This window comes from Nocardioides sp. Z22_16 (assembly GCF_058134365.1).
Genome location: NZ_JBYTTI010000006.1, coordinates 1 through 56,720, shown reverse-complemented (window position 1 = coordinate 56,720; position 56,720 = coordinate 1). Strand labels below are relative to the sequence as shown.

General features: G+C 72.3%; 52 protein-coding genes and 1 tRNA gene (1 of these 53 running past the window's edge). 15 read left to right on the top strand and 38 right to left on the bottom strand.

Annotated elements, in window-relative coordinates; genetic code table 11:
• A protein-coding gene (locus tag AC3X7R_RS18445; protein WP_489967151.1) for a PAS domain S-box protein crosses the window boundary here: on the top strand, positions 1-2,632 show its 3' portion. Its footprint begins 146 nt before the window's first position; only the last 2,632 of its 2,778 coding nucleotides appear in the window; its start codon lies off the left edge, out of view; its stop codon occupies positions 2,630-2,632.
• 33 nt (positions 2,633-2,665) lie between these two features.
• On the opposite strand, the gene leuA is transcribed toward AC3X7R_RS18445, so the two are convergent.
• Positions 2,666-4,435, bottom strand: a complete 1,770-nt coding sequence (leuA, locus tag AC3X7R_RS18440; protein WP_489967150.1) for a 2-isopropylmalate synthase — start codon at positions 4,433-4,435, stop codon at positions 2,666-2,668.
• Positions 4,436-4,632: 197 nt separating this feature from the next.
• On the opposite strand from leuA, the gene AC3X7R_RS18435 reads away from it, so the two are divergent.
• Entirely contained in the window at positions 4,633-5,118 is a 486-nt protein-coding gene (locus tag AC3X7R_RS18435; protein ID WP_489967149.1) for a flavodoxin family protein, read from the top strand.
• Entirely contained in the window at positions 5,115-5,945 is an 831-nt protein-coding gene (locus tag AC3X7R_RS18430; protein ID WP_489967148.1) for a septum formation family protein, read from the top strand. Before AC3X7R_RS18435 ends, AC3X7R_RS18430 begins: the two co-directional genes overlap by 4 nt.
• A gap of 11 nt (positions 5,946-5,956) precedes the next feature.
• Here the strand turns inward: AC3X7R_RS18430 and era are convergent, their stop codons facing one another.
• The 10 genes from era to AC3X7R_RS18380 all read right to left on the bottom strand — a co-directional run bounded on the left by era (position 5,957) and on the right by AC3X7R_RS18380 (position 15,252).
• On the bottom strand, positions 5,957-6,886 hold the full coding sequence (era, locus tag AC3X7R_RS18425; RefSeq protein ID WP_489967147.1) for a GTPase Era: 930 nt from the start codon (positions 6,884-6,886) through the stop codon (positions 5,957-5,959).
• A complete protein-coding gene (locus AC3X7R_RS18420; protein WP_489967146.1) occupies positions 6,883-7,659 on the bottom strand; it encodes a siderophore-interacting protein in 777 nt (258 codons plus the stop codon). The genes era and AC3X7R_RS18420 overlap by 4 nt, the downstream gene beginning before the upstream one ends.
• Before the next feature lie 13 nt (positions 7,660-7,672).
• Entirely contained in the window at positions 7,673-8,956 is a 1,284-nt protein-coding gene (locus AC3X7R_RS18415) for a class I SAM-dependent methyltransferase (RefSeq protein ID WP_489967145.1), read from the bottom strand.
• Positions 8,953-10,323 (bottom strand): FAD-binding oxidoreductase, encoded by a 1,371-nt coding sequence (locus tag AC3X7R_RS18410; RefSeq protein WP_489967144.1) that lies wholly within the window; start codon positions 10,321-10,323, stop codon positions 8,953-8,955. Before AC3X7R_RS18410 ends, AC3X7R_RS18415 begins: the two co-directional genes overlap by 4 nt.
• Positions 10,324-10,383: 60 nt before the next feature.
• Positions 10,384-10,770 (bottom strand): cytidine deaminase, encoded by a 387-nt coding sequence (locus tag AC3X7R_RS18405; protein ID WP_489967143.1) that lies wholly within the window; start codon positions 10,768-10,770, stop codon positions 10,384-10,386.
• Entirely contained in the window at positions 10,751-12,088 is a 1,338-nt protein-coding gene (locus tag AC3X7R_RS18400; RefSeq protein WP_489967142.1) for a hemolysin family protein, read from the bottom strand. The genes AC3X7R_RS18405 and AC3X7R_RS18400 overlap by 20 nt, the downstream gene beginning before the upstream one ends.
• A 28-nt stretch (positions 12,089-12,116) precedes the next feature.
• A complete protein-coding gene (gene ybeY, locus AC3X7R_RS18395; RefSeq protein ID WP_489967141.1) occupies positions 12,117-12,578 on the bottom strand; it encodes an rRNA maturation RNase YbeY in 462 nt (153 codons plus the stop codon).
• The gene (locus tag AC3X7R_RS18390; protein ID WP_489967140.1) at positions 12,575-13,585 is read right to left on the bottom strand and encodes a PhoH family protein; all 1,011 of its coding nucleotides are present in this window, start codon (positions 13,583-13,585) and stop codon (positions 12,575-12,577) included. Before AC3X7R_RS18390 ends, ybeY begins: the two co-directional genes overlap by 4 nt.
• A 105-nt stretch (positions 13,586-13,690) precedes the next feature.
• Positions 13,691-14,887, bottom strand: coding sequence for a hypothetical protein (locus AC3X7R_RS18385; RefSeq protein WP_489967139.1), 1,197 nt, complete (start codon positions 14,885-14,887; stop codon positions 13,691-13,693).
• Positions 14,884-15,252 (bottom strand): HIT domain-containing protein, encoded by a 369-nt coding sequence (locus AC3X7R_RS18380; RefSeq protein WP_489967138.1) that lies wholly within the window; start codon positions 15,250-15,252, stop codon positions 14,884-14,886. The genes AC3X7R_RS18385 and AC3X7R_RS18380 overlap by 4 nt, the downstream gene beginning before the upstream one ends.
• 156 nt (positions 15,253-15,408) lie before the next feature.
• Between AC3X7R_RS18380 and AC3X7R_RS18375 the strand changes: the two genes are divergently transcribed.
• The 3 genes from AC3X7R_RS18375 to AC3X7R_RS18365 are packed head-to-tail and all read left to right on the top strand — an operon-like array spanning position 15,409 to position 17,983.
• The gene (locus AC3X7R_RS18375) at positions 15,409-15,933 is read left to right on the top strand and encodes a SigE family RNA polymerase sigma factor (RefSeq protein WP_489967137.1); all 525 of its coding nucleotides are present in this window, start codon (positions 15,409-15,411) and stop codon (positions 15,931-15,933) included.
• Positions 15,930-17,036, top strand: coding sequence for a Gmad2 immunoglobulin-like domain-containing protein (locus tag AC3X7R_RS18370; RefSeq protein ID WP_489967136.1), 1,107 nt, complete (start codon positions 15,930-15,932; stop codon positions 17,034-17,036). The genes AC3X7R_RS18375 and AC3X7R_RS18370 overlap by 4 nt, the downstream gene beginning before the upstream one ends.
• A complete protein-coding gene (locus AC3X7R_RS18365) occupies positions 17,033-17,983 on the top strand; it encodes a Gmad2 immunoglobulin-like domain-containing protein (RefSeq protein WP_489967135.1) in 951 nt (316 codons plus the stop codon). Before AC3X7R_RS18370 ends, AC3X7R_RS18365 begins: the two co-directional genes overlap by 4 nt.
• 28 nt (positions 17,984-18,011) lie before the next feature.
• Here the strand turns inward: AC3X7R_RS18365 and AC3X7R_RS18360 are convergent, their stop codons facing one another.
• Genes AC3X7R_RS18360 through hrcA form a run of 3 tightly spaced genes read right to left on the bottom strand, consistent with a single transcriptional unit; the run spans position 18,012 to position 21,009 of the window.
• Positions 18,012-18,749: a 16S rRNA (uracil(1498)-N(3))-methyltransferase gene (locus tag AC3X7R_RS18360; RefSeq protein ID WP_489967134.1), complete on the bottom strand. Its 738-nt coding sequence runs from the start codon at positions 18,747-18,749 to the stop codon at positions 18,012-18,014.
• A gap of 9 nt (positions 18,750-18,758) precedes the next feature.
• On the bottom strand, positions 18,759-19,931 hold the full coding sequence (dnaJ, locus tag AC3X7R_RS18355) for a molecular chaperone DnaJ (protein WP_489967133.1): 1,173 nt from the start codon (positions 19,929-19,931) through the stop codon (positions 18,759-18,761).
• A gap of 46 nt (positions 19,932-19,977) precedes the next feature.
• On the bottom strand, positions 19,978-21,009 hold the full coding sequence (gene hrcA / locus AC3X7R_RS18350; protein WP_489967132.1) for a heat-inducible transcriptional repressor HrcA: 1,032 nt from the start codon (positions 21,007-21,009) through the stop codon (positions 19,978-19,980).
• Positions 21,010-21,105: 96 nt separating this feature from the next.
• Between hrcA and AC3X7R_RS18345 the strand changes: the two genes are divergently transcribed.
• The 3 genes from AC3X7R_RS18345 to AC3X7R_RS18335 all read left to right on the top strand — a co-directional run bounded on the left by AC3X7R_RS18345 (position 21,106) and on the right by AC3X7R_RS18335 (position 23,125).
• Positions 21,106-21,867 carry an MBL fold metallo-hydrolase gene (locus AC3X7R_RS18345; RefSeq protein ID WP_489967131.1) on the top strand — a complete coding sequence of 254 codons (762 nt, stop codon included), beginning with the start codon at positions 21,106-21,108 and terminating at the stop codon, positions 21,865-21,867.
• 68 nt (positions 21,868-21,935) lie between these two features.
• Complete coding sequence (locus AC3X7R_RS18340) at positions 21,936-22,211, top strand: hypothetical protein (RefSeq protein ID WP_489967130.1); 276 nt, start codon at positions 21,936-21,938, stop codon at positions 22,209-22,211.
• Between the two features lie 59 nt (positions 22,212-22,270).
• Positions 22,271-23,125, top strand: coding sequence for a DUF3097 domain-containing protein (locus tag AC3X7R_RS18335; RefSeq protein WP_489967129.1), 855 nt, complete (start codon positions 22,271-22,273; stop codon positions 23,123-23,125).
• Positions 23,126-23,137: 12 nt separating this feature from the next.
• On the opposite strand, the gene hemW is transcribed toward AC3X7R_RS18335, so the two are convergent.
• From hemW to lepA, 6 genes are all read right to left on the bottom strand, one after another.
• Complete coding sequence (gene hemW, locus AC3X7R_RS18330; protein ID WP_489967128.1) at positions 23,138-24,358, bottom strand: radical SAM family heme chaperone HemW; 1,221 nt, start codon at positions 24,356-24,358, stop codon at positions 23,138-23,140.
• Positions 24,359-24,471: 113 nt separating this feature from the next.
• The gene (locus AC3X7R_RS18325; protein WP_489967127.1) at positions 24,472-26,292 is read right to left on the bottom strand and encodes an AMP-dependent synthetase/ligase; all 1,821 of its coding nucleotides are present in this window, start codon (positions 26,290-26,292) and stop codon (positions 24,472-24,474) included.
• Between the two features lie 161 nt (positions 26,293-26,453).
• Positions 26,454-27,920 carry a peptide MFS transporter gene (locus tag AC3X7R_RS18320; protein WP_489967126.1) on the bottom strand — a complete coding sequence of 489 codons (1,467 nt, stop codon included), beginning with the start codon at positions 27,918-27,920 and terminating at the stop codon, positions 26,454-26,456.
• A gap of 33 nt (positions 27,921-27,953) precedes the next feature.
• Positions 27,954-28,601 carry an MOSC domain-containing protein gene (locus AC3X7R_RS18315; RefSeq protein WP_489967125.1) on the bottom strand — a complete coding sequence of 216 codons (648 nt, stop codon included), beginning with the start codon at positions 28,599-28,601 and terminating at the stop codon, positions 27,954-27,956.
• 11 nt (positions 28,602-28,612) lie between these two features.
• Positions 28,613-29,533: an aminoglycoside phosphotransferase family protein gene (locus tag AC3X7R_RS18310; protein WP_489967124.1), complete on the bottom strand. Its 921-nt coding sequence runs from the start codon at positions 29,531-29,533 to the stop codon at positions 28,613-28,615.
• A 3-nt stretch (positions 29,534-29,536) separates the two neighbouring features.
• Positions 29,537-31,408 (bottom strand): translation elongation factor 4, encoded by a 1,872-nt coding sequence (lepA, locus tag AC3X7R_RS18305; RefSeq protein WP_489967123.1) that lies wholly within the window; start codon positions 31,406-31,408, stop codon positions 29,537-29,539.
• Positions 31,409-31,563: 155 nt separating this feature from the next.
• On the opposite strand from lepA, the gene AC3X7R_RS18300 reads away from it, so the two are divergent.
• Entirely contained in the window at positions 31,564-32,523 is a 960-nt protein-coding gene (locus AC3X7R_RS18300) for a phosphotransferase family protein (RefSeq protein ID WP_489967122.1), read from the top strand.
• Between the two features lie 130 nt (positions 32,524-32,653).
• Complete coding sequence (gene rpsT / locus AC3X7R_RS18295) at positions 32,654-32,914, top strand: 30S ribosomal protein S20 (protein ID WP_489967121.1); 261 nt, start codon at positions 32,654-32,656, stop codon at positions 32,912-32,914.
• A 76-nt stretch (positions 32,915-32,990) separates the two neighbouring features.
• Here the strand turns inward: rpsT and holA are convergent, their stop codons facing one another.
• From holA to AC3X7R_RS18265, 6 genes are all read right to left on the bottom strand, one after another.
• Complete coding sequence (gene holA / locus AC3X7R_RS18290; protein ID WP_489967120.1) at positions 32,991-33,977, bottom strand: DNA polymerase III subunit delta; 987 nt, start codon at positions 33,975-33,977, stop codon at positions 32,991-32,993.
• A gap of 89 nt (positions 33,978-34,066) precedes the next feature.
• Positions 34,067-36,409, bottom strand: coding sequence for a ComEC/Rec2 family competence protein (locus tag AC3X7R_RS18285; RefSeq protein WP_489967119.1), 2,343 nt, complete (start codon positions 36,407-36,409; stop codon positions 34,067-34,069).
• Complete coding sequence (locus AC3X7R_RS18280; RefSeq protein WP_489967118.1) at positions 36,406-37,452, bottom strand: ComEA family DNA-binding protein; 1,047 nt, start codon at positions 37,450-37,452, stop codon at positions 36,406-36,408. Before AC3X7R_RS18280 ends, AC3X7R_RS18285 begins: the two co-directional genes overlap by 4 nt.
• A gap of 71 nt (positions 37,453-37,523) precedes the next feature.
• Positions 37,524-38,381 carry a DegV family protein gene (locus AC3X7R_RS18275; protein ID WP_489967117.1) on the bottom strand — a complete coding sequence of 286 codons (858 nt, stop codon included), beginning with the start codon at positions 38,379-38,381 and terminating at the stop codon, positions 37,524-37,526.
• 68 nt (positions 38,382-38,449) lie between these two features.
• Positions 38,450-40,960, bottom strand: a complete 2,511-nt coding sequence (gene leuS, locus AC3X7R_RS18270) for a leucine--tRNA ligase (protein WP_489967116.1) — start codon at positions 40,958-40,960, stop codon at positions 38,450-38,452.
• Between the two features lie 280 nt (positions 40,961-41,240).
• Positions 41,241-41,624, bottom strand: a complete 384-nt coding sequence (locus AC3X7R_RS18265) for a DUF4870 domain-containing protein (RefSeq protein WP_489967115.1) — start codon at positions 41,622-41,624, stop codon at positions 41,241-41,243.
• 198 nt (positions 41,625-41,822) lie between these two features.
• On the opposite strand from AC3X7R_RS18265, the gene AC3X7R_RS18260 reads away from it, so the two are divergent.
• Together AC3X7R_RS18260 and AC3X7R_RS18255 are read left to right on the top strand one after the other, a co-directional pair.
• Positions 41,823-42,269 carry a hypothetical protein gene (locus AC3X7R_RS18260; RefSeq protein ID WP_489967114.1) on the top strand — a complete coding sequence of 149 codons (447 nt, stop codon included), beginning with the start codon at positions 41,823-41,825 and terminating at the stop codon, positions 42,267-42,269.
• Positions 42,170-43,969: an MMPL family transporter gene (locus tag AC3X7R_RS18255; RefSeq protein ID WP_489967185.1), complete on the top strand. Its 1,800-nt coding sequence runs from the start codon at positions 42,170-42,172 to the stop codon at positions 43,967-43,969. The genes AC3X7R_RS18260 and AC3X7R_RS18255 overlap by 100 nt, the downstream gene beginning before the upstream one ends.
• Before the next feature lie 81 nt (positions 43,970-44,050).
• On the opposite strand, the gene AC3X7R_RS18250 is transcribed toward AC3X7R_RS18255, so the two are convergent.
• The 8 genes from AC3X7R_RS18250 to AC3X7R_RS18215 all read right to left on the bottom strand — a co-directional run bounded on the left by AC3X7R_RS18250 (position 44,051) and on the right by AC3X7R_RS18215 (position 48,835).
• Positions 44,051-44,908, bottom strand: a complete 858-nt coding sequence (locus AC3X7R_RS18250; protein WP_489967113.1) for an aldo/keto reductase — start codon at positions 44,906-44,908, stop codon at positions 44,051-44,053.
• Positions 44,905-45,336 (bottom strand): cupin domain-containing protein, encoded by a 432-nt coding sequence (locus tag AC3X7R_RS18245; protein ID WP_489967112.1) that lies wholly within the window; start codon positions 45,334-45,336, stop codon positions 44,905-44,907. The genes AC3X7R_RS18250 and AC3X7R_RS18245 overlap by 4 nt, the downstream gene beginning before the upstream one ends.
• 213 nt (positions 45,337-45,549) lie before the next feature.
• Positions 45,550-45,622 (bottom strand) — tRNA-Ala (locus AC3X7R_RS18240).
• A gap of 71 nt (positions 45,623-45,693) precedes the next feature.
• Positions 45,694-46,323 (bottom strand): histidine phosphatase family protein, encoded by a 630-nt coding sequence (locus tag AC3X7R_RS18235; RefSeq protein ID WP_489967111.1) that lies wholly within the window; start codon positions 46,321-46,323, stop codon positions 45,694-45,696.
• A complete protein-coding gene (gene rsfS / locus AC3X7R_RS18230) occupies positions 46,316-46,765 on the bottom strand; it encodes a ribosome silencing factor (protein WP_489967110.1) in 450 nt (149 codons plus the stop codon). The genes AC3X7R_RS18235 and rsfS overlap by 8 nt, the downstream gene beginning before the upstream one ends.
• Positions 46,762-47,397 (bottom strand): nicotinate-nucleotide adenylyltransferase, encoded by a 636-nt coding sequence (nadD, locus tag AC3X7R_RS18225; RefSeq protein WP_489967109.1) that lies wholly within the window; start codon positions 47,395-47,397, stop codon positions 46,762-46,764. Before nadD ends, rsfS begins: the two co-directional genes overlap by 4 nt.
• 2 nt (positions 47,398-47,399) lie before the next feature.
• Positions 47,400-47,549, bottom strand: a complete 150-nt coding sequence (locus tag AC3X7R_RS18220; RefSeq protein WP_489967108.1) for a hypothetical protein — start codon at positions 47,547-47,549, stop codon at positions 47,400-47,402.
• Between the two features lie 35 nt (positions 47,550-47,584).
• Positions 47,585-48,835, bottom strand: a complete 1,251-nt coding sequence (locus AC3X7R_RS18215; RefSeq protein WP_489967107.1) for a glutamate-5-semialdehyde dehydrogenase — start codon at positions 48,833-48,835, stop codon at positions 47,585-47,587.
• A 150-nt stretch (positions 48,836-48,985) separates the two neighbouring features.
• Here AC3X7R_RS18215 and AC3X7R_RS18210 point away from each other — a divergent pair, with 150 nt between their 5' ends.
• The gene (locus AC3X7R_RS18210; protein WP_489967106.1) at positions 48,986-50,476 is read left to right on the top strand and encodes a lysyl oxidase family protein; all 1,491 of its coding nucleotides are present in this window, start codon (positions 48,986-48,988) and stop codon (positions 50,474-50,476) included.
• The gene (locus tag AC3X7R_RS18205; RefSeq protein WP_489967105.1) at positions 50,473-51,021 is read left to right on the top strand and encodes an SGNH/GDSL hydrolase family protein; all 549 of its coding nucleotides are present in this window, start codon (positions 50,473-50,475) and stop codon (positions 51,019-51,021) included. The genes AC3X7R_RS18210 and AC3X7R_RS18205 overlap by 4 nt, the downstream gene beginning before the upstream one ends.
• Here the strand turns inward: AC3X7R_RS18205 and AC3X7R_RS18200 are convergent.
• The 4 genes from AC3X7R_RS18200 to AC3X7R_RS18185 form a co-directional block, all read right to left on the bottom strand.
• Positions 50,990-53,893 (bottom strand): DEAD/DEAH box helicase family protein, encoded by a 2,904-nt coding sequence (locus AC3X7R_RS18200; RefSeq protein ID WP_489967104.1) that lies wholly within the window; start codon positions 53,891-53,893, stop codon positions 50,990-50,992. The genes AC3X7R_RS18205 and AC3X7R_RS18200 overlap by 32 nt on opposite strands.
• Positions 53,894-54,007: 114 nt before the next feature.
• Entirely contained in the window at positions 54,008-54,961 is a 954-nt protein-coding gene (locus tag AC3X7R_RS18195; RefSeq protein WP_489967103.1) for an electron transfer flavoprotein subunit alpha/FixB family protein, read from the bottom strand.
• A 14-nt stretch (positions 54,962-54,975) separates the two neighbouring features.
• Positions 54,976-55,746: an electron transfer flavoprotein subunit beta/FixA family protein gene (locus AC3X7R_RS18190; protein ID WP_489967102.1), complete on the bottom strand. Its 771-nt coding sequence runs from the start codon at positions 55,744-55,746 to the stop codon at positions 54,976-54,978.
• A 154-nt stretch (positions 55,747-55,900) separates the two neighbouring features.
• The coding region (locus tag AC3X7R_RS18185; protein ID WP_489967101.1) for a hypothetical protein at positions 55,901-56,720 on the bottom strand (820 nt) is incomplete at its 5' end.

Genomic DNA, 56,720 nt, shown 5'->3' with positions numbered 1-56,720 from the left:
CTGCACCCTCGTGGTGGTCACCCCCCGGCGCTGGTGGTGGTGGACCGTCCCCCTGGTGGTCCTCGCGAACGCGGGAGCCAACGTGAGCGCCGGCCGCCCGGTGGAGTTCGCGGTGGTCCTCAGCCTCCTCGTGGGGCTGGAGGCGGTCGTCTTCGCCCTGGTCATGCGGCTGCGCGCCGGCGGCCTCGCCGTCCTCGCCAACCAGACCGACTTCCTGCGCCTGGTCGGGGCCACCGGGCTCGCGAGCGCGCTCGCAGGGGTCGTCGCAGCCCTGGGCCTGCCAGCGGTCGGAGGCCCGGACAGCCCCGGGCGCTACCTGCTGGCGATCAGCTTCTCGCACGCCGCCGCGATCCTGGTGATCGCCCCGGTCCTGCTCAGCCTGCGGCGGCCCCTGCTGCCGATCCGGCTGTGGGAGCTGGTCCTGCAGACGACCGGGGTCACCCTCACCGCCCTCGTGGTCTTCGTCTTCAGCGACGTCCTCGCCATGACCTTCGTGCCGTTCCCGTTCCTGGTGTGGGCCGCGTTCCGGTTCGGGCTCCGGGTGGTGGCGGTCGAGGTCGTCGTGATGGCCGTCGTCGCCTCGGCCGCGACCACCCGGGGGCACGGCCCCTTCGCCGTGGGTTCGGGAGCGTCCTCCATCGACCGGCTGGACGCGACCTCGCTCCTCCAGACCTTCCTGATCTGCCTGGTGCTGATCTGCGTGCCCCTGGCGGTCAACGTCGAGCAGACGCTGCGCCTGACCGAGCGGCTACGGGCCAGCAGCGACCTGTTCCGACGCAACTTCTCCGAGTCGCTGGTCGCGATGCTGGTGCTGCGGCTCGACCGGGACAGGTTCGAGGTCTACGACGCCAACCAGCAGACCACCACCCTGCTCGGGCTCGAGCGGGAGGAGGTAGTGGGCCGCCCCCTCGAGCAGATCCTCCGGACCGAGACCCCGCTGGCCGACATCGCCGCGGAGATGACCCACCGGGGAGTGACCGGCTGGCGAGGTGAGGGCAGGATCAGGCACCGTCCCGAGTGCCAGGTGCTGCTCAGCGTCACCCGCCTCTCCGGCTCGACCGGCGAGCCGATGTTCAACGCCCAGCTCCTCGACCTGACCAGCGAGCGGGCGGCCCGCGCGGATCTGGACGCCGAGCGGCGCCTCACCGAGATCACCCTGGCCACCACCGCCTGCCTGATCGTCGTCACGGACCTGCGCGGCACCCTCGTCCGGGCCAACCCCGCTCTCGAGAAGCTGCTGGGGGTTCCCGCCGACAAGCTGGTGGGGCAGCCCGTGTGGGAGGTGCTCGTGATGCCGGAGCACCGCGAGCTGGCCCGTGACATGTTCTCGGGGACCGGCTTCCCCGACATCCCCTCCAGCGTCGAGGGGGTCCTGCTCGACGGGGAGGGACGGGAGCGACGACTCGCCTGGACCAGCGGCATCGCGAGCGACCCCGAGGGCCAGGCCTCCTACGTCGTGATGACGGGTCTCGACATCACCGCCGAGCTGAACGCCTCGGGGATGACCCAGCACCTGCTCGCCGCGGCACTCGACACGGCGCTGATCGGCGTCGACCTCCAGGGCCAGATCACCCTCTTCAACGCCGGTGCCGAGAAGCTGCTCGCCGCGGTCCCGTTCGAGACGATCGGGACCCCGTTCGTCGACCTCCTCGTCCCCGTGGAGCTCTCCACGTGGGCTCACGAGCGCGGGGCCTCGCCCTCCTTCCACACCCTGCTGCACGAGCTCCTCGACGCGCCCCCGCAGGACTGGACCTGGCGCCGGTCCGACGGCTCCCGCACCCTCGTCTCCATGTCGCTGACCCGGGTCACCGACCACAGCGACTCGCTCATCGGCTACCTGTGCCTGGCCAACGACGTGACCGAGTCGCGACAGACGCAGGAGATGCTGGCCACCGCCTTGGAGAAGGAGCGGACGGTCGTGGAGCGGCTGCGCCATCTCGACGCCGCCAAGGACGAGTTCGTCTCCACGGTCAGCCACGAGCTGCGGACCCCGGTCGCCAGCATCGTCGGCTACACCGAGCTGCTCCAGGACGGCGACTTCGGCGAGATCCCCGAGCAGCAGGCACCGGTGGTCGACGCGATCAACCGCAACGGGGAGCGACTGGTCACCCTGGTCGACAACCTGCTCGCCCTCAACGGGATCGCCGAGGACGTCCCGGGGTGGGAGCGCTCCCAGATCGACCTGGTCGACCTCGTCCACGCGCTGGAGCAGACCGCCGCCTCGACGGAGGCGGCCCGACGCCTCACCCTCTGCTTCACCATCCCCGAGGGGCCGGTGCTCGTCGACGGGGACTGGTCCCAGCTCGAGCGCGCCCTGAGCAACCTGATCAGCAACGCGATGAAGTTCACCGAGGCGAGGGGGACGGTGGCCTGCACCCTCGCGGTGGAGGAGGAGACGGCGGTCGTCACGGTCGCCGACACCGGCCTCGGCATCCCCCGCGAGGAGCAGGAGAACCTCTTCACCCGGTTCTGGCGCAGCACGACAGCCCAGTCCCGGCACATCCAGGGCACGGGCCTGGGGCTGTCGATCGTGCACGCCATCGTCACCTCGCACGGGGGCACGGTGGCGCTGGAGTCGGAGCACCTGGCGGGGACCACCGTCACCGTGCGTCTCCCCGTCAGCACCGCCTGATCCCGCGGTGGTGCCGGGGACCGCGGAGCGCGGTCAGGCCCGGTTCACCGCGCTGATCACGGCCTTGAGGGAGGCGGTGACGATGTTGGCGTCCAGCGCGACCCCCCACAGGACCTGGTCCCCTACCGCGCACTCGACGTAGGCGGCGGCGATGGCGTCGCCGCCCGCCGACAGCGCGTGCTCGTGGTAGTCCAGCACGCGCACGTCACCACGGTCGGCATAGCCGGGGTTGCCTCGCGCCTGCTCCGCGGCCACCAGCTCGTTGAGGGCGTTGGTGAAGGCGTTGATCGGCCCGTTGCCGACGCCTTCCAGGGTGCGCGGCTCTCCGTCCACGTAGACGTTGACGGTCAGCCTGTCCTTCTCCCCCGCCGCCGAGGAGGTGTGCACGGAGTTGAGCGAGAGCGGGGTGGTGCGGTCCAGGTACTCGCTGCGGAAGACCGACCAGATCTCGTCCGGCGTCACCTCGCCGCCCTCGCTGTCGGTGCGCTGCTGGATCACCCGGCTGAACTCGATCTGGGCGCGCCGGGGCAGGTCCAGGTTGTGCTCGGCCTTGAGCAGGTAGGCGACTCCGCCCTTGCCGGACTGGCTGTTGACCCGGATCACCGCCTCGTAGCTGCGGCCCACGTCCTTGGGGTCGATCGGCAGGTACGGCGCCTCCCACGGCATCCGGTTGACCGGGACGCCCTGCTCGGCCGCCCGCCGCTCGAGGTCCTCCAGCCCCTTCTTGATCGCGTCCTGGTGGGACCCGGAGAAGGCGGTGTAGACGAGGTCGCCGGCGTACGGGTGGCGGGGGTGGACGGGCAGGTTGGTGCAGTACTCGACGGTGCGGCGCACCTCGTCGATGTCGGAGAGGTCGACCTGCGGGTCCACGCCCTGGCTGAACAGGTTCATCGCCAGGGTGACCAGGTCGACGTTGCCGGTGCGCTCCCCGTGGCCGAAGAGACAGCCCTCCACCCGGTCGGCGCCCGCCATCAGGCCCAGCTCGGTGGCCGCCACCGCGGTGCCGCGGTCGTTGTGCGGGTGCAGGCTGATGGCGCTGTGCTCCCGCCGCGTCAGACCGCGGGAGAAGTACTCGATCTGGTCGGCGTAGGTGTTGGGCGTGGACATCTCCACGGTCGCCGGGAGGTTGAGGATGATCTCCCGGCCCGCCTCGGGCTGCCAGACGTCGGAGACCGCCTCGCACACCTCGAGCGCGAAGTCGGTGTCGGACTGGGTGAAGATCTCGGGGCTGTACTGGTAGCCGAAGCTCCCGGAGCCGACCACGTCCCCCAGCAGCTCCTCGGCGTACTTGACCACGAGCTCGGTCCCCCGGGTGGCGATGCTGCGGCACTCGTCCGGGGTGACCTGGAAGACCACCCGCTGGAAGAGCGGGGCCGTCGCGTTGTAGAGGTGGACGGTGGCCCGGTCCGCGCCCACCAGCGACTGCACCGTGCGCTCGATGAGGTCCTCGCGCGCCTGGGTCAGCACCGAGATCTGCACGTCGTCGGGGATGCGGTCCTGCTCGATCAGCTCGCGGACGAAGTCGAAGTCGGTCTGGCTGGCGCTCGGGAAGCCGACCTCGATCTCCTTGTAGCCCAGCTTGACGAGCAGCTCGAACATCGCGTGCTTGCGAGCCGGCGTCATCGGGTCGATCAGGGCCTGGTTGCCGTCACGCAGGTCGGTGGAGAGCCACCGCGGCGCGTGGTCGATCTTGCAGGTCGGCCACGTCCGGTCCGGCAGGTCGACGGGGACGAACGGCTGGTACCGCTCGAACGGCATGGCGGTGGGGCGCTGACGGTTGTGCGTGTTGCTCAGGTCGGTCATGGGTTCTCTCTCGTCGCGGGGCTGTAGCGACCGGCACGCAGCACGCACTCCGCAACGAGGTGGCCGGTGGGTCAGGCCTCGTTGCGGCAGCGAAGGAGGAGGGAACGCGTCATGGCGGAGCCACTCTAGCCCATCGACGTCCCGGTCGTGCCGGGACTGCGCACCCTCGGCGCCCCCGGCCGTCCTAGGGTGGCGGGGTGCCCACCCTCCTGGTCGTCCACCACACCCCCACCCCGTCGGTCCGAGCCCTCGGCGAGGCAGTGCTGGCGGGGACCCGCGACGAGGCACTCGACGTCGAGGTGGTCGTGCGGCCGGCGCTGGAGGCGAGCGCCGCCGACGTCCTGGCCGCCGACGGCCTCGTGCTGGGGACGCCCGCGAACTTCGGCTACATGAGCGGCGCGCTCAAGCACTTCTTCGACACCATCTTCCTCGAGGCCGGCGGCGCCCTCGCCGCCGATGGACAGGCCGGGCCGTCGGGCGCGGGGAAGCGTCCGTTCGGCCTGTGGGTCCACGGCCGGTACGACACCACCGGGGCGACGCGCTCGGTGCTCTCCCTGGCGCAGGCCCTGCCCTGGCGGCAGGCGGCACCGGTGCTGGAGGTGGTCGGAGACGTGCGGGAGCCCGAGCTGAGGGCGGCCTACGAGCTGGGTGCCACCGTGGCGGCCCTGGTGGAGACTGGATGACCAGGCCGGTGCTGGCGGCGCTCTGCCTGCTGCTGCTCCTCTCCGCCTGCTCACTGGGAGGCGCCTCGGGGCCTGCCGCCCCCGAGCCCTCGGCGGACGCCGGGACCGCCGCCGAGGAGGGCCGGCCGAAGCCGCCGCGCGTCGGGAGGTGCTACCGCCTGCGCCATCGCGACGCGCTGGCCGCGGTCGTCGACCGGCCCGCCGTGCCCTGCCGGCGCAAGCACACCGCGGTGACGTTCCACGTCGGGAAGCTGGACCTGCGCCACCGGGGACGCCGGCTGCGGGTCGACGCCCCCCGGATCCAGCGGCAGGCGGCCGAGACCTGTCCGCGCCGGCTGCGCGAGCACCTCGGCGGTACCGAGGAGGCCTACCGCCTCACGATGCTGACGACGGTCTGGTTCACCCCGACGGTGGAGGAGGCCGAGCGCGGCGCCAGATGGCTGCGGTGCGACGTGGTCCTCCCCGGACCCGACAGGTCCCTGCTCCCGCTCCCCGCCCCCGCCGCCCTGGCGGGGATCCTCGACGACCCGGCGCGGCGCGACGCGTTCTCCACCTGCGCGACGGCGGAGCCGGGCACCCGCGACTTCCGGCGGGTCGCCTGCTCGCGTCGGCACACCTGGCGAGCGGTCGCCAGCGTCGACCTGGGAAGCGGCCCCTACCCCGGGCTCGAGCGGACGGCGGACCTGATGAACGGCCCGTGCACGGAGGCGGCGCGGGAGCGGGCAGCGGACCCCCTGGACTTCTCCTGGACCGAGGAGCGCCCCACCCGCGAGCAGTGGCGGGCGGGTCGGCACCACGGCCTCTGCTGGACCGCCGTCACCGACTAGGCACCGCCGCTCTAGAACCCGAGCTTGCGCAGCTGCCTGGGGTCGCGCTGCCAGTCCTTCGCGATCTTCACGTGCAGGTCCAGGTAGACCGGCGTGCCGAGCAGTGCCTCGATCTGGAGCCTGGCGGCCCGGCCGACGTCGCGCAGGCGGGCGCCCTTGTGCCCGATCATGATCCCCTTCTGGGAGTCCCGCTCGACGTAGAGGTTGGCGTGGATGTCCAGCAGCGGCTTGTCCTCGGGACGGTCCTCCCGCAGGTTCATCTCCTCGACCGTCACCGCGATCGAGTGCGGGAGCTCGTCGCGCACGCCCTCCAGCGCCGCCTCCCGGATCAGCTCCGCCACCAGGATCTCCTCCAGGGCGTCGGTCAGGTCGCCGTCGGGGTAGAGCTGGGGGCCCTCGGGGAGGAGCCCGACGAGCAGGTCGGCGAGAAGGCCGACCTGGCTGCCGGCGAGCGCCGAGACCGGCACGATCTCCGCCCACTCGGTGCCCGTCTCCTCGCCCAGGGCCTGGATGGAGAGCAGGTGCTCACCGATCTGCTCGGGGGTCGCGAGATCGGTCTTGGTGGCGATGGCGACCTTGACGGTGCGGCGCACCTTGCCGAGCTCCTTGACGATGAACCGGTCGCCGGGCCCAATCTTCTCGTTGGCCGGGAAGCAGACCGCCACCACGTCCACCTCGGCCCAGGTCGTCTTGACCAGATCGTTGAGGCGCTCACCGAGCAGGGTGCGAGGCCGGTGCAGACCGGGGGTGTCCACCAGGATCAGCTGGGCGTCCGGGCGGTGCACGATCCCCCGCACCACGGTCCGCGTCGTCTGCGGCTTGGAGGAGGTGATCACCACCTTGCTTCCCACCAGGGCGTTGGTGAGCGTCGACTTCCCCGCGTTGGGACGTCCGACGAACGACACGAAGCCGCTGCGGTGGGGCTCTGCGGGCTGGTTCATGTGTCCTCCCGGGCGGCGTCGTAGTCCGCCCAGATCTCGTCGTCGCTCTTGCCGGCGGCGATCCCCGCGCGGTGGATCGGTCCTGGGTCCACGGACCTCGGCTGGCGCCCGGTGGTCGCCCGCCAGTAGCCCATCACGTCGTAGTGGCTCGACGGCATCCGCACCACCCGCATGAGGTGCTTGCGGATCGCCCGCATCTGGGCGGACTCCCCCGCCATCCAGAAGTAGCCCTCGCCCGGGGGCCACTCCAGCGACTCCACCACGGCCGCGAGACGGCTCTGGCCCTCGGCCGGCGGGGCCAGCCAGGTGGCGTGCACGTGACCGGGCAGGTAGCCGGCCAGGTCGTCGGAGACCTCCGCGAGGACGTAGGTCTTCAGGTCCGGGCGCGACTCGGCGATCCGCGCCATCGCGGGCAGCGCGGTGAGATCGCCGGCCAGCACCAGCCACCGCGCGGTCGGCGGCGGGGCGAAGGAGGCCTTCGGCTGGGTGACCGAGACGGTGTCGCCCGCGCAGTCGCCCCGCGCCCACTCGGTGACCAGACCCGTCTCGTGCACCACCACGTCGAGCACCAGCTCGGCGCCGTCCCAGGAGCGGACGGTGTAGTAGCGGCTCTGGAACTGTCCGGGGACCACCAGGCCGATCCACTCGTCGGGGATCCCGGTGGTGTCGAAGCCGGCCAGCCCCGGGCCGCCCAGCACGAGTCGGACCAGGTGCGGCGAGAGCTGCTCACGGCGCAGCACCTGGGCGGTGTAGTGCTCGGCGCGGGTGCTCACCCGCTCAGGCTAGTCACCAGTGCGATCCCAACCCCAATCCCCCTGGCGCGCCGGGCTCGGTGCGGGTGAGCAGCGCCTGGTGCAGCTCGACGGTGTTGCGCTCGAAGCCGAGCCGGGACCCGGCCATGTAGAGCCCCCACACCCGGGCGGTCCCGATACCGGCCTCGGCCACGCACTCGTCCCAGTGATCGCACAGGTTGGCGCACCAGTCGCGCAGGGTCAGGGCGTAGTGCTCGCGCAGGTTCTCCACGTGCTGCAGCTCCAGGCCCGCGTTCTGCGCCTCGGTGACGATGCGTCCCGCCCCCGTCAGCTCGCCGTCGGGGAAGACGTAGCGGTCGATGAAGGCTCCCGTCTCGGCGCGCCGGTTGTGCGGCCGGGTGATGCAGTGGTTGAGCAGCCGGCCGCCCGGCCGGAGGCGGTCGCGCAGGTGCCGGAAGTAGGCCGGGTAGTTGCGCACGCCGATGTGCTCGGTCAGGCCGATGGAGGAGATCGCGTCGAAGCCCGTCTCGGAGATTTCGCGGTAGTCCTGGTGGCGCACCTCCACGAGGTGGCCCAGACCGGCCTCCTCCACCCGGGCGCGGGCCCAGGACGCCTGCTGTGCCGAGAGGGTCACCGCAAGGACGCTCACGCCGTGCTCGCGGGCGGCGTGCATGGCCATCCCGCCCCATCCGCACCCGGTGTCGAGCAGCCGCTGGCCGGCGCTGAGCCCCAGCTTGCTGGCCACCAGCTCGTGCTTGGCCGCCTGGGCCTCCTCCAGCGACGCCGCCCCGTGCGGGTAGAGGGCGCAGGTGTAGGTCATCGAGGGCCCGAGGACCATCTCGTAGTAGCGGTTGGAGACGTCGTAGTGGTGCTCGATCACGGCGGCGTCGCGAGCCTTCGTGTGCCGGAGCCCCTCGACGGCCCGGCGCCACCTGGGCAGGTGCTCCTCCGGCGGCGGCTTGGGCGGCACCAGGTGGGCGACCCCGAGCGAGCGCAGCAGGGCCATCGTCTCGGTCGCCCCCGGGACGCGGAACCTGGTGCGGTCCAGCAGCAGCGCGAGCAGCTCGTAGGGGTCGCCGGGGTGGACGCCCTCCATCTCGAGATCCCCGGCGACGTAGGCCCGGGCCAGGCCGAGGTCTCCGGGCGCCGTGAGGAGGTAGGAGAGTCCGCGCTCGGAGCGCAGGTGGACGGCCACCGGCGAGTCCGCAGGCCCGGTCGCGCTGCCGTCGTAGGCGGTGAACCTCAAGGGGATCTCGTCGCGCATCAGCGACTCGACCGCCTCGGCGATCGTCAGGGTGCGGGGCAGGGTCGCAGTCATCGTCGTCGTACCGCCTTGTCATACAGGGGGGTGAGCCGATCATCTGGGTCGTACCTGGCCTTCACGGCGGCGAGCACCTCGCCGCCGTAGAGGCTGTCGAACGTCTCGCGGTCGTAGAACGCCTCGGAGTAGAGGGACTTGTGACCGCCGAGCTCCGCGACCGCCCGCTCCACGGCACGGTTGACCGGGGCCTCGCCGGCCCGCGGCCCGACAGGGACGGTCCCCCAGAAGCCGAGGTTGACGTAGGTCGTGCCAGGTCGCAGCGGGTAGGTCGGCCAGGGGCGCGGCGAGCGGAGGCGCAGCGGGCAGAGCCAGACCGGCCGCATGCCGACCTCGGCGTCGAACCAGCCGAGGAACTCCCCGAGGCGCTCGAGCGGGACCTCGACGTCCTGGACCACGCGCTCCCGGGCCGGGCGCCCCGCCCGGCGGTCCAGCCGGTCCACCAGTCCGTAGCGGCGGTCCAGGGCGACGAGTCGCTGGTAGACGTCCGAGCGGCGCAGGCGGTGGGGCCAGAGCCGGCGCACCCAGGGCCGCTCCAGGCCGAACGCGGACGAGCACCAGAACCAGTCGGTGTCCCAGCGCCACAGGTAGTCGTGAGCGGTGAGGAGATCGGTCGAGCGGCTCCGCACGGACTGGTAGTAGATGGACCCGCGCGTGTAGTCCGAGGTGGGGCCGGGCTCCGCGTCGTAGCGAGCGAGCGTGAGCCGCAGGTCTCCCGGCGCGAAGGCGACGCCGTCCATGGCGTCCACCCGCTCGCCCTGCCACCGCCGGCTGCTCACCACCTCCGCCACGGCCGCCGCGACCTCGTCCGCGGAGTGGAACCGGCAGTGTCGCAGGGCGACGAACCCGCCCACCGGCTCGAGCTCGATCTCGAGGCGGGTGGCGTAGCCGAGCGAGCCGTAGGAGTTGGGGAAGGCGTCGAAGAGGTCGTCCCCCGGACGGACCGTGACGATCTCTCCGGCCCCGGTGAGGACGTCCATCTCCCTCACCGACTCGTGTGGCAGGCCGTTGCGGAAGCTGGTCGCCTCGATGCCGAGGCCGCTCACCGCGCCGCCCAGCGTGATGGTGCGCAGCTGGGGCACCACCAGCGGCGCCAGCCCGTGGGGCAGCGTCGCGGCGGTCAGCCGCTCGTAGGTGCACATGCCCTGCACCTGGGCGGTCATGCTCGCGGGATCCACCGCGAGGACGCCGTCCAGGCCGGAGACGTCGAGCCCCTGCGAGGCGCCGACCCGTGGACGGAAGAGGTTCGTCGTCCTCTTGCGCAGCCGCACCGGGGCATCCGGGGCCAGGGCCCGCCAGGAGGCCCGCAGTCGGTCGACCGCGGCCTGGTGCCTGCGCCCCTCGGAGGGAGCCACGAGAAGGCTCACCTACGACAGGCTAGGGCGGCCGGGCGCCGCGCGCGACCCCCTGACCACGGCCCCACCGGCTCAGGCGCCTGGCGACGCTCCCAGCTCCGCCGCGGCGCCGCTGGCGCTCACCGTGCCCCGGATGTCTCCGAGGTGGACGACGACCTCGGGCGAGGCGAACTCGACCAGCACCGCCCGATCCTCCTCGGCCAGGGCGTCGGCTCCGAGCAGGACGGCGGCCTCCAGGCCGCGCGAGCCCGAGGAGTGGGCCATGGCGACCGCGACCTGCAGCGCGCTGAGCCGCAGCGACCGCAGCTCCACGCTGGCGGCCGCGTAGGTCCGGCCGTCGGTGTCGCGCACCGCGGCCCCCTGGGAGGCGCCGACCCGGGCCCGGGTGGCACGGGCCAGGGTCACCAGCTTGGCGTCCTCGGGCTCCAGCCCGCCCTGGTCACTGCCGTTCGCGCCCATCGGCTCCCGCCTCCGTCCCGACCTCCACGGTCGCCTCGTCGTTGTCGCCGTGCCGCCGGTCGTCCACCCGGCTGACCAGCACGGTCCCCACCTTGTTCCGCCGCCCGGAGGGGCCCTCCGCCTCGAAGCGCAGCCCGTGCACCTCCACCGTCGATCCCGGGATCGGGACCTTGCCCAGGTGCTTGGCCATCAGCCCCCGCACCGTGTCCACGTCGTCGTCGATCACGTGGATCCCGAAGACCTCGCCGAGGTCGCCGACCGGGAAGCGGGAGGAGACCCGGGTGCCGTGCGGCGTGGTCTCGACCTGCACCTCGGCCTCGTCGTACTCGTCGGTGATCTCGCCCACGATCTCCTCGAGCACGTCCTCGATCGTGACCAGGCCGGCGGTGCCGCCGTACTCGTCGATGACCACCGCGATGTGCTGGCGGGAGGCCTGCATCTCCGCGAGCAGCGCGTCGACGGGCTTGGAGTCGGGCACGTGGTAGACCGGGCGCATCAGCTCGTCGATGCGCTGGGTGGTCTCCACGTCGGGGTCCTCGAAGTCGCGCCGGACGATGTCCTTGAAGTAGGCCATGCCCACGATGTCGTCGAGGTTCTCCTCGATCACCGGCACCCGCGAGTAGCCGCTGCGCAGGAAGAGGGACATCGCCTGACGGAGGTTCTTGTGGCGCTCCAGGTAGACGATGTCCGGGCGCGGCACCATCACCTCCCGGACGATCGTGTCGCCGAGCTGGAAGACGGAGTGGATCATCTTGCGCTCCCCCTCCTCGATCACCGCCGACGCCTCGGCCATGTCGACGAGCTCGCGGAGCTCGGTCTCGGTGGAGAAGGGGCCGCGACGGAACCCACGGCCCGGGGTGATCGCGTTGCCCAGCAGGATCAGCAGCTGGGGCACCGGCCCCAGGATCCTGGTGATCATCACGACCGGCCCAGCCAGGGCGAGCCCCACCGTGACGTGGTGCTGACGCCCCAGCGTCCGTGGGGCGACGCCGATGACGACGAAGGAGACCAGGAGCATCGTCCCGAGGGCGGAGAGCAGGGTCGGCCACCACTCCCCCTCCCAGAGGTCGTGCAGGAGCAGGGTGACCACGACGATCGCGCCGACCTCGAAGAGCAGCCGCAGCATCAGCACCGTGTTGAGGTAGCGCGGCGAGTCGTCGAGGATCTGAAGCACCCGCCGGGCCCGGGTCCGGCCCTCGGCGAGCAGCTCCTCCGCGCGCGCCCGGGAGAACCCGCTCAGGGCCGCGTCGGCCGCCGAGAAGACACCGGCCAGGCAGACCATCGCGGCGGCCCCCACCACCCATCCGAGCTCGGTCACCGCACGCCCTCCGTCAGCCAGACGGCGCTCACCGGTCGACGGGCGCGGCGCGCCAGCGATCAAGGAGGTCGGCCTGCAGGTCGAACATCACCTTGTGCTCGTCGGGCTCGGCGTGGTCGTAGCCCAGCAGGTGGAGGATCCCGTGCACGGTGAGCAGCTCGATCTCGGCCGCCGTCCCGTGGCCGGCCGTCTCACCCTGTCGCTCGGCCACCGCGGGGCAGAGCACCAGGTCGCCGAGGACGCCCTCCTCGGGCTCCTCGTCGACCAGGCCCGGCCGGAGCTCGTCCATCGGGAAGGCGAGCACATCGGTCGGGCCCTCCTTCTCCATCCACTTCTCGTTGAGCTCGGCGATCGTGGGCTCGTCCACGGCCTTGATGCAGAGCTCGGCCATGGGGTGCACCCGCATGCTGTCCATGACGAAGCGGCTCAGGGAGGCCAGTCGCTGGACGTCGAGCTCGTGACCGGACTCGTTCAGGATCTCGATCGTCACGAGCGACGCTCCTTGGTGGGCGAGTGCGGCGCGATCTCCGCGCGGGCGTCGAACTCGTCGTAGGCCGCGACGATCTTGCCGACCAGCCGGTGACGCACGACGTCGTGGCTGGTGAGCCGGTTGAAGACGACGTCCTCGACACCGGTCAGGATGCTCTCCACCACCTTGAGGCCCGACTTCACCCCGCCGGGCAGGTCGACCTGCGTGACGTCGCCGGTCACCACGATCTTGGAGCCGAACCCGAGGCGGGTCAGGAACATCTTCATCTGCTCGGGCGAGGTGTTCTGGGCCTCGTCGAGGATGATGAACGCGTCATTGAGGGTCCGGCCCCTCATGTAGGCCAGCGGCGCCACCTCGATCGTCCCCGCCGCCAGCAGCTTGGGGATCGTCTCGGGGTCGATCATGTCGTGCAGGGCGTCGTAGAGCGGCCGCAGGTAGGGGTCGATCTTCTCGCTCAGCGTGCCGGGGAGGTAGCCCAGCCGCTCGCCGGCCTCCACCGCCGGCCTGGTCAGGATGATCCGCGTGACCGCCTTGGTCTGCAGTGCCTGGACCGCCTTGGCCATCGCCAGGTAGGTCTTGCCGGTGCCGGCGGGCCCGATCCCGAAGCTGATCGTGTGCTTGTCGATCGAGTCGACGTAGCGCTTCTGGTTGAGCGTCTTGGGGCGGATCGTGCGGCCGCGGTTGGAGAGGATGTTGAGCGAGAGCACGTCGGCGGGTCGCTCGGTGGTCTCTTGTCGCAGCATCGAGACGATGCGCTCGATGGTCTCGGTCGTCACTCCCTGACCGGTGCGCAGGATCGCGACCACCTCGTCCAGGAGCCGCTCGGCCAGCGCGATCTCGGCGGCGTCCCCGTGGAAGGTCACCCGGTTGCCCCGGACGTGGACGTCGGTGTCGAACGACTCCTCGATGAGAGCGAGGTGCTCGTCCCCGGGCCCCAGGACGCTGACCATGTTGATGCTGTTGGGCACCACGACGGTGTGCTTGGTGATGAGCGGAGTGTCAGTCATGAATCCCCGGGGGGCGGCCTTTCGGGACGGCGGGTTGGCGCCCCCATGCTACGCCGGTCGTGGGAGCCGACCCCAGTCACTTTCCCCCGAGGGCACACGGTCCGGTCAGGGCTTGCTGACCGTCATCATGCCCAGGCACATCTCGTCGGTGGTCCCGTCGCCCCACACCACGTACCTGTCGGGCTGTCCCTCGAACGACGGAAGCCTGTCGCGGAGCTCCTGGCTGTGCCGACAGCTGACCTTGACCTCGTCGCCCGGGGCGATCTTGACGGGGTCGATCGGTATCCCGCCCTGGTCGTCGAAGTCCCAGACCGGGATGTCGAGGATCGTCCGGGCACGTGGCGTCCCCGGGTTGACCTCGATCTTGATCTCCTTGCCCAGCAGGTGCATGTGACCGGCCACGCCGTGGACGGTCATCGGCTCCTGGAAGGTCCGCACGCACTCGGTGCGCTCACCGGCCACCCACTCGTCCCCACAGAGGAGATGGAGCAGGTTGGCGGTCCGGTCGCCGTCGGGACCGATGCGGTTGCGCAGGTCCAGCAGGGAGACGCCGCGGTCGCAGAACCGGCTCTCGGAGAACTCGGGTCGGCAGGGCATCTCCACCGGCGCCGGCAGCAGCACCGTCTGGAGCCCGGTCATCGCGGTGGAGACCGGCTTGAGCCGCAGCTGGGTGGCGCTCACGTCGGGCTGGGAACCGGCCAGCAGGTTGTAGTGCACCTGCATGATCACCCGGGTGCCCTTCTCGAGGCGCACCCCGTGATCCGGCTTGGTCACCGACTCCTGCCCACCGGGCGCCCACGCCGCGAGCCACCCCGCGTCGGTGAGCTGGTCGGCGGGCGCCTGCAGGCCCGACCCGCCGAAGCAGGTCCATCCGGGCCCGTCCTCCGCGGCGTCCAGGTCCTCGGCGCGCGGCACGTCCTGCGGGTCCACCTTGAAGAGGATCACGTGGTGCACGACCTCGGGGTTGCCCGGCAGCACGTGGGTGCCGGTCAGGAACGCGGGCTTCTCCAGGCCGGGGTCGATGAGGAAGCACCGGTAGTCGTCGGTGCCCTTGCCGGTCGGGGACGAGGGCGTGTAGGTCTCGTCCATGGAGACCGTGACCCGCCGCTCGCCCTGACGCAGCTTCTTCGCCGCGACCGCCTCGGCGCCCTGGTGATGGTCGTCGGAAGCGGTGGCGCCGTCGCTCGGCTCGACGAGCTGATCGGTCGTCCTGCCCGCGTCGGGGGCGTCCTCCTCAGCGCAGGCGGCCAGCATCGTCAGCGAGAGCGCCAGCGCGGCCAGCGACGCCAGTCGGCGCCTCATCCGGGCGGCCAGTTCATCGGGCGCCCGCCGAGGACGTGCAGATGGGTGTGGAAGACCGTCTGGCCGGCCCCGGCCCCGGTGTTGAAGACCAGGCGGTAGTCGCCGGCCAGTCCGTCGGCCTCGGCCACCGCGTCGGCCACCCGCACGAGGTCGGCGAGGCCGTCGGGGTCCTGGGTGGCCAGCGCCACGGCGTTCACGTGGTGGGCACGGGGCACCACCAGGACGTGGGTGGGGGCCTGGGGATTGACGTCCCGGAAGGCCACGGACCGGTCGGAGGCCTCCAGCACCTCGGCCGGCACGTCGCCCGCCACGAGCCGGCAGAACAAGCAGTCGGCGGTGTGGCCGGGATCACTCGAGGAGCTCATGGCAGGACTCTCCCACGGGAGACAGAGAGCTGTCTCGCCTCCGCTCAGCAGGGGAGACACGGTCCGTGCGGCGCGCCGGGTAAACCCCGCGGCTGCGGTGCGCGTCCCACTAGCGTGACGACCGATGCTGCTCTCCCCTGCCGGGCGGTGCACCCCGTGAGCCGGCCCCTGGACGCCGACGAGGCGCTGGAGCACCTGTACGCCCACCACTGGCACGCGTTGGTCCGTCTCTCCACCCTGCTGGTCCGCGACCAGGGCACCGCCGAGGAGGTGGTCCAGGACGCCTTCGTCGCGATGCACCGTCACTGGGACCGGATCCGCGACCAGGGCGCCGCACCGGCCTACCTGCGGCGCAGCGTGGTGAACGGGTCGAGGTCGGCGCTGCGGCACCGGGTGGTCCGCGCTCGCCACGCCCACCGTGAGGCGGCTCCGGTGACCGCGCCCGACGTGCTCGGCTCCCGCGCGGAACGGCTCTCCGAGCGCGCCGCCGTGCTCGAGGCGCTCGCAGCCCTGCCCGGACGGCAGCGGGAGGTCCTGGTGCTCCGTCACTACCTGCAGCTCTCGGAGGCGGAGATCGCCTCCACCCTCGGCATCTCCAGGGGCGCGGTGAAGAGCCACGCCTCCCGCGGCAGCGCCGCGCTCCGGGAGCTGCTCGAGCCCTTCGTCGAGGAGCAGGCATGACCCACGAGCACGAGCACCCGCGCCAGCACGACGCCGAGCTGCGGCGGCTGCTGACCGCTGCCGCCGCGGACGTTGAGCCCACGGACCGCCTTCCGAGCATCCGGGCCCGCACGGCGGGCCACCGGCCGGGAGACGCCCGGCGCACCTGGCCCCTGACCCTGGCGGGCGCCGCCTCGGTGGCCGCCGTGGTCGCCGGCGTCGTCGCGTTGGGCGGCTTCCTCGACGGGCCGACGGAGGAGACCGTCGCGCCGGCCTCCCCACCGGCTCCTTCCCCGACTGCCTCCCCGACTGTCTCCCCGACCGCTCCGGAGACCGCTCCCCCGGTCGAGAGCGCGACCGAGATGCCCACCGGCTCCCCCGGTCGCCGGACGATGGCGCTGCCGATCTACTACCTGGTGGACACCGAGCGGGCCGGGGTCCGGCTGGTCCGCGAGTTCCGCGAGGGCGAGCCCGCACGACGGCTCGGCGACGCGCTCGCCCTGCTCACGGGTCCCGCCCTCGACCCCGACTACCGCACCGCCTGGCCCGAGGGCTCGCTGCTCGGGTCCAGCTTCGACGGGATCGGCGACGACGGTTCGTTCGGAGTCACCGTCTCCGAGAAGGTCCTCGACCGCCCCCCGGGGATGTCGGACCAGGAGGCCAGGGCCGCGGTCGAGCAGGTGGTCCGCACCCTGCAGGGCGTGAGCCAGTCCAGCGCACCGGTGCGGTTCTCCCTGCCCGGATGGGTGGAGGCGCCCCGGCTGCTCGGCGTCCCGCTGGAGGGGCCGGTGAGCCGGGGCTCGACGCTGGAGATGCTCAACCACCTCAACCTGACGACTCCGGAGCAGGGGCAGGTCGTGGAGACGACCCTCCGGCTCTCCGGCGTGGCCAACAGCTTCGAGGCCTCCGTGTACTGGGAGATCCGGCAGGGTGAGAGGGTCCTGCTCAGCGGCCCCGCGGCGACGGGCTGGATGGAGGACCGGCTCTACCCCTTCGAGGAGGAGATCGACGTGAGCAACCTGCCACCGGGCGACTACACGGTCTGGGCCACCACCGACGACCCCACCGCCGGCACCGAGGGGTCCGGCGCGATGACCGACACGAAGGAGTTCACGATCCGATGAGGCACCGCTCCCCCGCTCCCGGCTCCGCGGCCCTGGTCCTGGGGTGTCTGCTCGCCCTGGGCGGCTGCGGCGACGCCGACACCACGGCCACCGGCGGCACGCCGGGCGCCGACACCTCCGGCTCCGCGAGCGGGCCGTCGCCCTCCCCCGAGGACTCGTCGAGCCCCACCGCTCCGGGTGCGGCCGCTGCGACGAGCACGCCCACCGCGACGGGCGCCGGACGCAGCACGGTCGCCGCGTACCTGGTCGGCGAGACCCCGCAGGGGCCGCGCCTCTACCGCGAGTTCCGTGCAGTCTCCTCCGGCGACGTCCTTGGTGCGGCGGTCGCGCTGCTCACCACCGGCGACGCGCTCGACCCCGACTACCGCTCCCTCTTCCCGCAGGGCTCCTTCGCCTCGGTGGTCCACGACCGGGACGCCGGGCGGATCGTCGCCGAGCTGGCCGACGACGCGTGGGTCGACCGACCGGACGGGATGACCGCCCGTCAGGCGCGCCTCGCCGTCCAGCAGCTGGTGCACACCGCGCAGGCGGCCGTGCAGGAGCGGGTGCCGGTGGTGGTCACCCTGGGCGGCGCCCCCACCACCCTCTTCGGCGTGGAGACCGCGGACGGCGTCCGCAACGACGCCCCGCTCGACGTGCTGGCGCTCGTCAGCGTCACCGCGCCCGAGCAGGACGCCGTCGTGCAGGGCTCCTTCCGCGCCAGCGGAATCGCCAGCGCCTTCGAGGCCACCGTGCCGTGGGAGCTGCGGCAGGGTGACGAGGTCGTGCTGGAAGGCTTCGCCACCGCCGAGGGATGGATGGACCGGCTCTACCCGTGGCAGACCGAGGAGATCGACGTCTCCGGCCTCGCGCCCGGTCGCTACACCTTCGTGGCCACCACCGGGGACGTCTCGGACGGCGAGGGTCCGGGGCCGACCACCGACAGCAAGGAGATCGAGCTCCGCTGACGCCTGACGGACCGCGCGGGACAGCCACTCAGGCCCAGCGCGCCGTCCGTGCCATCAGCGCCCCCACGGCGACGACGCCGGCGGTCGAGGTGCGGAGCACCTCCCGACCCAGCCGCACCGGCCGGGCGCCCGCGGCCTCGAAGGCGGCGAGCTCCTCGGGCGAGACGCCGCCCTCGGGGCCGACCACCAGAGCCACCTCTCCGGCAGGCACCTCGAGTGCGGAGACCGGCGTGGTGGCGTCCTCGTGGAGCACCACGGCGAGGTCGGCGGCGCCGAGCAGGGCGCACACCTCCGCGGTGGAGCTCAGCGGAGCGACCTCGGGGAACCAGGACCGGCGGGCCTGCTTGGCGGCCTCGTGGGCGGTGCTCGCCCAGCGTGCGTGCGAGCGGGCCGCCCGCTCCCCTCGCCAGACCGCCACGCTGCGCGAGGCGGCCCAGGGCACGAGGCGGTCCACGCCGACCTCGGTGAGGACCTCGACCGCCAGCTCACCCCGTTCGCCCTTCGGCAGCGCCTGGACCACGGTGAACGACGGCGCGGGCCGCTCCGCCCGCTCCACCTCGGCCACCTCCACCGAGAGCAGCCGCTTCGCGGTCGCGGTCACCTCGCCGGCGACCCGGGTGCCGCGGCCGTCGGTGAGGGCGACCCGCTCGCCGACCCGCAACCGGCGGACGGCGACGGCGTGGTGCGCCTCGTCCCCCTCGACGTCCACGACGTCCCCGGGACGTGCGAGCGCCAGGGAGGGCACCCAGTGCACCGGCAGCGACACGGCGTCCGCTCAGCCGCCGTGGAACGCGTCGCGCAGGCGACCGAAGACGGACTTCCCGGAGGCACGGACCGTGCCCTCGGGAGACTCCTCCCCGCGCAGCTCCGCCAGCTCGCGGAGCAGCTCCACCTGCCGGTGGTCGAGCCGGGTCGGGGTCTCCACCACGATGGTGACCACCAGGTCGCCGCGTCCGCCGCGCAGGCCCGGGACCCCACGGCCCTTCAGCACCTGCTCGGTGCCGGACTGGGTCCCGGGACGCACCTCGAGCTCGAGCGAGCGCTCCGAGCCGTCGTCCTCGGCGAGGTCGGCCTCGAGCAGGGAGAGGGTGAGCGTGGTGCCGAGGGCGGCCGCGGTCATCGGGAGCGCGACCGTGCAGTGCAGGTCGTTGCCGTTGCGGATGAAGGTGGGGTGCTGGGCCACCCGGATCTCGACGTAGAGGTCGCCGGCCGGCCCTCCGCCCGGCCCGACCTCCCCCTCGTGCGCCAGCTGCACGCGGGTGCCGTCGTCCACGCCGGGCGGGATCTTGACCGTGAGGGTCCGACGCGATCGCACACGTCCGTCGCCGGCACACTCCCGACAGGGGTCGGCGATGATCGACCCGAACCCGCGGCACGCGGCACACGGGCGCAGGGTCCGGATCTCGCCCAGGAAGGAGCGCTGCACCTGGGCGACCTCGCCCGCGCCCCGGCAGGTCTCGCAGGTCTGGGGGTGGGTGCCCGGGGCGGTGCCCTCACCCTGACAGGCGGTGCAGACCACGGCCGTGTCGACCTTGATCTCCTTGGTGACGCCGAACGCCGCCTCGGCCAGCTCGACCTCGAGCGCGATCAGCGCGTCCTGGCCGCGGCGCGTGCGGGGACGGGGACCGCGCCCGCCGCCGGCGGCTGCGGCGCCGGGGCCCTGGCCCCCGAAGAAGGCGTCCATGATGTCGGTGAAGGAGAATCCGGCCCCCTGGCCGAACCCGCCCGCCCCGCCGAAGGGGTCGCCGCCGCGGTCGTAGTGAGCCCGCTTCTGGGGGTCGGACAGCACCTCGTAGGCGCCCGTCACCTCCTTGAACCGCTCCTGGGTCTCCGGGTCCGGGTTGACGTCCGGGTGGAGCTGGCGGGCCAGCCGGCGGTAGGCCTTCTTGATCGTGTCGGCATCGGCGTCCCTGGGGACACCGAGCAACTCGTAGAGGTCCTGGCTCAACTTCGTCCTTCGTCTTGGAGGGGTCTTGGAGGGGTGGGGAGACCGCTCAGGTCTCGTCGAGGATGCGGGAGACGTAACGGGCGACGGCGCGGACCGCCGCCATGGTGCCGGGGTAGTCCATGCGGGTGGGGCCGACGATGCCCAGGCTCGCGAGCGCGTCCTGGCCCGGCCCGTAGCCGGTGGCCACGACGCTGGTCCCCGCGAGCTCGGTGTAGGGGCCCTCGCGACCGATCCGGACCGTCACGGCGCCGGCGTCGGCGGCCTCGCCCAGGAGCTTCATCAGGACGACCTGCTCCTCCAGGGCCTCCAGCAGCGGACGCACGGTGGTGTCGAAGTCCTGTCCGAAGCGAGCCAGGTTGGCGGCACCGCCGACCGCCACCCGCTCGTCGCGCCGGTGGTCCGACATCGCCTCGGTGAGCGTCTCCACGACGGCGCGGGTCAGGGCGGAGTCAGGCTCGGGGACCTCGTCCACCAGGGCCGACAGGGCGCTGGTGGCCTCGGCGATGCGCCGTCCGGAGGTCGCGCGGCCTATCCGGTTGCGCAGGTCGCCGAGGCGCTCGTCCTCGACCTCGCCGGACTCCTGGGGAAGCTCGACCAGCCGCTGCTCGACGCGTCCGGTGGAGAGGATCAGCACCACGAGCAGGCGACCCGGGGCCAGCATGACGACCTCCACGTGGCGCACCGTGCTCCGGGTGAGCGTCGGGTACTGCACCACCGCCACCTGGCGGGTCAGCTGGGAGAGCGTCCGCACGGAGCGCTGGACCACGTCGTCGAGATCGACCGCCCCGTCCAGGAACGAGGCGATCGCCCGCCGCTCGGCGCCGGACATCGGCTTGACCGTGCTGAGCCGGTCGACGAAGAGGCGGTACCCCTTGTCCGTGGGCACCCGGCCGGCACTGGTGTGGGGCTGGTGGATGAAGCCCTCGTCCTCGAGGGCGGCCATGTCGTTGCGCACGGTGGCCGGGGAGACCCCCAGTCCGTGACGCTCCACCAGCGCCTTCGAGCCGACCGGCTCCTCGGTGGCGACGTAGTCCTCCACGATCGCGCGCAGAACGGCGAGCTTGCGGTCCTCCGACATGGGCTCCTCCGTTCAGGTCGTCGGGATCGGTCTGGCACTCCAGACCGGCGAGTGCCAAGTCTACTAGGCGAGGGGACGCGGGCTAGGCTCGCGGGCATGCCGGAGTTCCAGCAGGTCGCGGACCGGGTCTGGGTGGCACGCTACGCCGCCCACGACGTCAACGTCACAGTGGTCGGGGGCGCCCTGGGGGCGTTGGTCGTCGACACCCGGGAGTCCGAGGAGGCTGGGCGCGAGCTGGTCGAGCAGGTCCGGCGCCTGGGAGTCGGGGAGGTGGTCGCCGTGGTGAACACCCACGACCACGTCGACCACATCGGCGGCAACGGGGCCTTCCTCGCCGCCTTCCCCGAGGCTGCGGTCGTCGCCCACGAGGACGCCGACGTGCCCGACGTGACCCGCACGTTCTCCTCCGTCCACGTCGTGGAGCTCGGCGACCGCGCGGTCGAGGTCTTCCACCCCGGCCGGGCGCACACCGGGGGCGACCTCGTGGTCCGGGTCGCCGAGGCCGACGTCCTGGTGGTCGGCGACCTCGTCGTGGAGGCCACCGCCCCCTGGTACGGCGACGACTCCTGGCCGATGGAGTGGCCCCTCGCGCTCGACCTGGTGCTGGGTCTCGCCACGCCCACCACCGTCGTCATCCCCGGCCACGGCGCCCCGGTGGGGCGCGACTTCGTCGAGCAGCAGCGCGGCGACATCGGGACGGTCGCCGAGACCCTCCGCGACCTGGTGGGCCGTGGGGTGCCGCGCGCCGAGGCACTCGCCGCCGCCTCCTGGCCGTTCCCGCCCGAGCGCATCGCGCCTGCGGTGGACCGCGCCTACGACCAGCTGCCCAGGGCCCAGCGCCAGCTGCCCCTCGTGTGAGGCGGCGGGGAGGGCCGCAGGGCTGCACCGGGGGTGTGATCGCCCTCACCCCCGGGTACGCCCACCCCATGACCGACTCCCAGGACCCCACCGACCTGCCCCAGGCGCAGAGCACCACCAGCGAGGCCGACGCGGACCACGGCTCGGACGACGCCGCCCCGCAGGACCGCTCCGTCGCCGGCATCTCCGACGAGCAGCTGCCCGACGACCTCACCCCGGGCGAGGACAACCCGCTCGCCGAGCCCCTGGACCCTGACGACCCGAGCACCAAGTCGCAGGAGGAGCTCGGTCTCCTCGACGAGGGGGACACCGACCAGGGTCAGGCGGGGATCGCGGAGGGCTGATTCGCCAGGCTCCGCGCGTCCTCACCCGGGTCGGGCATCCGGCGTCCTAGCGTGGTCCGGTGCCTTCCCCCACCGACCGCTACGGTTCCGACGTCCTCTCCGGCGACTGGCGCGCCCCCAAGCGGGGCCGCGCCCAGGAGCGAGCCGCCGAGCTCGGCCTCGTGGTCGAGGAGGTCACCACCGAGTGGTGCGGGGAGATCGTCGCCATGGACCGCGACCTGCGGACGGTGACCCTCGAGGACCGGCGCCGCAAGCGGCGGACCTTCCCGATGGGGCCGGGGTTCCTGCTCGAGGGGGCCCCGGTGGTGCTCACCCCGCCGGTCCAGCGAGCCGCCCCGGCCAAGGCCACCCGGACCGCCTCGGGCTCGGTGGCGGTCCACGGGGCCAAGGCGCGGGTCGCCCGACAGAGCCGCATCTTCGTGGAGGGCCGGCACGACGCCGAGCTCGTCGAGAAGGTGTGGGGCGACGACCTGCGCATCGAGGGCGTGGTGGTGGAGTTCCTCGGCGGCGTGGACGACCTCGCCGACCACCTCAAGGACTTCAAGCCCGGACCCGAGCGCCGCGTCGGCGTGCTGGTCGACCACCTGGTGCCGGGCTCCAAGGAGAGCCGGATCGCGCAGGGGATCATGCGCTCGCCGGTGGGCAAGCACGTCCTGATCGTGGGGCACCCGTTCATCGACGTCTGGCAGGCCGTCAAGCCGGAGCGGCTCGGCTTCACCCGCTGGCCCGACGTGCCGCGCTCGATCGACTGGAAGAAGGGCACCTGCCAGCAGCTGGGCTGGCCGCACCGGGACCAGGCCGACATCGCGCGGGCCTGGAAGCACATCCTCGGTGGCGTGCGCGGCTTCCAGGATCTCGACCCCGCCCTGCTGGGCCGGGTGGAGGAGCTGATCGACTTCGTCACCGCCCCCTGAGTCGCGGCTGTCTCAGTCGACCAGCAGGTCGCGCACCACGGCATCGGCCAGCAGCCGTCCGTGCCGGGTGAGCACCAGACGGCCCCCGGACTCCACCGCGAGCCCCCGGGCGACCACGTCGGGCACGGCCGCCCGCTCGCGGTCGGCGAGCACCTCCAGCGAGAGCCCCTCCCGCAGCCGCACCTCGAGCAGGACCCGCTCCACGTGCCGGTCCGCCGCGGAGAGCACCTCCCGCCCGTGGGCCGGGCTCAGCCCGGCCGCGAGCCTGGTCGCGTAGGCGGCGGGGTGCTTGACGTTCCACCAGCGGACGCCGCCGACGTGCGAGTGGGCGCCCGGCCCGACCCCCCACCAGTCGGCGCCGCGCCAGTAGAGGAGGTTGTGCAGACACCGGCTCTCGGGGCGGCGCGCCCAGTTGGAGACCTCGTACCACTCCAGCCCGGACGCGCTGAGCCGCTCGTCGGCCCTCAGGTACTTGTCGGCGAGGTCGTCGTCGTCCGGCATCGGCAGCTCGCCGCGTCTGACCCTCCGCGCCAGCGCCGTGCCCGGCTCCACGATCAGCGAGTACGCCGAGACGTGGTCGGGGGCCGAGGCGAGCGCCGCCTCGAGGGAGTGCTCCCAGTCGGCCAGGCTCTCCCCCGGCGTCCCATAGATGAGGTCGAGGCTGACCTCCTCGAAGCCCGCCGCCCGCGCCCACTCGACCGCGAGCGGGACCCGGGCCGGGTCGTGGGTCCGGTCCAGGGTGGCGAGCACGTGCGCGACGGCGGACTGCATCCCGAAGGAGACCCGGGTGAAGCCCGCCTCCCGCAGCCGGGCGAGCCCCTCGGCGGTGACGCTGTCGGGGTTGGCCTCGGTGGTCACCTCCGCATCGGAGGCCAGCCCGAGCTCCGCGCGGACGGACCCGAGCATCGTCGCGAGGTCGTCCGGCGGGAGCAGGGTCGGCGTACCGCCCCCCACGAAGACGGTGCTGACCTCGCGGGCGGCCTCGCCGAGCACCTGCCGCGCCAGCCTGATCTCAGCGACCGCCTGCTGGGCGTACGACGCCATCGAGGTGCCACCCACGTCCCCCAGCTCGGAGGGGGTGTAGGTGTTGAAGTCGCAGTAGCCGCAACGCACCCGGCAGAAGGGCACGTGCAGGTAGAGCGCGAGGGGGCGGCTCCGGGCGCCCTCCAGGGCGGCGGGCGGGAGCGACCCGTCCTCGGGAGCCGGGTCCCCGGCTGGTAGCGCAGATGGCACGTACCCATCTCACCACGGGGCTCGTGCCGTGGCGGAAACGCGGAGCAGGGCCCCACGTCGCCGCGGGGCCCTGCTCGTCGTCTCCTCGGTGGCGCAGCCGCGCCGGTCGAGGATCAGACGTACATCTTCTCGATCAGGTCGCTGTAGTTGCCCTCGACGACGTTGCGCTTGACCTTCATGGACGGGGTCAGCTCCCCGGACTCCACGGTCAGGTCGTGGTCGAGCAGCTCCCACTTCTTGATGGTCTCCCAGCGGTTGAGCTGGGAGTTCATCTCGTCGACGTACCCCTGGACCATCTCCTTGACCTGCGCGCTGCGCACGACCTCGGTGTAGGAGGCGCCGGCCATGCCGTTCTCCTCGGCCCAGGTCACCATGGCGTCCGGGTCGAGGGTGACCAGCGCGACGCAGTAGTTGCGCTCGGCCCCGAAGACCATGAACTGGCTGGCGTAGGGGCAGACGGCCTTGAACTTCGACTCGATCGCCGGCGGGGCGATGTACTTGCCGCCGGAGGTCTTGAAGAGCTCCTTGATCCGGCCGGTGATCTTGAGGTGCCCGTCCTCGTCGAGCGATCCCTTGTCGCCGGTGTGCAGCCAGCCGTCGGGGGTGAGCGCCTTCGCGGTCTCCTCGGGGAGGTTGTGGTAGCCCTCCATCACGCCGGGGCCCTTGATCAGCACCTCGTCGTTGTCGCCCAGCTTGACCTCGGTGCCCGGGAAGGGAGGCCCGACCGTGCCGAACTTGTTCTGGTCGGGGTGGTTGACGAAGGTGCCGGCGGAGGTCTCGGTGAGGCCGTAGCCCTCGAGGATCTTGATGCCCGCCGCGCCGAACCACTCGGCGATGTCCTGGTTGAGCGCGGCCGCGCCCGAGATGAAGAAGCGCACCCGTCCGCCGAAGCGGTCGCGGATCTTGGAGAAGACCAGCTTGTCCAGCACCTTGTGCTTCACGCCGAGGGCGAAGGGGACGGAGCGGCCCTCGCGCTGGAGGCGGTCGACCTCGATGCCGACCTCGAAGGCCTTCTTGAAGATCTTCTCCTTGGCTCCGCCCTCGGCGGCCTGCATGGTGACGATCTTGCCGTGGGCCTTCTCGAAGATCCGGGGCGCCGCACCCATGAAGGTGGGCTTCACGATCCCGAGGTTCTCCACGATCTTGTCGACCCGGCCGTCGATGGCGGTCGGGAAGCCGCACGCCATCTGCGTCGAGAGCAGGACCTTGCCGAAGGAGTGAGCCATCGGGAGCCAGAGGAACTGCAGGTCGTCCTCGCTGAGGATGCCCAGGGAGGCGATGGCGCTGCCTTCGTAGACCCACGACTCGTGGCGGAGCCGCACGCCCTTGGGGCGACCCGTGGTGCCGGAGGTGTAGATCAGGGTCGCCAGCTGGTCGGGGCGGATCGCCTCGGCCTTGGACTCCAGCACGCCGGGGTTGGCGGCCAGGTAGGCCTCGCCCAGGGCCGAGAGGTCGTCCAGGTTGATCACCCAGTCGCCGTCGGTCTTGCCCTCGAAGGTGATCACCTTGGCCACGTAGGGCAGCTCGGACTTGCGGTTGACCAGCTTGGCGATCTGGACGTCGTCCTCGGCGAAGACGAGCCGGCTCTCGGAGTCGGAGAGGATGTAGGAGGTGTCCTCCTCGCCGGTGGTCGGGTAGACCGTGGTGGTCGCGCCGGCGGCGCACATGATGGCCAGGTCGGCGAGGACCCACTCGTACCGGGTGCTCGACGCGATGCCGACGCGCATCTCCGGCTGGATACCCAGCGAGAGCAGTCCTCCGGCGAGGTTGCGGACGATCTCTCCAGCCTGGGCCCAGGTGACCGACTCCCATGCCTCCGACTTGGTCGGGTACCGGAACGCCTCGCGCTCTGGCGACTTCGCGACGCGGTCGTAGAACTGGACCGCGACATTGGGGTGCATGTGCGCCATGAAGCTGGTGTCGTTGTTCGGCATTTCTCCCTGACTTCGTTCGTGGCGCGTGCATACGCCGGCTGACTGCTTGGAAGTAACGTAGATCACTAAGTGACTCACCGGTAGCCGTATGCCCCGTTTGGAGACGTTTTGGGCGTTTCGCCTTCCGGGGGTGGTCGCCGGCCCTGCCGCGGGTCCGGTGTTCAGCGCACCCCGGCCATCAGGCGCTGGATGGGGCTCTTGGCCGCGAGGACGGCCAGCCCGACGCCTACGGAGACCGCCCCGATGACGAGGAAGAAGCCGGTCTCGTCCTCGGGGTCGTAGTAGCCGGCCAGCGTGCCGGAGATCGCCGTCCCCAGCGCCACCGAGAGGAAGAACAGCGCCACCATCTGGGTGCGGTACTTCGCTGGTGCCAGCTTGGTGGAGACCGAGAGGCCGACGGGCGAGATGAGCAGCTCCGCGACCGTGAAGAGCAGCAGGATGCCGACCAGGCCGAGCAGGGGCGCCGCGGCCTCGCCCTGGGGCATCGCGAGGAACGCGAGGAAGGCCACGCCCATCACCACCGCGGCGAGGCCGAACTTGACGGGCGTGCTGGGGGCCCGGGCGCCCAACCGGGTCCACAGGGCCGCGAAGACGCCGGCCAGCGCGATGATGAAGACGGGATTGATCGACTGCACCCACGAGATCGGCATCTCCCAGCCGAACAGGTCGCGGTTCAACCGGTCGTCGGCGTAGATCGTCACCACGGTGAACTGCTGCTGGTAGAGCGACCAGAAGACCGCGCTGCAGACGAACAGCGGGATCATCGCGAGCACCCGGCTCCGCTCCGCCCCCGCCACCGACCGGTCGAGGAGCATCAGGGCGAACAGGGCGAGGGTGGAGACCAGGGTGACGCCGATGACCAGGTCGTCCAGCCGGTCGGCGGTGATCACCCCGGCAGCGGCCAGGACGCCGACCAGGGCCAGGACCACGACGCCGGCCACCAGGTAGCGCGGGAGGCGGCCGGGCGGCAGCGGGTTGGGGACGTGGTGGGTCTCGGCGGGCAGCCGGCCGCGACCCCGGGCGTACTGCAGGAGCCCGAAGGCCATCCCGATGGCGGCCAGGCCGAAGCCGAAGTGGAAGCCCCACTCCTTCTGGAGCACCCCGGTCAGCAGCGGTCCCACCAGGGCACCGATGTTGATCCCCATGTAGAAGATGGAGAACCCGGCGTCCCGGCGCTCGTCGTGCTCGCCGTAGAGCGAGCCCACCAGCGACGTGGCGTTGGCCTTGACGCCGCCGCTGCCGAGCGCGATCAGGATCAGGCCCACCCCGACGCCCACCAGCCCGGGAAGCAACGCGAGGGCCACGTGGCCTGCCATCACCAGGACCGCGGCGTAGAACAGCGTCCGCTCGGCACCGAGGAGCCGGTCGGCGAGCCAGGCACCGAGGATGGTGGCGAGGTAGACCGATCCCCCGTAGGCGCCGACGATTCCGGCCGCCACCCCACGGTCGAGCCCCAGCCCGCCGTCGGCGACGCTGAAGTAGAGGTAGATCAGCAGGATCCCCTGCATGCCGTAGAAGCTGAACCGCTCCCACAGCTCGACTCCGAAGAGGTTGGCCAGGACCCGCGGCTGACCGAAGAACGAGTCGTCGCGGCTCTCCCGTGTGGTTCCAGGGCGAGGTGTGCTCACTCATTCAAGGGTACCTCCGCCCGACCACCCGGATCAGCGGGCGTGGTGGGTGCCCGCCTTGCGCCGCAGCTCCTCGGCCAGGTCGTCGACCACCAGCAGCTCCGGCAGCAGCGCACGCTCGGTGGTGACGGCCCGGAAGGCCAACCCGATGGTGACGCCGTGGTCGGGCCGGTGCACCACGGTGAGGCCGTCGCCGCGCTCGACCGCGCCCTCCTCCAGCACCCGCAGGTAGGCGCCGGGCCGCCCGTGCGCGGTGAAGCGCTTGGCCCACGAGGTGTCGTCGAAGCCGGTCAGCCCCATCCAGCTCGCGAAGACCCGGCAGGGTGTCCGCACCGTCGACACCTCGACGAGAGCCGCCCCCACCCGCCAGCGCTCACCGAGGAGCGCGGCGTTCAGGTCGATCCCGGAGGTGGTGAGGTTCTCGCCGAACTGCCCATCGGGAACGGGCCGGCCGAGCTCGTGCTGCCAGTGGTCGAGGTCCTCGCGGGCGAACGCGTAGACGGCCTTGTCCGGGCCGCCGTGGAACTTGCGGTCACAGACCGAGTCACCCGCCATACCCGTCCGGCGCGCCATCACCGGACCTTCCACGGGCAGCTTGCGGATGGCGCTGCGCCCGACGCGCCCCGTCCAGGGGCCGGTCTCGGGCCGGCCGACGTTGACCGCCAGCACCTGCGCTTCCACCCGCCCCCCTCTCAGTCCTGCACGGCCTTGGCTACCGCGACGCAGGTGGTGACCTGCTCCCGGGTCCCACGCCGCGCCAGGTCCGGATCGTCCGACACGCACCCCAGGGCATTGTGCAGCATCCGGACCACCACCCAGTCCCGCGCGCGCTCCTCGTCGAACCCCGCCGCGTCCACCACGGCGTGGAAGCGGCGGCGAACCCCGGCGCGCACGTCTCCGGCCAGCTCCTCCCAGCGGTTCCACAGCAGCGGCGCCACCTCGTAGTGCGGGTCGCCCGCCAGCGGCTTGGGGGCGATCACCAGCCAGGGCTCACGGGTGCCGGCGAGCACGTTGGCGTAGTGCAGGTCGGTGTGGAGCAGCCGGGCCGGGGAGGCGTCGTCGGAGACGAGGTCCCGCCCCAGCGAGACGGCCTGCTCGACGAGGCGCCGAGGCAGCGGCACTCCGGGCCCCAGCCGGGCGAGCGCCTCGGTCCACCTCGCCACGCTGGACGCCAGCAGGCCGACCTGGGGCGGCGCGGGCAGGTGCAGGCGGGCGTAGCGCTCACCCACGATCTCGCAGGCCGCCACGTCCCAGACGTTCTCCAGGCTCTCGGGCCCGAGCCGCTCCAGCAGCATCGCCCGGCGCGCCGGGTCGGCCCGGACGAGTCGGACCGCACCCTCACCCGACCAGCGCTGAAGCGCCAGCGACTCGTGGCGGGACTCCTCGTCGGGCAGCCCGAGTTTGAGGACGCGCCGCTCCCCCTCCGGGTCCCGCACGGGGAGCACCAAGGAGCACCACCCGTGCTGGGCGACCCCGTCGTGGCTCAGGCCCCACTCGGCGACGACCTCGCTGGCCAGCCGGGGCAGCGCGTCCAGCCAGGAGGCCCACGGCTCGCCCAGGGCGCGGCGGGCCTCGAGCCCGTCCGGGACCCGGACCACGCCACGCTGGGTCACGGCCTACTTCTTGGACTTCTCCGAGGGCTGGGTGGTGGAGAGCGCGGCGACGAAGGCCTCGGGCGGCACCTCGACGGTGCCGATGTTCTTCATCCGCTTCTTGCCCGCCTTCTGCTTCTCCAGCAGCTTGCGCTTGCGGCTGATGTCACCGCCGTAGCACTTGGCCAGCACGTCCTTGCGGATGGCGCGGATGTTCTCCCGGGCGATCACCCGCGCGCCGATGGCCGCCTGGATCGGCACCTCGAACTGCTGCCGCGGGATCAGCTCCTTGAGCTTGCCGGCCATCATCACGCCGTAGGAGTACGCCGCGTCGCGGTGCACGATCGCGGAGAACGCGTCGACGGGCTCGCCCTGCAGCAGGATGTCGACCTTGACGAGGTCGGCGGCCTGCTCGCCGGAGCGCTCGTAGTCGAGCGAGGCGTAGCCCTTGGTCCGCGACTTGAGCTGGTCGAAGAAGTCGAAGACGATCTCGCCCATCGGCAGCGTGTAGCGCATCTCGACGCGGTCCTCGGAGAGGTAGTCCATCCCCTGGAGGCTGCCGCGCTTGGTCTGGCAGAGCTCCATGATCGTGCCGATGTAGTCGCTCGGGCTCAGGATCGTCGCCTTGACCACCGGCTCGCGGACCTCGGAGATCTTGCCCTCCGGGTACTCGCTGGGGTTGGTCACCGTCAGCCGGGTGCCGTCCTCCATCACGACCTGGTAGACCACGTTGGGGGCGGTCGAGATGAGGTCGAGGTCGAACTCGCGCTCGAGGCGGTCCCGAGTGATCTCCATGTGGAGCAGCCCGAGGAAGCCGATGCGGAAGCCGAACCCCAGGGCGCCGGAGGTCTCGGGCTCGAAGGTGAGCGCCGCGTCGTTGAGCTGGAGCCGCTCGAGCGCGTCGCGCAGCGTCGGGTAGTCGTCGCCGTCGATCGGGTAGAGCCCGGAGTAGACCATCGGGTTCGGGTGCTTGTAGCCGCCCAGCGCCTCGGTGGCGCCGTGGTGCTGGCTGGTGACGGTGTCGCCGACTCGCGACTGCCGGACGTCCTTCACCCCGGTGATCAGGTAGCCCACCTCGCCGACGCCCAGGTCTCCGGCCTTGACCGGCTCGGGGCTGATCACGCCGACCTCGAGCATCTCGTGGACCGCGCCGGTCGACATCATCTTGATCCGGTCGCGGTGGGTCAGCTTGCCGTCGATGACTCGGACGTAGGTCACCACGCCGCGGTAGGTGTCGTAGACGGAGTCGAAGATCAGGGCCCGCGGCGGGGCGTCGGCGTCACCGACGGGCGCCGGGGTCTGCTTGACGATCTCGTTGAGCAGCCCCTCGACGCCGACACCGGTCTTGGCGCTGACCCGGAGCACGTCCTCGGGCTCACACCCGACCAGCCCGGCCAGCTCCGCGGCGTACTTCTCGGGGTTGGCGCCGGGCAGGTCGATCTTGTTGAGCACCGGGATGATGTGAAGGTCGGCGCCCATCGCCAGGTAGAGGTTGGCGAGGGTCTGGGCCTCGATCCCCTGGGCGGCGTCGACCAGCAGCACCGCGGCCTCGCAGGCCTCCAGCGACCGGGAGACCTCGTAGGTGAAGTCGACGTGTCCGGGGGTGTCGATCATGTTGAGCACGTAGGTGCCGGGCTCGGCCAGCTCGTCGTTGTCGGCGGGAACCGTCCAGGGCATGCGGACGGCCTGGCTCTTGATCGTGATGCCGCGCTCGCGCTCGATGTCCATCCGGTCGAGGTACTGGGCGCGGGCAGCGCGCTCGTCCACCACCCCGGTCAGCTGCAGCATCCGGTCGGCAAGGGTCGACTTGCCGTGGTCGATGTGGGCGATGATGCAGAAGTTCCGGATGATCGACGGGTCGGTCTGTCCGGGCTTCGGGGCGCTCTTGGAGGACACGGATGACTTTCGGGTACGACGTGACGTGCGGGTCGGCACATTGCGGGTCGACACATTGTTCCACGCTGCCGGCCGCTCCCGGGATTCGCGCCGCGTCCCGTCGCACTCTCCCGCGGTCGGGCCCCGGCGCGGGCCGCGTGGTGGATGATGCCCCCGTGCCCCCCTCGACGACGCCCGCCTACCCCGCTCCGCCCGACGCCACGGCACGGCGGCTGGGATGGCAGTTCCTGCCCCCCGGCGTCCGGGCGTGGGTCGAGCGCCGGTGCGGCGCCGCGGTGGTGGAGGCCATCTCCTGCGACGCGGGCTTCACCCCGGGCTTCGCCTCGGTGCTGGTCTGCGACGACGGCTCGCGCCACTTCGTGAAGGCGGCCTCGGCCAAGGCGCAACGGGTCTTCGCCGACTCCTACCGGGAGGAGGCGCGCAAGCTCTCCGCCCTCCCCGCCGCGGTGCCGGCCCCCCGGCTCGCGTGGCTGCTCGACGACGACTGGGTCGTCCTGGGCATCGAGTACCTCGACGGCGTCAACCCGCCCCGTCCCTGGAGCCGTCCGCACCTGGACGCCACGCTGGACACGCTGGAGCGGGTGGCGGCGGCCACCACCCCGGTCCCTGCGGCGATGGGCCTGGACCCCCTGGTGGAGGAGCTGGCCGACTGGCCCTCCCACTGGGAGGCGGTAGGACGGTCGCGCCCGGGGATGCCGTGGCTCGAGGAGGCCGCGGCGCTGGCCGCCGGCTTCGCGACGGGGGCCGACGGGGACACCTTGGTGCACACCGACGTGCGCGCCGACAACGTCCTGGTGGACGGCGAGGGCGTGGCGTGGCTGTGCGACTGGAACTGGCCGGTGCGCGGCGCGGCGTGGGTCGACTCCCTCCTCACGCTCGTCGGTCCCCGCGGCGACGGGCTCGACGTGGAGGAGGTCATCGCCACCCGGCCGCTCCTGCGTGACGTGCCGGCCGACCACCTCGACTCGTTCCTCGCCCTGATGACCGGCTACTTCCTGCGGATGGCGGCCGAGCCCGTCCCGCCCTCCTCGCCCTGGCTCCGCGCCCACCAGGGATGGCAGGGCGAGGTCTGCTGGCAGTGGCTGAGCGAGCGACGGGGGTGGGCGGCCGAGTGATTTGGGTGGGCGGCGAGCCCACTGGTAATCTCTTGCCCGCATGTCCGGCGCCCGACCCTCCATGGGGTTGCCAGGCAGCCGACACACCAATTCTTCTTTTCCAGTCCAGACCGAGACCGAAGGTTCTTCAGTGGCGAACATCAAGTCCCAGATCAAGCGCAACAAGCAGAACGAGAAGCGTCACGAGCGCAACAAGGCGGTCAAGACCGGTCTCAAGACGGCTGTCCGCAAGTTCCGTGAGGCCGCCGAGACCGGCGACAAGGAGGCCGCGGTCACCTTGGGTCGCGACGCCGCGCGCAAGCTCGACAAGGCCGCCTCCAAGGGCGTCATCCACAAGAACCAGGCCGCGAACCGCAAGTCGGCCATCGCCAAGAAGTCTGCTGCTCTCTGAGCTCAGACCAGCTGTCGAGGCGCCGTACTCCTTCGGGGTGCGGCGCCTTCGTCATTTCCCCGATCCCCGGCGGCGCTCAGCGCGACCGCAGGGCCACCACGGTGAGCACCAGCCGCTCCAGCGTGTAGCTCGCGTCGTGGGCCGCTCCCTTGATGTCGGCATCGGCACGGGCCACCGCGCGCAGCGCCCGGGCGATCCCGCGGTCGTCCCAGCTGCGTGCCTGGGCCCTGACGGTCTTCACCTTCCACGGTGGCACCCCGAGCTCCCGGGCCAGGTCGCCGTCGCGCAGCCCACGGGCGGCGCCCAGGAACCGGGCAACCCCCCGGACCGACTGGCCGACCGCGGAGGTGACGAGCACGGCGGGAGTCCCGCCGTCCAGCGCCCACCGCAGCTCCTCCAGCGCCTGGGCTGCCTCCCCCGCCATGGCCGCGTCGGCCACGGCGAAGGACTTCGCCTCCGCCCGGCCGCCGAAGTAGCGCTTCACCAGCTCGAGGGTCACCTGCTCGTCCGGAAAGTCGCTGGTGAGCTGGTGGGCCGCCGCGGCCAGCGACCGGAGGTCGTGGCCTACCGCCTGGACCAGGAACTCGGTCGCGTCGGGGGTCACGCGGGCACCGAGCTGCGCGAACTCGCCGCGGACGAACTCCTGGAAGCCGGCGGCGTACTTCACCTCGGCGGCCTTCACCTCGGTCACCGCGGACTGCTTGCGCAGCTTGGTCAGCAGCCCGCTGCCGCGCGAGCCGCCGCCGTGCATCAGGACCAGGGCCACGCCCTCCACCGGCTCGACAGCCCGCGCGAGGACGTCGTCGTAGAGGTCGTCGGGCAGGTCCTCCAGCCCCCTCACGAGGGCGCACCTGGTGGTGGAGAAGAGCGAGGGGGCACACATCTCGTCGAGCGAGGCGGCAGTCAGCTCCGAAGCCGGGGACTCCGAGAACTCGGCGTCGCTGTCGTAGGCGCTCACCGCGCGGCGCACGGCGGTGACCGCTCGTTCGTTGAGGAACTCCTCCTTGCCGGTCACCAGGGTGACGCGGCCGAGGACCTGGGAAGCACTGGGACCCTGAGCCATGGTGCGCACCAGCCTGCCACACGGCGCCGACGGACCCGGATGCCCGTCGGCCCCTGCCAGTCCCCCGTCGGTCTCGTGCCAGTCCCCCGTCAGTCCAGGGTGGCCGTGTGCAGCTCGCCGCCCCGCTCGAGCACCAGGAGGTCCCCGGACGTGTCGGTGCGCAGCACGCGGGCACCGTGGCCCTCGAGCAGGGCGAGGAGGTCCGGGGCCGGGTGGCCGTAGGTGTTCTCCGAGCCGACCGGCACGAGCGCCACGCGGGGGCGCAGGGCCGCGAGGAACCGGGTGTCCTGGTGCCGGCTGCCGTGATGGGGGACCTTGAGCACGTCCACGGTCACTCCCGGGAGCAGGCGTGCCACCTGGCGCTGGGCCGTGGGCTCGATGTCCCCGGTGAGCAGGATCCGGAGTCCCCGGACCTCGATGAGCAGCACCAGGCTCGCGTCGTTGGCTCCCTCATCGCCGGCGCCCCGGTCGGCGGCTCCACCCCCGTCCGTGCCCGAGGGGGGTGCGGACGGAGGGGGCCAGAGCTGCTGGACCGAGACCGGGCCGAACTCCTCGACCGCCAGGTGGGACGGGACCACCGGGTGCAGGCCGGCGCCGGCGAGCTCCCGTGCCACCTCGCGGGCGCCGTCCGCCGGGGCCTGGAGCGGTGAGACCCGCACCTCGCCCACCTGCCGGTCCGCCAGGACCCCACGGAGGCCTCCGACGTGGTCGGCGTGGAAGTGGGTGAGCACCAGGAGCGGGACGCGTTCCACGCCCAGCCGGTCCAGGCACCGGTCCACGGCCACCGGCTCGGGACCGGCGTCGACCACGATCGCAGACCGCTCGCCCTCCCGGACCACCAGGGCGTCCCCCTGACCCACGTCGCAGACCGCGAGGAGCCAGCCGCGGGGCGGCCACCCCGGCGTGGGCGGTCGGAGCAGGATCACCCCCAGCACCAGGGCGCACAGGCCCAGCGTCGCTCCGGCCCGCCGCAGCAGGTGCGGGGCCGCCACCGCGATCGCCCCGCACAGCAGCGTGAGCAGCAACAGCGCGCCCGCCCCGGTCCCCCAGTCGATCGCCGGGGTGGGCAGCGAGGCGCCCCAGCGGGCGACCGCGATGATCCACGCCACCGACCAGGCGGCCGGCAGCGCGACGAGCTGGCCGAGCGCGGGCCAGACGACCGCGCAGAGGCCGCCCACAAGTCCGAGGACCGTGGCGGGGGCGACGGCAGGAGCGACCAGCAGGTTGGCCACCACCGCGACCAGGCTCACCTGGCCGGAGACGGCCGCGACCACCGGGGTGCAGGCGAGCTGGGCGGCGGCGGGGACGGCGACCGCCGCAGCGACACCCCTCGGCAGCCACCCCCGGGCTGACTCCTGCCACCGGGGCGCCAGCAGGAGGATGCCGGCGGTGGCCAGGACCGACAGGGCGAAACCGACCGAGACCGCCAGGCGGGGCTCCCAGAGCAGCAGCGCCACCACGGCGGCCCCGAGGGTCCGGATCCCCCGGTCGCGCCCGTTGCTGGTGAAGGCCAGCAGGGCGATGGAGCCCATCGCGGCGGCACGGACGACGCTGGGCTCGGTCCGGGCGAGCAGGACGAAGCCGACGATCCCGGCCGCTGCCAGCGCGTAGCGCCACCGGCCACGCACTCCCAGCCAGCGACCGCCGAGCAACAGGAAGCCGACCATCAGCGTGAGGTTGGTCCCGCTGACCGCGAGCAGGTGGGTCAGGCCCGTGGTCCGGAACTCCTCGGCCAGGGCGGGATCCAGCCCCGCGTCGTCGCCGACGACCAGTGACGGCACCAGGACGCGCTGGTCATCCGGTCGGGGGGCCACCGCCACCCGGATCCCCGCTCTCACCGCCGCGGCGCCCCGCCACCACAGGTCTGGCTCCTCCGGCCGCTGGGGCGGGGAGTCCCTGGCGCGCAGCAGGGCACCCACCTCGCCGTCGGCCGGCAGCAGGCGACCTTCGGCCAGCACCCGGGCGCCGAGGGGCACGTCCTGCCAGCCACCTCCGGCGAGCACCACGACGGGTGTCCTCACCCGCCACCGCCCGCCACGCCCGGTGACCCGCCTGACCGTGCCGCGCACCACGACCTGCTCGCCGTACTGCCCGAGAAGGGGACGTGGGTCGGAGGTGACCACCAGCTCCACCTCCACCGAGGCCCCGGCCTCGGCCAGGTCGGCCACCGGTCCGGAGGAGGTCTGGGCCACCCGCGCCCATCCCGAGAGCAGGACGGCGGCTGCGACGAGCACGACGGCCGCCGCCGTGGTGGCGCCAGCGGAGGAGCGCAGCAGGCACGCCAGGAGGAGGAGCAGTGCTCCCAGGGTCACCGCGACCGCCCAGTCGGGGGCACGGAGGCCGACCAGTCCGCCCATCCAGGCCGCGACGGCGAGCGCGGCCGTCCTGAGGTCACGCTGGGCCGCCGATCCGGCGGGCCTCGGCCCGGTCACACGGTGACCAGCGGGGCGAGCTCCGCGAGCGTCACCTCCCCGATGCCGTTGACCTCCAGCAGCTCCTCGACGGCGGTGAACCCGCCGTTCTCCGTGCGCCAGGCGACGATGGCCCCGGCGGTCACCGGGCCGACTCCCGGCAAGGTGTCGAGCAGGGCCTCGTCCGCCGTGTTCAGGTTGACCAGCCCGGAGGCTGCGGGGCTCGGAGCGCTCCCCCCGCCGGGCCCCGACGGTGCGATCGGACCAGCCGGCGCCTGGACCCCCACGAGCAGCTGCTCCCCGTCGACCAGGACCCGGGCGAGGTTGAGGCTCACCAGGTCGACCCCCCGGCGGGCTCCCCCGGCCTCGGCGAGCGCGTCCGCCACCCGGGAGCCCGCCGGCAGCACCACCAGGCCGGGACGGCGCACCCGCCCGGCGACGTCGACGACCACCTCGGCACCACCGGGCGCAGCGCCCGGAAGAGCGGCCGGCCCCGCACCGCGCGGCACTCCCCCGGTCGACCCGGTCGACCCGGTGGGCGCGGGGGCGGCCGCCGACGGGGCCGGGTCCGCCGCGACCGGCGACGGGTCGGCCGACAGCGCCGGCACCGCACTGGTCCGTGGCTCGCTCGAGATCACCCACCACGTCGTCCAGCCCAGCCCCAGCGCGACCAGCACCGCCACGACCGCCAGGTGTGCCGGCTGGAGGGCCACCCCTCCCCGCAGCCCCGGCAGCCACCCCAGGGCGACGTCGCGGCGCGCCGCGTGGCGGCCCGGGTGGGGCAGGGTCCGCACCGGTGGAGCCTCCCCCTCCTCGGGCTCCCACGGCGGAGGCTCCACGGCCGGCACCGGCGTCTCGAGCCCGCGCACCCGGGTGTGCTCCCCCCAGGTCCACTCCGTGACCTCGTCGGCCGGCGAGCCCGGACCCTCCCCGAGAGCCTCCCCGCGACCCGCCACAGGCTCGGCCGCCTGTTCGGCACGCACCGCGGCCAGCTCCGCCGACAGCAGAGCCAGTCGACGCGCGACGGCCTGTTCGTGCTCAGGGCTGGGACGACGCGACCGCATGCCCCCGACGCTAGGGAAGACGCGGCGCCCGCGTGCGCCGCTGCCCGTCCGCCTGTGGAGAACTCAGTCGCTCACAGGCGCGGAGAGAGCGCAGCGGCGACCATGCCGGGCCCGACATGGGCACCCAGCACGGCTCCCAGCTCGGTGCACCACAGCTCGCGGCCGGCAAGCTGGTCGCTCAGGCGCTCCGCGAGGCGGGTGGCGAGGTGCTCGGCCCGGTCGGGGTTGGCCAGGTGCGCCACGCAGATGTCGACCTGGTCGTCGCCCGCCGCGGCGACGACGAGGTCCTCCAGGCGCTGCAGTGCCCGGCCCGCCGTGCGCACCCGCTCCAGTGAGCTCACCTTGCCGTCGCGGATCTCCAGCAGTGGCTTGACCGAGAGGGCGCCGCCCAGCAGCGCCGCCGCGGCGCCGATGCGCCCGCCGCGGCGGAGGTACTCGAGCGTGTCGACGTAGAACCACGAGTGGGAGGCGGCGGCTCGGGCGCGTGCCGCCGCCGCGGCCTGCTCACGGCTGCCTCCGGCGTCGAGGACGTCGGCGGCCGCCAGCGCGGCGAAGCCGGTGGCGGCGGCGACCTGCCGCGTGTCGACCACGCTCACCGGGATCGGAGCCCCGCGGGCCGCGAGCTGAGCGGACTCGAAGGTGCCGCTCATCTCGCCGGAGAGGTGCACGGAGAGCACGGAGTCGGCCCCCTGCGCGGCCAGCCGCTCATAGACCTCGAGCAGCGCGGCCGGCGCCGGACGCGACGTGGAGACCGGGACGAAGTCGCGCAGGGCCTGGGCCACCATCTCGGGGGTCGCCCCGTCCGGCCCCTCGTCGTGCACCTTGGCCCCGATCACCACCTGCAACGGGACGACGACGATCCCGCGGGCCTCCGCCACCTCGGGCGGCAGGCTGGCGGTCGAGTCGGTGACGATCACGGTGCCGGGCACGGACGAAGGCTAGCGAAGTCCGGCCCGACCCCGCGCCGTCTCACCAGGGCGCGGACTCCGGGTGGAGCTCAGACGACGATGTTGACCAGCTTCGGCGCCCGGACCACGACCTTGCGCACCGGACGGCCGTCCACGGCCCGGATGACCGCCTCGTCGGCGAGGGCGGCCGCCTCGAGCTCGTCGGAGGAGATCTCCGGAGAGACCTCCAGCCGCGCCCTGACCTTGCCCTGGACCTGGACCACCGCCGTGACCGACTCCTCGACCAGCAGCGACTCGTCGACCTCCGGCCATCCGGCACGCGCCACGGTGGGCTGGTGCCCGAGCCGCTCCCACATCTCCTCCGCGGTGTACGGCGCGACCAGGGAGAGCAGGACGGCGACCGCCTCGACCGCCTCGCGGACCGCGGGGTCGTCGGGGCCGGCCCCGGAGTCGATCGCCTTGCGGGTGGCGTTGACCAGCTCCATGGTCCGGGCGATCACCACGTTGAAGCGGTGGGACTCGATCAGGCTCTCGGCGTCGTGCAGCGTCCGGTGGGTGATCCGGCGCAGCGCCACGTCTCCGCCCGCGGGGTCGGCGCCGACCTCGCTGGTCACGTCGCCGCTCAGCCGCCAGGCACGCTGGAGGAAGCGCTGCGAGCCTCCCGGTGACACGTCGGCCCAGTCGATGTCGTCCTCCGGCGGGCTGGCGAAGACCAGGGTGAGCCGCACGGCGTCGACGCCGAACTTCTCCAGCTGCTCGCCCAGGCGGACACCGTTGCCGAGCGACTTGCTCATCTTGCGCCCGCCGTTGATCACCTTCCCCTGCGACAGGTAGGCGGAGAACGGCTCGTCCCAGGAGACGAGCCCCATGTCCCGCAGCGCCTTGGTGAAGAAGCGCGCGTAGAGGAGGTGGAGCACGGCGTGCTCGTCGCCGCCGACGTAGAGGTCGACCGGACCCCAGGCGTTGGCCAGCTCGGTGTCGAACGCCTGCTCGTCGTCGTGCGGGGAGACGTAGCGCAGGAAATACCAGGAGGAGTCGACGAAGGTGTCCATCGTGTCGGTGTCCCGACGCGCCGGGCCCCCGCAGGTCGGGCAGGAGACCTCCACCCAGTCGGTGGCGGCCCCCAGCGGCGAGGTCCCCTTGGGCTTCAGGTCGGCGCCCTTGAGCTCGGGCAGCAGGACCGGCAGCTGGTCCTCGGGGACCGGGACCTCACCGTCGACCGGGCAGTGGATGATCGGGATCGGCGCACCCCAGTAGCGCTGGCGGGAGAGCAGCCAGTCGCGCAGCCTGAAGTTGACCGTGCCCCGGCCGAGACCACGGCGCTGGAGGAAGGCGATGGCGGTGGACTTGGCCTCCGCGACGCCCATGCCGGAGAGGTCGATCTCGTCGTTGGCGGAGTTGATGGCCGGTCCGTCGCCGGTGAAGGCCTCACCGTCGAAGTCGTCCGGCGGCTGCACGGTCCGGACGATCGGCAGGTCGAACGCCTTCGCGAACTCCCAGTCGCGCTGGTCCTGGCCGGGCACGGCCATGATCGCGCCGGTGCCGTAGTCGGCCAGCACGTAGTCGGCGGCGTAGACCGGGATGCGGGTGCCGGTCAGCGGGTTGGTGGCGTGCACCCCCAGGAAGACGCCGGTCTTGGGCCGGTCGGTGGCCAGCCGGCTGATGTCGCTCTCCTTGCGGACCTGGACCAGGTACTCCTCCAGGGCGCCGCGCTGCTCCTCGGTGACCAGCTCGCCTGCCAGCGGCGCGTCGGCGGCGACCACCATGAAGGTGGCCCCGAAAAGGGTGTCGGGACGGGTCGTGTAGACCGTCAGCGGCTCCTCACGGCCCTCCACCACGAAGTCGACGTGGGCACCTTCGGAGCGACCGATCCAGTTGCGCTGGGCGTTGACGACCTTGTTCGACCAGGTGGGCTGCAGGTCGTCGAGGGAGTCCAGCAGCTCCTGAGCGTAGGCGGTGGTGCGGAAGTACCACTGGGTGAGCTCACGCTTGGTGACCTCCGCCCCGCACCGGTCGCAGGTCCCGTCGACGACCTGCTCGTTGGCCAGCACCGTCTGGTCCTGGGGGCACCAGTTGACCGGGGAGTTCTTCCGGTAGGCCAGCCCCTTCTCGTGCAGCTTCAGGAAGAGCCACTGGGTCCAGCGGTAGTACGACGGGTCGGAGGTGTTGAAGCGCCGCGACCAGTCGAAGCTGACGGCGTAGCGCTGGAAGGACTCCAGCTGGGTGGCGATGTTGCCGTAGGTGTAGTCGGCCGGGTGCGCGTCGTTGCGGATCGCGGCGTTCTCGGCCGGCAGCCCGAAAGAGTCCCAGCCCATCGGGTTGAGCACCTCGTGGCCCCGCTGCCACCAGTAGCGGGCGATGACGTCGTGCAACGCGGTGACCTCGGCGTGGCCCATGTGCAGGTCGCCGCTGGGGTAGGGGAACATCGTGAGGGCGTAGCGCTTCTCCTTGCGCCCCGAGAGCACCGCCTCGTCGTCGGCCCGGAACGGCTGGAGCTCCTGCCAGACCCGCTGCCACTTGGTCTCGACGGACGCCACGTCGTACGAGGTGTCGCGCTCGTCCGCGTGCTCGGTCCCGGCGGTCTTCGGCTGGTCGCTCATCGTCTCTCCTGGTCGGCTCCTGCGAGGCACAAAAAAACCCTCCGGGCAAGGAGGGTGGCCGCGTCGATCCTGCTGATCAGCGCGGCTGGCCAAGAAGGAGGCTGGTACGCACAGCCCCATGCTACCCCCGCCCGCGCGCCGACGTCCCCGTGGGCGGCCGCCCGGCCGATCCGGTCAGGGGAAGCTCGTCGACCCCGGCTACGCCAACCCGACGTGGACGTTCCTGCTCGTCGTCAGCATGGTCGAGGCGGTCGGCTTCCGCGCCGCGTGCGCCGAGCCGTCAGCGGACGAACCGGGGGGTGAGCGGAGGGCTCCACCACTCCCCCTTGTTGGCCTTGAGCGCGCCGATCAGGTGCATCACGAACGCGTAGACCAGGGCGAGCGGGTAGGTCAGGAAGCCGATCAGCACGAAGAACAGCGGGATCGAGAGCAGGAGCACGATGCCCGTCACGATCTGGACGTTGAGCGAGTTCGCCGCGTGGGCGCGGACGAAGGGTCCGCGGTCCTTGTACATCAGGTAGATGACCAGGGACCCGACGAAGCCCAGGGTCCCGGCCGAGAGCACCATCGCGACCAGCGGGACCCCGTGCGCGAGGGCGCCCCAGTTCCGCTCCTGCGTGGGCGAGATCGGTGTCCGGGGTGCGGCGTAGTCGTACTCGTTCATCTCCAGCTCCTTCTCCGAGCGGTCCGTGCCGCTCTCCTCCCACTCAACCACTTGGACGGCCGGAATCGTTCCCGACTCAGGGTCCGGCCAGGGTCCGACCTGAGTCCCCCGCGAGTTGAGAAATACCCCCAGGGGTGTTTAAGGTTGCAGGGTCATATACCCCCCTGGGTATCGAACGAGCTGGCAGAACGGATCCGCATGAGCACCACCGCCTCCCCTGGCCCACTGGGGCGCCTCGGCGTCTGGGTCACCCACCACGCCAGGCTGGTCACCATCGTGTGGTTGCTGACCATCGTCGGCCTCGGCGCCTTCGCCCCGCAGGTCGAGCAGAACCTCTCCGGCGCCGGCTGGCAGGCGAACGGCTCGGAGTCCGTCCAGGCCCGCGAGCTGGCCCGGGAGCACTTCGGCGGCAACGCCTCCTCGGCGATCCAGGTCGTCGTCCGCTCCACCGAGGGGGCGGTCACCGAGGGTGAGGGCAAGAAGGTGCTGGCCGAGGTCACCGCCGTCCTGGAGGACGAGCCGCGGATCGCCGACGTGGTGCAGCCCTGCCTGGCGCCACGCTCTCCCAGGACGGGGACACCGCGATCGTCCTGGCCGGTGCGGGTGCCGACACCAACGAGATGGTCCGCGTCGCCACCGACCTGAAGGCCGACCTCCAGGGTCTCTCCACCGAGTCGGTCGAGGTCAACCCCACGGGCTCCTCGCTGCTGTGGAGCGACTTCAACGAGGCCAACCTCGAGGCGATGCTCAAGTCGGAGTTCATGTCCTGGCCGGTCACCCTGGCGATCCTCGTGCTCGCCTTCGGCGCCCTGGTGGCCGCCGGACTCCCCCTGATCCTCACGCTCGCGGGCCTGGTCGCCTCGGCCGGGTCGCTGGTGCTGATCAACGAGCTCTTCCCGGTCTCCATCTGGGCGATGAACTTCGCCATGATGTTCGCCCTCGCGCTGGGCATCGACTACGCGCTCTTCGTCGTGGTCCGCTACCGCGCCGCCCGGGCCGCCCGCCGCTCAGAGGATCCCGGCCGGGCCGTCGCCGACCGCCAGGCCGCGATCGCGCAGACCATGGACACCGCCGGCAAGGCCGTGCTGCTCTCCGGGCTCACCGTCCTCATCTCCCTCTCCGCGGTGATGCTCGTGCCCTCGCCCTCCTTCCGCTCCATGGCCGGCGGCATCATGCTCTCGGTCGTCTTCGTCCTCGCCGCGACCCTCACCCTGCTGCCGCTTGTCCTCTTCAAGCTCGACGACCGGATCAACAAGGGCGCACTCCCCTGGTCCCGGGCGGACGAGCACCGCTCCGCGAAGTTCGCCGCCTGGGGCGAGCGCCTCTGGAAGCGACCCGTCGCCTGGGGCCTCGCTGCCGTGGTCGTGCTGCTCGCCCTGGCCACCCCGGTCCTCGGGCTGCAGACCGCCATGCCGTCGATCAAGGTGCTCCCCGAGGACGCCTCCGCCCGTGTCGGCTACGACCGCGTCCAGGAGTCCTTCGGCGAGGGCGCACCCGGCACCCTGCAGGTCGTCACCGACCGCGCCGACGCCAAGGCCACCACCACGGTGCTGAACGCCGACGAGGGGATCGCCGCCGCGATGACGCCGATGCCGGCCGCGGACGGGTCGGACTACGTCCTGGTCCAGGCCGTGCCGACCGTGGACCCCTCCGACCCCGCCCTGACCGACACCGTGGAGCGACTCCGGGCCGACCTGCCCGGCTCCGCCCTCGTCGGCGGCGCCCCGGTCGAGAACCTGGACCTCAAGGCCCAGCTCGACGAGTCGACCCCGCTGGTCATCGGCGTGGTCCTGGTGCTCGGCTTCCTGCTCCTGCTGGTGGCCCTGCAGGCGCCGCTCATCTCGCTGCTGGGCACCCTGGCCAGCCTGCTGTCGACGGCGGCCGCCTTCGGGGTCGCGAGACTGATCTTCCAGGAGGGCTTCGGCGCGGACCTGCTCGGCTTCGAGTCCCAGGGGTTCCTCGACGCCTGGGCGCCGGTCTTCTTCTTCGCCATGATCTTCGCCATCGCGATGGACTACACCGTCTTCCTCCTGGCCTCGGCCAAGGAGCACTACGAGCGCTCCGGCGACGCGAAGGACGCGATGGTCGGCTCGCTCGCCCACTCCGGCCGGGTCATCTTCGCCGCCGGCGCGGTGATGGTCGCGGTCTTCTTCACCTTCGCCCTGTCGGGGCCCATCCCGCCCAAGGAGATGGGGGTCGTGCTCGGCATCGCCGTGCTGCTCGACACCTTCCTCATCAGGCTGGTGCTGCTGCCCGTGATGCTCCGGCTCACCGGCGACGCGGCCTGGTACAGCCCTGCCTGGCTGAGGAAGGTGCTGCCGAAGATCACCTTCGCCCACGACTGAGCCACGACCACTCCCACCGACCAGAGTCAGCACGGACGACGCCCCGAGGAGCTCCTCGGGGCGTCGTCGTCTGCCGGAGGGCTACCTGCCGCTGTAGACCGGAAAGACGCTGGAGTCGCCGTAGTCCTGGGCGCGCAGGTCGCGCAAAGCCGCCATGTCCGGCTCGGAGATCTCGAAGTCCACCTCGGCGTTGGCGCGCATGTGGTCGGGGTTCGCGGTCTTCGGCAGCGAGACGGTGCCCAGCTGCAGGGTGTAGCGGATGCACAGCTGCGGGACGCTCACGCCGTACCTCTCGGCCATCGCCCGCACCTCGGCGTTCCTCAGGATCTCCCCGTGCCCGAGGGGTGAGTACGCCTCCACCAGGATCTCCTTGCTCGCGCAGTACTCCAGGAGCTCGGAGGGCGTGTTGCCCGCGTGGACGAGCACCTGGTTGACGTGCGGGACGATCGCCGAGCCCTGCGCGAGGTTCTCCAGGTCCGTGCGCAGGAAGTTGGACACCCCGATGGAACGGATCTTGCCCGCCTCGTGGGCCTCCTCCAACGCACGCCACGCCTGACGGTTGCCGTCGGCGTAGTCGCCGCCCCGGAAGTCGCCCCACGGCTGCGGGGAGTGGATGAGCATGAGGTCGACGTACTCGAGCCCCAGCGTCGCCAGCGACCCGTCGATCGCGGCCACCGCGGCGTCGTGCTCCTTGATCTCGGCGGCCAGCTTGGTCGAGACGAAGAGCTCCTCGCGAGCCACGCCACTGGTGCGGACGCCCTCCCCGACACCGCGCTCGTTGCCGTAGGCCTGCGCGGTGTCGATGTTGCGGTAGCCGATCTCGATCGCCGCCCTCACCGCCGCCGACGCCGCGTCGTCGCCGATGAACCAGGTCCCGAGCCCCAGCTTCGGGATCTCCACGCCGTTGGTCAGGGTGTAGGTCTGGCTCAGGACGCTCATGTCTTCGCTCCGTGCTCCGGCAGCGCGCCGTACACCTCGTCGGTCACAGGCTCGAGCCATTCGTTGCGGACGTCCTCACCGGGGGTGATGAACGCGAGGTGGGAGAACCAGGAGCCGGACTTCGCGCCGTGCCAGTGCTTGGTGCCCGCGGGCACCCGGACGACGCTTCCCGGCTCCATGCTAACCGGAGCCTCGCCGTCGGCCTGGTACCAGCCGCTGCCGGCCGTGCACATCAGGATCTGGTCTCCCCCGCCGGCCGTGCCGTGATGGATGTGCCAGTTGTTGCGGCAGCCAGGCTCGAAGGAGACGTTGCTGACCGGAACGCTCCCCGAGGCGAGCGGAGCCAGATAGCTCTGGCCGGTGAAGTACTGAGCGTAGACGTCGTTCGGCGTCCCGAGCGGGAAGATCTGCTCGAAGTCGTCCGTCATCGTGCCTGCTCCGTGCTCCTCCGGTGCCCCAGGTCGTGGGCTCGACCCTCCCAGCAGTCTCCGCGCACTCCGAGGCGCCACGCAAGGGTGTCGGGGGCAAGGACGTCGTGGCCAGGACGTCGTGGCCAGGGGCGCCGACACCACTAGGGCCTGCACACGCAAGAACCCCCGACACGCGTCGCATGTCGGGGGGTTCGTGTACGTCGTTCTCGGTGGAGCTGAGGGGACTCGAACCCCTGACCCTCTGCATGCCATGCAGATGCGCTACCAGCTGCGCCACAGCCCCATCGTTTCCACCGCGGGCGGTGGCAACTCGCAGAATGTTAGCCAATGGCCCGCCGGGATGCGAATCGGGGGTCAGGCGTGTCGGTTCCAGGCCACCAGGCGCCGCACCTGCGCCGCGGTCTCCGGGTCGGTCGACTCCTGGACGAGCGCCCAATGGCAGTTGCCGAGCGCGCCGAAGCAGAGTCCGGCCCCCGCGGGCAGACCCACCCACTCCGCGGCCGTGACCCGCAGCGCCGCCCCGTGGGAGACCACGATCCCCAGACCCCCGTCAGGGAGCGCGGCGACCGCCTCGTCGAGGGCGGGCAGGGTGCGCGCCAGGAGCGCGCCGACCGTCTCGGCGCCTGGAGCCGCGTCGTACTCGCCGGCCTTGAACCGCGCGAACTCGGCCGGGTGGGAGGCGCGGTACTCCTCGTGGGACCAGCCGCTCCGCTCCCCCAGGTCGAACTCCCGCAGCCTCGGGTCGGTGAGGACCGGCAGGCCGGCAGCCACGGCCACGGCCTCGGCGGTCGCCCGCGCCCGACTGAGGTCGGAGGAGCGCACGAAGCACGGCCCCATGCCCGCCAACAGGTCGGCGACCTCCTTCGCCTGCCGCTCGCCGACCCGGTCCAGCGGCACGTCGTGCTGTCCCTGGATCCGCTTCTCGGCGTTGTAGGCCGTACGGCCGTGCCGCAGCAGCAGCAGCAGGGTGCGGGGCTCAGGCATCCTCGCGGTCGTCCGCGCCGCCCTCATCGGTCTCGCCGGCCTCGCGGGTCTCGTCGGCGTCCGGCACCTGCGCCGCGGAGGCACCGAGGTCGCCGAGGTCGATCGCGGGGCAGTCGCGCCACAGTCGCTCGAGGGCGTAGAACTGCCGCTCCTCCTCGTGCTGGACGTGGACGACGACGTCGCCGTAGTCGAGCAGCACCCAGCGGCCGTCCCGCTCACCCTCGCGGCGGATCGGCTTGGCCCCGATCTCGCGCAGCTTCCCCTCCACCTCGTCGACCACGGCCTTGACCTGTCGGTCGTTGCGCGCCGAGGCGATGACGAAGACGTCGGTGATCGCCAGCTGCTCGCTCACGTCGAAGGCGATGATCTGGGTGGCAAGCTTCTCCGAGGCCGCAGCGGCTGCGGTGCGGGTCAGCTCGAGCGCATGGTCGGTGGCGGTCACGAGGTCTCCTGGTGCTGGTGGAGCGGGATGGGCGAGTCGAGGTAGAGGTGGTGCTTGGCGATGTACTGGACGACGCCGTCGGGCACGAGGTACCAGACGGGTTCGCCTCGCCGCGTGCGCTGGCGGCAGTCGGTGGAGGAGATGGCCAGGGCGGGTATCTCCACCATCTCGACCCGGTCGGCGGGGATGGCCCCCAGGGTCTTGGCGTCCATCTCGTAGCCCGGGCGGGTGCACCCGACGAAGCTGGCGAGCTCGAAGAGCTCCTCGGCGTCACGCCAGGTGAAGATGTCGGCCAGGGCGTCCGCCCCGGTGATGAAGTAGAGATCGGTGTCCGGCAGCTCGGCGCGCAGGTCGCGCAGGGTGTCGATGGTGTACGTCGGCCCGGAGCGGTCGATGTCGACCCGGGAGACCCGGAAGCGGGGGTTGGAGGCCGTGGCGATGACCGTCATCAGGTAGCGGTGCTCCGCCGGGGAGACCGCTCGCTCCGACTTCTGCCACGGGTCGCCCGTGGGGACGAAGACGACCTCGTCCAGGTCGTGCCACGCCTGCACCTCGGAGGCGGCCACGAGGTGGCCGTGGTGGATGGGGTCGAAGGTCCCGCCCATCACCCCGACCCGGCGTGGGCCACGCACGCTCAGCTGTGCTCGCGTCCCGCGGCGAAGGCGAGGAGAGCGCCCAGCAGGGCGAGGAGGATGAGCAGGGTGATGACACCCACGGCCCAGGGGTTGACGCCGGCCCAGGTGTGGGACTCGGCCGCCGCGAGGAGAACGTCGTTGTGCGCCATGGCGTCGATCCTAGCGGCACCCGCACCGGAGCTGGTCAGCGGACGTGCCCGTCCCCGGTCACGACGTACTTGGTGGAGGTCATCTCCGGCAGGCCCATGGGTCCACGGGCGTGCAGCTTCTGGGTGCTGATGCCGATCTCGGCGCCGAAGCCGAACTCGCCTCCGTCGGTGAACCGCGTCGAGGCGTTGACGAGCACCGCCGCTGAGTCGACCCGCGCGACGAAGGCTCGCGCGGCGTTGACGTCGTCGGTGACGATCGCGTCGCTGTGCCCGGTGGAGAATCTCCGGATGTGCTCGACCGCCTCGTCGAGCGACTCCACCACCCGTGCCGAGATGTCCAGGGAGAGGTACTCCGCCCCGTGGTCCTCGTCGGTGGCGGGCTCCACCCCGTCGAAGTCGGCGAACGCCTCGTCACCGTGGATGGTGACGCCAGCGGCCTGCAGCGCCTCCACGACCCGGGGCAGGAAGACGCCGGAGACGTCCTCGTGGACCAGCAGCGACTCGGCCGCGTTGCAGACGCTGGTCCGGTGCGTCTTGGAGTTCAGCACGATGGCCAGTGCGCGGTCCAGGTCGGCCGCGCGGTCGACGTACACGTGGCAGTTGCCGGTCCCGGTCTCGATCACCGGCACCGTCGACTCCTCCACCACCGAGCGGATCAGGCCCGCCCCACCGCGGGGGATCAGCACGTCGACCAGGCCGCGGGCGCGCATCAGCACCTTGACGCTCTCGTGGCTCTCCCCCGGCACCAGCTGGACGACGTCGGCAGGCAGTCCCGCGCTCGCGACCGCGTCGCGCAGCACGTCGACCACCGCGGCGTTGGAGGACCTCGCGCTCGAGGAGCCGCGCAGCAGCACCGCGTTGCCGGACTTGAGGCAGATCCCGGCCGCATCGGCCGTGACGTTGGGGCGGGCCTCGTAGATCATCCCCACCACGCCGAAGGGGACGCGCACCTGGCGCAGCTCGAGCCCGTTGGCCAGGGTCGAGCCCCGCACCACCTCGCCGACCGGGTCCGGCAGGCCGGCGACGTCGCGCAGCCCCTGTGCCATCGCGGCGAGACGGTCCTGGTCGAGTCGTAGACGGTCGATGATGTTCTCCGGGGTGCCGGCCTCCCGGGCGCGGTCCACGTCGATGCCGTTGGCGGCCAGCACCTCGGCGGAGTGCTCCTCCAGGGCGTCCGCCATGGCGTGCAGCGCCCGGTCCTTGACCTCCCGCGTGGCCAGCGCCAGATCGTGGCTGGCGGCCCGGGCACGGAGGGCCACCTGCTGGAACTCGTGGGTGTCACTCATGGCGCCAAGCCTAGATCGACCGCCATGATGGCGGATGCCGGTCTTGCAGGACGGCGCCGCGCCAGGACAACCCGTCCGTCGCGCCGCGCGTCTCCTCCTCGACGGCACTGCGACGGTCCACTCCGGACTGTCCCGGACGGGGGGATGATCATGGCGACGACACGACGACGCAGGGCAGGGGCGGCCGCGGCTGCGGCCGCGGTGCTCAGCGCGGGCCTGGTGGCCATGGGCGCAGGGGGTGCCCGGGCCGAGCAGCACGTCCAGGGTCCGCCCGCCGCCGATCAGGCCGCCCCCTTCACCCTGTGGGCGCCCCGTCTCGTGGAGGCCACCACGGAGGGGGGCCGCGACCGCGTCTGGGCGGATCTCGGCGTCCGGGCCGTCGCCGGCGCCGCGCCCCTGGAGGTGCGCACGCATCGCCGCGACTGGGACGAGCCGATCACGGGGACCTGGTCCGCGGGCCCCCTGAGCGGCACAGTGCCGGCAGGCCTGCAGCGCGACTTCCGCGGGCTCTCCAACTTCCTCCGGGTCGAGTACCGCGACCGCCGAGGACGCCTGGTGGAGACTCGTCGCGTGGACGCGTGCCTGAACAACGGGGGTGAGCGGGCTCGTCCCGACGCCCCGGCGACCTCGCCCTACCCGCTCGGCTGCCCGTGGAACCCGTTCACCGTGGGGTCGGTCCAGGGCGTCCAGGCCGGGTGGGCCGCACCGCTCGCGTGGGACACCAGGGCCCTCCGTCTGGCGCCGGGCAGGTACGACGTGACCATCCGGGTCAACCGGCGTTGGGCCGACGCCTTCGGTCTGCCGACGGCCTCGCGCAGGCTGACCAGCACCCTGAAGGTGAAGCGCGGCCGCGAGCACCAGCACGAGCACGACGCCCGGGCAGGCAGGCACCCGGCGTCGCGGGGGGCGCTGATCCCGGCGCCGGCGCGGCCCGTGACCGACGCGGCGGGCAGCGCGGAGGGACCCCGCCCGGACCTGCGCTCCCTCCCCGCCTCCGGGATCGAGCTCAACGGCAGGAGCACCCACCTGCGCTTCTCCGCCACCGTCTGGAACGCCGGTGACTCGCCCCTGGTCGTCGACGGCTTCCGTCGCGGCCACCAGGACGTGATGGACGCCTACCAGTACTTCTTCGACACCGAGGGCAACCAGGTGGGTCACCAGGTGGTGGGCGAGATGAAGTTCCACCGGGCCAACCACCAGCACTGGCACTTCCAGGACTTCGCTCGCTACCGGCTGCTGCGGGCCGACAGGTCGGTGGCCGCCACCTCCGGCAAGGTCTCGTTCTGCCTGGCCAACACCGACGCGATCGACTACACCGTCCCCGGGGCGGACTGGCAGCCCGAGGGCACCGACCTCAGCACCGCGTGCGGCACCCCCGGTTCGCTGGCCGTCCGTGAGGTGCTCGCGGCCGGGTCCGGGGACACCTACATGCAGTACCGCGCCGGGCAGGCCTTCAAGATCGAGGGCCTGCCGAACGGGTGGTACTGGATCGCGGTGGAGGCCAACCCGTCGGGCCGGCTGGTCGAGCACGACACCAGCGACAACGTGAGCCTGCGGCGCATCCACCTGGGCGGCCGCCCCGGAGCGCGCACCGTCAAGGTGCCGCCGGTCGGCCTGGTCAGGGAGGACGCCGTCGGGTGAGCCCGGCACGGATCCTGCTCCTGGGCGACAGCCACCTCGCGCGGCTGGGCCGCAGCGTCCCCCTGCTCGGCACCGGGGTGATCAACCGGGCCCGCGGCGGCGCCTTCACCAGGGACCTCGCGGGTCAGGTCGCGGGCGTCGACGTGGCCGGGTGCGCGGCGGTGGTGGTCTCGGTCGGCACCAACGACGCCGCGCCGTGGAAGCGAGTACCGGTCGACGAGGGTACCGCGCACCTGACCGCGGTGGTGCAGGCGCTGCCGTGCCCCGTCGTCCTCCTCGCACCTCCCGGGGTGGACGAGGCACGCCTGCGCCGCGAGGTGGACCGCACCAACGCGGGTGTCGGGGCGCACCGAGCGGCGTTCGCCGACGTCGTGGTCCGCGCCGGAGGCACGGTGGTCGACGCCGCCGCCCTGCTGCACCCGCTGGGGCCGCTCGCCTTCCTCGACGACGGCGTCCACCTGACGCCGGCGGCCTACGAGGTGCTCCTCCCCGCCGTGGCCAGAGCCGTCGCGCTCACGTCCAGTGGCGGCGGACGACGGTCGTGACCGCGAAGGGATCGGTCCCGTGCTGGGCGGCCAGCACCCCCGCCCCCTCCGGCGACCCCGTGTAGAGGAGCTCGTCGCCGCCGATCCAGTGGTCCCAGGCGCGAGCGAACTGCCTGGCCAGCTCCGCGCGGGTGCCCAGCACCGTCGGGACGCTGTGCCAGACCACTCCGTCGGGGGTGACCGCACGCAGGCGACGAAGTGCCTGACTCGCGGTGAGCACCCGCCCCAACGGCACCTCGGGGACCTGACCGACGTGCCGCGCCAGCACGTAGCGCGGAGTCCCCATGGGCCCCAGCACCTCGTCCAGCGCCTCCGCGAAGAGCCCTGCCTCCTCGGTCGCCGCCCCCGAGAGGCGACACCGGTGCTCGCCGCCCGGATGCATCTCCACCACGACGTCGGCGGACCCGCTGCGGACCTGTCCCGTCTCCTGCAGCGCCTGCGCCACGGCGCAGGCCACCCGATGCACCGAGGGGAGGCCGTACGCCAGCTCCAGCTGCTCGCGAGCCCAGTCGTTGAGAGCGCGGCTGCGGCGTCGGCCCAGCTCCGCGAGGGCGACCCCTCCCCCGACGCCGAGGGCGGCGAAGAGCGCGGCCACACCGAGAGCCCCCTCCCCCGTGGCGAGGGTGCCGCCGACGACGCCGTTGAGCACCCCCAGCGTGCCGACGGGGAGCAGCGCGCCCGGGCGAAGGTCCGCCGGCGCCGAGGTCGGGCCCCGGAGGGCGATCCCCTGAGGCGTCGGCACCACTCCCGCGGGAGCGGGGTGGGCCGACCGCACGACGGCGTCCCCGGGGCGGCTCCCCGGGACCGCCCCGGCGGAACCCTCGCGCGATGACGCGGCGAGGACCCGCAGTGTCGGGGCCACCTGGTCCTGGTAGGGCGACCCCACCTGCCAGCGCCGGGCGATCGCCTGCCGCTGGCCACTGCGCTCGCGCATCCGGGCGTTGACCTCGTGGAACTGCGCGACCGGCGGTGGCGTGAAGGCGGAGAAGGACGAGTCCAGGTGCGCCACGCCGTCCACCACGTCGCCGTCCTCGTCGACGCCGTGGAACCCCTGGTGCTTGCGGACCAGCCGGGCCCAGTCGTTGTCGCCCTTGGGGTGCGCCTCCGAGACGCAGACGACCGACCAGTTGACGGCCACCTTGTCGGGCCACGCGGGGTCGGTGCGCAGGGCCCGTCCCCGGGTCTGCACCACTGCGGTCAGCGTGGTGGCGGTGGTGAGGTCGACCAGCCCGGTCACCCTGCGCGCGTCCCATCCCTCCCCCAGCAGGCCGCGGGTGCCGATCAGGACCTGGCAGTGCCCCTCCTCGAAGAACGTGGTCACGTGCCGGACCCACCGCCGGCTGCTCCAGCCGCCGACCAGGGCGCAGAGACCGGTCTCCTCGAGCGCCTGGACGACGAGCCGCCGGGCGAGTGCCGGGTCGGTCCGCGCCACGTGGTCGCGCAGCCTCTTCACCGTCTCCGGGGCAGCCGCGACCGTCGAGCCGGTGACCAGCACCGGGGCGAGCATGCGCGTCGACCAGTCCGCGGCGAGGGCGGCCAGGGTGGCGACCGCCGATCCCGACTGCTGGGCGATCACCCCGTGCAGCCCGCTGGGCAGCGTCGCCGCGGCGCGCTCGTGGTCACAGAGCACCAACATCCGGAGCCGGTCCCCGAGCTCGGCCGACTCGGTCGCCACGATCTCCACCGCCGCCTGGGTCTTCGCCTCCGACCGCGCCAGGACCCGGTCCACGCCGGAGCGCCCGCGCCGGATCCCGTTCCGGGTCCACACGTGCCCGACGGCCGGCAGTGCCGAGCGCACCACGTCGGCCGCCTCCCGGTCTCGCGGGTCCTGGCTGGGGACGACCTGCTTGAGCATCCAGTCCTGGAGGAGGAAGATCCAGTCCTCCGCGCTCGGAGGACGCCGGTGCTCCTCGAGGAGCCTGGCGCCGGCGGGTAGGGCGACGAGTCCGACGTGATGAAGCCGGAGGACGGCCCGGGCGAGCGCCGGCTCGCCCTTGGCCAGGGCCACCCACGACATCACCTCCGGGACGGGGACGACCGCACGCAGGTCCACCCAGGTCAGGAAGGAGACCGAGCCGAACTCGGGGTCGGTCAGGCGGGTGGTGAGCTCCGCAAAGCGGACGGCCTCCTCCGTGAGCCACTGCTCCTCGTGCTCGGTGGGGGTCGTCAGCCAGGCCAGCTCGGCGAAGGGGGCGAGATCGCCCTCCCGCACCACCGAGGGCACGCTGGCCGCGAAGACGGTGCTGCCGAAGAGCTCGTCGACGAGTCGCGCCTGGTCGCCCCTCAGCGCCTCGGGGGGCGTCGCGGTCAGGCCGAGCACCCGCGCTCCGGAGAGCAGGTCGAGGAGCTCTGCCAGCAGGCGCCCCCAGACCTCCACGAGATGGTGGCACTCGTCCAGGACGAGCAGCAGACCGTCCTGGTCGCCGGCCTTCTCGACCAGGGCACGGCCGCGGGGGTGCAGACGGTCGAGCAGAGGCCCCGCCGCGGCGCGTAGCCCGAGCGTGCGGGTCTCCGGGTCGTCAGGCTGCTCCGGGTCGTCGCCGACCTCCGCGTCGGGGTCGAAGACCGCCAGGGACTGGTAGGTCAGCGAGGTGAGCTGACCGGTGAGCTCGCGGTCCGTCCCTGCCTCGAGACCGTGCGAGCGTGCCGCCCGCACCCACTGGTCCTGGATGGCGGTGTTGGGGCTGAGCACCACCACGTGGCTCACGTCTCCCGCGGCGAGGTGCCGCGACGCGGTCTCCAGCCCGACCCTCGTCTTGCCCGCTCCGGGCGGCAGCACCACCCAGGCACGCCGGCGTCCCGCCGACCATGCCTCCTCCAGGGCTTCCAGCGCCTTCCGCTGATGGGTGCGCAGCGGCGGCGGGACCGTCATGGCCGACACGCTAACCGTCCGGTCACCGGGGCCAGGGCAGGGGTCAGGACCCCGGAACAGCACGACGCCCCGTCACCGCAGAGGTGACGGGGCGTCGTGGACGCGTGAGGCCGATCAGCCCTTGCGCGCGTTGATCTGCTCGGTGGCGGCGGGCAGAACCGTGTGCAGGTCGCCGACGACGCCGAAGTCGACCAGCTCGAAGAGGGGCGCCTCCTCGTCCTTGTTGACCGCCACGATCGTCTTGGACGTCTGCATACCGGCCCGGTGCTGGATCGCACCGGAGATGCCGGCGGCCACGTAGAGCTGCGGCGAGACGGTCTTGCCGGTCTGCCCCACCTGGAAGGTGTGCGGCTTCCAGCCCGAGTCGACCGCGGCGCGCGAGGCGCCCACGGCGGCGCCGAGCGCGTCGGCGAAGTTCTCCACCGGCTCGAAGTTGCCACCGGTGCCACGACCACCCGAGACCACGATCGCGGCCTCGGTCAGCTCGGGACGCCCGGACGCCTGACGGGGCTGCGAGGCCACGATCTGAGCGGTCTTGGCGGCGTCGGAGATGGTCGCGGCGAACTCCTCGACCGTACCGGCACCCGCCTTCTCCTCCGGGGCGGCGGAGTTGGGCTTGACGGTGATGATGGGCGTGCCCTTGGTGACCTTGGCGGTCACCGTGTAGTTGCCGGCGAAGACCGACTGGGTGGTGACCGGCCCCTCCTGGACGTCCACGGCGTCGGTGATGAGGCCGGACTGGACCTTGATCGCCAGGCGCGCCGCCACCTCCTTGCCCTCGACCGTGGAGGAGATCAGCACCGCGGCGGGAGAGGTCTTCTCCACCAGCTGCTGCAACGCCTCGGCCTTGGGCGCGACGAGGTAGCCCTTGATCTGCGCGTCGTCGACGACGTAGACCTTCTCGGCTCCGTACTTCTTGACGGCCTCGGCAACCTCGGCACCCTTGTCGGCACCACCGATGAAGACCGCGGAGGGCTCACCCAGGCGCGCGGCGATGGTGAGCAGCTCGTAGGTCGGCTTCTTGACCGCACCGTCGACATGGTCGACGACAACGAGGACTTCAGACATGGCTCACACGCTCCTCAGATGAACTTCTTCGAGGCGAGGAACTCGGTCAGCGCCTTGGCGCCGGTCCCGTCCTCGTCCTTGACGATCTCGCCGGCGGTGCGCGGCGGGCGGGCAGTGGTCTCCTCGACGGCCGACCAGGCCACCGACAGGCCGACCTCGCCGGCGTCGACGCCGAGGTCGCTCAGGGAGAAGGTCTCGAGCGGCTTCTTCTTGGCCGCCATGATGCCCTTGAACGACGGGTAGCGAGCCTCGCCCGACTGGTCGGTCACCGAGAGCACGAGCGGCATGGTGCCGCCGATGACCTCGGTGGCGGAGTCGCCGTCGCGCTTGATCCGGACCTGGTCGCCCTGGGTCTCCACGACCGAGGCCTGGGTCACCTGGGGCAGGTTGAGACGCTCGGCGAGCATGGCGGGCACCACGCTCATCGCACCGTCGGTGGAGGCCATGCCGCACATGACGAGGTCGGCGGGGCCGATCTTCTCCACGGCCTTGGCGAGCACCAGCGAGGTGGCGATGGCGTCGGAGCCGGCGATCGCGTCGTCGACCACGTGCACGCCCTTGTCGGCGCCCATCTGCAGGGCCTTGCGGACCGCGTCGACCGCCTTCTCGGGGCCCACGCAGAGCGCGGTCACCTCCACGCCGTCGCCAGCCTTCTCCTTGATCTGGAGGGCCTGCTCCACGGCGTACTCGTCGAGCTCGGACAGCAGACCGTCGACACCGACCCGGTCAACGGTCTGGTCGGACTCGAACTGACGATCTGCAGTTGCGTCGGGGACGTACTTCACACAGACAACAATGTTCATGGTGTGTGGCCCGGGGGCCCCTCCTGTGCACTCGAATGTGATCGCGAGGTTACAACCGAGAGACCCCACCGTGGAACTCGGTCCACGGTGGGGTCTCTCACACCGCCCGGTGAGGCGGTGTCACTTGGTCAGTCGATCAGCACTTGAAGATGCGGCAGGCCAGCTTCTTCAGGGCGTTGAGCAGCTGGGTGAACCAGTCGCCACCCGGGTTGGGGGTGGGGGTCGGCTTCACCGACGGGGTCGGCGTCGGGGTCACGCTCGGCGTCGGGGTCGGCGTCGGGGTCACGCTCGGCGTCGGGGTCGGCGTCGGCGTCGGCGTCGGCGTCGGGGTCGGCGTCGGCGTGGGGGTCGGCGTCGGGGTCGGCGTCGGCGTGGGGGTCGGGGTGGGGGTCGGCGTCGGGGTCACGGAGCCCTGGTAGGTGCCCGTGCCGCTGCTGGCCTTGTAGCCCTCGGCGTTGGTCGGCTTGAAGTTGGCCGTCACCGTGTAGCTGCCGACAGGAAGCGCCGGCAGGGTCGCGGTGGCCTTGCCAGCAGTGACGGTGCCGCTGATGGTCTGGCCGTTGACGACGAAGTCGACCGAGCCGGCCGGGGTGCCACCGTTGGAGCTGATCGTCGCGGTGGCAGTGTTGCCCGAGATCGCCAGCGCGGTGGTCGTGGTCGCCTGGACGACCTTGACCGTGTCGACGGTCATGTTCTGACCCGGCTGCGGCTCGCACGGCACCGGGGTGCCGCTGCCGATCGACAGCTCGGTGCCGTCAGCCCGCAGGTAACGCAGGGTCGAGGTGTAGCGAACCAGCGCGAGGGTGTTGTCGCCCAGCTTGCTGGCGGTGAAGTCAGCGCCCTTACCTGCGGCGTTGACGGTCAGCGCACCGGCGGTGCCCACCTGGGTGGTCGGCACGTTGACGGTCGTCGTCAGCGGGTTGCCGTTCAGGGTGGACTCGCTCACCGAGGTCCCC

Coding starts and splice junctions, on each gene's coding strand:
- AC3X7R_RS18345 (WP_489967131.1), top strand. CDS start 21,106: ATGCCGGAGTTCCAGCAGGTCGCGGACCGGGTCTGGGTGGCACGCTAC.
- AC3X7R_RS18365 (WP_489967135.1), top strand. CDS start 17,033: ATGAGGCACCGCTCCCCCGCTCCCGGCTCCGCGGCCCTGGTCCTGGGG.
- AC3X7R_RS18220 (WP_489967108.1), bottom strand. CDS start 47,549: ATGGCGCACAACGACGTTCTCCTCGCGGCGGCCGAGTCCCACACCTGG.
- AC3X7R_RS18385 (WP_489967139.1), bottom strand. CDS start 14,887: ATGAGGCGCCGACTGGCGTCGCTGGCCGCGCTGGCGCTCTCGCTGACG.
- AC3X7R_RS18215 (WP_489967107.1), bottom strand. CDS start 48,835: ATGAGTGACACCCACGAGTTCCAGCAGGTGGCCCTCCGTGCCCGGGCC.
- AC3X7R_RS18235 (WP_489967111.1), bottom strand. CDS start 46,323: ATGCCTGAGCCCCGCACCCTGCTGCTGCTGCTGCGGCACGGCCGTACG.
- AC3X7R_RS18405 (WP_489967143.1), bottom strand. CDS start 10,770: ATGGGCGCGAACGGCAGTGACCAGGGCGGGCTGGAGCCCGAGGACGCC.
- leuA (WP_489967150.1), bottom strand. CDS start 4,435: ATGACCGACCTGAGCAACACGCACAACCGTCAGCGCCCCACCGCCATG.
- leuS (WP_489967116.1), bottom strand. CDS start 40,960: ATGAGCGACCAGCCGAAGACCGCCGGGACCGAGCACGCGGACGAGCGC.
- AC3X7R_RS18390 (WP_489967140.1), bottom strand. CDS start 13,585: ATGACTGACACTCCGCTCATCACCAAGCACACCGTCGTGGTGCCCAAC.
- holA (WP_489967120.1), bottom strand. CDS start 33,977: ATGGCTCAGGGTCCCAGTGCTTCCCAGGTCCTCGGCCGCGTCACCCTG.
- AC3X7R_RS18210 (WP_489967106.1), top strand. CDS start 48,986: ATGGCGACGACACGACGACGCAGGGCAGGGGCGGCCGCGGCTGCGGCC.
- AC3X7R_RS18265 (WP_489967115.1), bottom strand. CDS start 41,624: ATGAACGAGTACGACTACGCCGCACCCCGGACACCGATCTCGCCCACG.
- AC3X7R_RS18415 (WP_489967145.1), bottom strand. CDS start 8,956: ATGACTGCGACCCTGCCCCGCACCCTGACGATCGCCGAGGCGGTCGAG.
- AC3X7R_RS18245 (WP_489967112.1), bottom strand. CDS start 45,336: ATGACGGACGACTTCGAGCAGATCTTCCCGCTCGGGACGCCGAACGAC.
- AC3X7R_RS18340 (WP_489967130.1), top strand. CDS start 21,936: ATGACCGACTCCCAGGACCCCACCGACCTGCCCCAGGCGCAGAGCACC.
- hrcA (WP_489967132.1), bottom strand. CDS start 21,009: ATGTCGGAGGACCGCAAGCTCGCCGTTCTGCGCGCGATCGTGGAGGAC.
- AC3X7R_RS18325 (WP_489967127.1), bottom strand. CDS start 26,292: ATGCCGAACAACGACACCAGCTTCATGGCGCACATGCACCCCAATGTC.
- AC3X7R_RS18430 (WP_489967148.1), top strand. CDS start 5,115: ATGACCAGGCCGGTGCTGGCGGCGCTCTGCCTGCTGCTGCTCCTCTCC.
- AC3X7R_RS18195 (WP_489967103.1), bottom strand. CDS start 54,961: ATGTCTGAAGTCCTCGTTGTCGTCGACCATGTCGACGGTGCGGTCAAG.
- AC3X7R_RS18260 (WP_489967114.1), top strand. CDS start 41,823: ATGAGCACCACCGCCTCCCCTGGCCCACTGGGGCGCCTCGGCGTCTGG.
- AC3X7R_RS18380 (WP_489967138.1), bottom strand. CDS start 15,252: ATGAGCTCCTCGAGTGATCCCGGCCACACCGCCGACTGCTTGTTCTGC.
- AC3X7R_RS18250 (WP_489967113.1), bottom strand. CDS start 44,908: ATGAGCGTCCTGAGCCAGACCTACACCCTGACCAACGGCGTGGAGATC.
- AC3X7R_RS18280 (WP_489967118.1), bottom strand. CDS start 37,452: ATGCGGTCGCGTCGTCCCAGCCCTGAGCACGAACAGGCCGTCGCGCGT.
- AC3X7R_RS18370 (WP_489967136.1), top strand. CDS start 15,930: ATGACCCACGAGCACGAGCACCCGCGCCAGCACGACGCCGAGCTGCGG.
- era (WP_489967147.1), bottom strand. CDS start 6,886: ATGAACCAGCCCGCAGAGCCCCACCGCAGCGGCTTCGTGTCGTTCGTC.
- AC3X7R_RS18200 (WP_489967104.1), bottom strand. CDS start 53,893: ATGACGGTCCCGCCGCCGCTGCGCACCCATCAGCGGAAGGCGCTGGAA.